At 71.8% G+C, this 49,939-nt stretch carries 9 protein-coding genes and 1 pseudogene; 2 read left to right on the top strand and 8 right to left on the bottom strand.

The genetic code is table 11. The features are described 5' to 3' along the window. The 6 genes from QMK34_RS29185 to QMK34_RS29160 form a co-directional block, all read right to left on the bottom strand. Positions 1 to 3,653, bottom strand: a 3,653-nt coding sequence (locus QMK34_RS29185; protein ID WP_442785244.1) for a type I polyketide synthase, incomplete at its 3' end; no start/stop codon positions are given. 64 nt (positions 3,654 to 3,717) lie between these two features. Then, positions 3,718 to 13,794, bottom strand: a complete 10,077-nt coding sequence (locus tag QMK34_RS29180) for a type I polyketide synthase (protein ID WP_442785243.1) — start codon at positions 13,792 to 13,794, stop codon at positions 3,718 to 3,720. After that, positions 13,791 to 14,294 (bottom strand): acyl carrier protein, encoded by a 504-nt coding sequence (locus tag QMK34_RS29175; RefSeq protein ID WP_326417716.1) that lies wholly within the window; start codon positions 14,292 to 14,294, stop codon positions 13,791 to 13,793. Before QMK34_RS29175 ends, QMK34_RS29180 begins: the two co-directional genes overlap by 4 nt. Before the next feature lie 45 nt (positions 14,295 to 14,339). Then, positions 14,340 to 42,149, bottom strand: a complete 27,810-nt coding sequence (locus QMK34_RS29170; RefSeq protein WP_326417713.1) for a type I polyketide synthase — start codon at positions 42,147 to 42,149, stop codon at positions 14,340 to 14,342. A 211-nt stretch (positions 42,150 to 42,360) separates the two neighbouring features. Continuing rightward, positions 42,361 to 43,395 (bottom strand): GDP-mannose 4,6-dehydratase, encoded by a 1,035-nt coding sequence (locus QMK34_RS29165; protein WP_326417712.1) that lies wholly within the window; start codon positions 43,393 to 43,395, stop codon positions 42,361 to 42,363. Positions 43,396 to 43,663: 268 nt separating this feature from the next. After that, on the bottom strand, positions 43,664 to 43,873 hold the full coding sequence (locus QMK34_RS29160; protein ID WP_326417711.1) for a DUF5988 family protein: 210 nt from the start codon (positions 43,871 to 43,873) through the stop codon (positions 43,664 to 43,666). A 491-nt stretch (positions 43,874 to 44,364) separates the two neighbouring features. Between QMK34_RS29160 and QMK34_RS29155 the strand changes: the two genes are divergently transcribed. Both QMK34_RS29155 and QMK34_RS29150 read left to right on the top strand, forming a co-directional pair. After that, positions 44,365 to 45,342, top strand: coding sequence for an ATP-binding cassette domain-containing protein (locus tag QMK34_RS29155; protein ID WP_326417710.1), 978 nt, complete (start codon positions 44,365 to 44,367; stop codon positions 45,340 to 45,342). A 14-nt stretch (positions 45,343 to 45,356) separates the two neighbouring features. Beyond that, the gene (locus tag QMK34_RS29150; RefSeq protein ID WP_326417709.1) at positions 45,357 to 46,184 is read left to right on the top strand and encodes an ABC transporter permease; all 828 of its coding nucleotides are present in this window, start codon (positions 45,357 to 45,359) and stop codon (positions 46,182 to 46,184) included. 135 nt (positions 46,185 to 46,319) lie between these two features. Here QMK34_RS29150 and QMK34_RS29145 read toward each other — a convergent pair whose 3' ends face one another. Then, positions 46,320 to 49,352: a non-ribosomal peptide synthetase gene (locus tag QMK34_RS29145; protein ID WP_326417708.1), complete on the bottom strand. Its 3,033-nt coding sequence runs from the start codon at positions 49,350 to 49,352 to the stop codon at positions 46,320 to 46,322. A 431-nt stretch (positions 49,353 to 49,783) separates the two neighbouring features. Next, positions 49,784 to 49,939: pseudogene (locus tag QMK34_RS29140) on the bottom strand (IS5-like element ISMt1 family transposase); the annotation flags it as partial.

The following is a 49,939-nucleotide window of genomic DNA, read 5'->3' as shown; positions in this document are numbered from 1 at the left end:
GTCCACCGGGTGCCGGGGACCGAAGCCGTCGGGACGGGGGTCCACTCCAGCCGGAACAGCGACTGCGCCTCGCCGCGCGCTCCGGCCGCGAGACCGGCGGACGCCGACCGCAGCACCAGGGAGTCCGCGGAGAACACCGGCGCGCCTTCGACGTCGACCGCGGCGAGCGACACCGCGTCGGTGCCGACGGCGGCCAGTCGCACGCGCAGCGTCGACGCACCACCCGCGTGCAGCGACACCCCGCTCCACGCGAACGGCAGCAGGCTCTTGCCCGCGGCCTCGGAGTCGACGAACGACACCGCGTGCAGGGAGGCGTCCAGCAGCGCCGGGTGCATCCCGAACAGGTCGGCGTCCTCGGCTGCCGGGGGCAGGGTGACCTCGGCGTAGACGGCGTCCTTGCCCTGCCAGGCGGCGTGGAGGCCCTGGAAGACCGGGCCGAAGGTGCGGCGGTCGTAGAAGCCGCCGAGGTCGATCGGGTCCGCGTCCCGCGGCGGCCAGACGCTCACGTCGAACTCGGCCACGTGCTCGCCGGAGGACAGCACGCCGGTCGCGTGCTCGGTCCACTCCTGCTCCGCCGGAGCGTCGGCCGGGCGCGAGAAGATCCGCAGATCGCGGCTGTCCGCGTCGTCGGGGGTGCCGACCCGGACCTGGATCGCCACCGCATCGTCGGCTGGCAGCACCAGGGGTATCGACAGCGTCAGCTCGTCGACCCGGTCACAGCCGACCTGGTCCCCGGCGCGGATGGCCAGCTCCAGGAAACCGGTGCCAGGGAACAGCACCACACCGCCGACGGAGTGGTCGGCAAGCCAGGGATGGGTCGCCACCGAGAACCGGCCGGTCAGCAGCAGGCCGTCCGACCCGGCGAGCGACACCGCGGCACCGAGCAGCGGGTGGTCCGCCGAGATCAGCCCGAGCCCGTGCGCGTCGGACCGCGGCGGGACCGGCCGCGGCCAGTGCCGCTCGTGCTGGAAGGCGTACGTCGGCAGGTCGACCTGCCGCGCGCCCGTCCCGGTGAAGACCGACGCCCAGTCGACGCCGACCCCGCGGACGAACACCTCCGCCAGCGAGGTCAGGAAACGCCGCAGGTCACCGGCGTCGCGGCGCAGGGTCCCGGAGACCACCGCCTGCCCGCCGGTTTCGTCGACCGTCTCGTGGATGCCGCCGGTGAGCACCGGGTGCGAACTCACCTCGACGAACGCGCGGTGGCCCTGGGCGAGCAGCGCGCGGACGGCAGGCTCGAAGCCGACGGTCTGCCGGAGGTTGCGGTACCAGTACCCGGCGTCCATCGTCGTGGTGTCGAGCCAGTCTCCGGTGACGGTGGAGAAGAAGGGGATCTCGGCTTCGCGCGGGGTCACCGTGGCCAGCACCGAGGACAACTCCGCTTCGAGGTCGGCGACCTGGGCGGAATGGGACGCGTAGTCCACCGCGATCCGGCGGACCCGGACCTCCTCGGCGGTGAGTTCGCCGAACAGCGTGTCGAGGGCGGCGGGTTCGCCGGAGACGACCACCGACTTCGGTCCGTTGACCGCCGCGATGGAGATCGCCCGGCCGTCCAGCCGGGCTTCGACGTCGGCGAGCGGCAGCGGGATCGACATCATCCCGCCGCGCCCGGCCAGGGTGTCGCGGATGGCCTTGCTCCGCAACGCGACGACGCGGGCACCGGCGGACAGCGAAAGCGCACCGGACACGACAGCGGCCGCGATCTCGCCCTGCGAGTGCCCCACCACGGCGTCGGGGACGACCCCGCGCGAGCGCCACAACGCCGCCAGCGACACCATGATCGCCCACGACGCGGGCTGGACCACGTCCACGCGCTCCAGCGACGGCGCGCCCTCGACCTCGTGCAGCACGTCGAGCAGCGACCAGTCGACGAACGGCGACAGCGCGGCCGCGCACTCCTCGAGTCGCGCGGCGAACTCCGGGGACTCCGCCGCGAGGCGGGCACCCATCCCGGCCCACTGCGAACCCTGGCCGGGGAAGACGAAGACCGTGCGGCCCTCGACGTCGGCGAGGCCGGTGACTAGGCCAGTGACGAGGCCAGACCCGGCGCCGGACCCGGCGTCGGCGAGGCTGGCGAGTCCGGCGAGCAGCTCGTCCCGGTTCTCCCCCAGCACGACCGCGCGCCGGTCGAACGCGGTGCGCGCGGAAACAAGGGAAAACCCGAGGTCCGCCGCGGCGGTCCCCGGGTTTTCCCGGGCAGCGGCCAGAAGCCGGGCAGCCTGGTCGCGCAGGGCGGGGCGGCCCTTACCCGAGACGACCCACGGCAGCACGCCCGCGGTTGCCGCCGGTTCGGTGGCTTCGGCTGCCGTCGGCTCGGGGGCCTGCTCCAGGATGATGTGCGCGTTGGTCCCGCTGATGCCGAACGACGAAACGCCCGCGCGGCGGGGGCGGGCGACCTCCGGCCACGGCGTCCGCCCGGTGAGCAGCGATACCGCACCGGCGGACCAGTCCACATGCGACGAAGGCTCGGCGACATGCAGGGTCTCTGGCAGCACGCCGTGCCTGATCGCCATGACCATCTTGATCACTCCGGCGACCCCGGCGGCGGCTTGGGTGTGGCCGATGTTCGACTTGATTCCACCGAGCCACAACGGGATTTCGCGGCACTGGCCGTAGGTGGCGATGATCGCCTGCGCTTCGATCGGGTCGCCCAGCACCGTGCCGGTCCCGTGTGCTTCGACGGCGTCGACGTCCGAAGTGGACAGTCCGGCCCCGGCCAGTGCCTGGCGGATCACCCGTTGCTGGGACGGGCCGTTCGGCGCGGTCAGGCCGTTCGACGCACCGTCCTGGTTCACCGCGGAGCCGCGCACGACCGCGAGCACCCGGTGTCCGTTGCGCTCGGCGTCGGAAAGCTTCTCCACCAGCAGCATGCCGATCCCTTCGGACCAGCCCGTGCCGTCGGCGTCATCGGAGAACGCCTTGCAGCGACCGTCCGGGGCGAGCCCGCCCTGCCGGGTGAACCCGGCGAAGCCCAGTGCGGTCGACATCAGCGTCACCCCGCCCGCCAGCGCCATCGTGCACTCGCCGCTGCGCAGTGCCTGCGCGGCGAGGTGCAGGGCGACCAGTGACGACGAGCACGCGGTGTCGATCGTGACGGCTGGGCCTTCGAAGCCGAAGGTGTAGGAGATGCGGCCCGAGACGACGCTGGCCGCAAGCCCGGTGCCCGCGTGGCCTTCCACGTCCTCCCCCGAAGCGAGGACGAGGTTCGCGTAGTCCTGGCCGTTGGTGCCGACGAACACCCCGGTCCGGCTGCCGCGGACGGTGGCCGGGTCGATCCCGGCGCGCTCGACGGCCTCCCAGGAGGTCTCGAGCAGCAACCGCTGTTGCGGGTCCATCGCCAGCGCTTCCCGCGGTGAGATCCCGAAAAAGCCCGCGTCGAACTCGGTGATGTCGTCGAGGAACCCGCCCTCGGTGGTCGCGCTGCGGCCCTGGCCGTCACCCGCGAGCGTGGCGAGGTCCCAGCCGCGGTCGGCCGGGAACTCCGCGATGCCGTCCGAAGAGGACACGACGAGGTCCCACAGCCCCTCCGGTGAGCTGACGCCGCCGGGGAACCGGCAGGCCATCCCGACGATCGCGACGGCCTCCTGCTTCCCGGATTCGGCCTCTTCGAGGCGCTGGCGGGTCTGGTGCAGGTCAGCCGTGACCCACTTCAGGTATTCGACGAGCTTCTGGTCGTCCGGCATCGTTCGTACCTTCCTGTCCGTGATCGGCCACGGGTCAGCCCTGCTTCAGCCGGCCGAGTTCCCTGTCGATGAAGTCGAAGACCTCGTCGGTGCTGGCCGACTGGATCCTTTCGGTGACGTCGAGCGTTTCGGTCTCCCCCGCGGTCCCGCTCCAGGCGGCCACCAGCGCCCGGAGGCGCAGTGCCACCCCGCCGCGGGTGACCTCGTCGGGGTCGCTCGCGGCCAGTGCCGCTTCGAACCGGTCGAGCTCGGTGAACAGCGAGGGCCCGAGATCCGCGCCGCCTGCGCCGTCGGCGAGCAGTTCGGTGCCGAGGTGCTCGGCGAGCGCGGTCGGCGTGGGGTAGTCAAAGACCAGCGTCGAGGGCAGGCGGAGCCCGGTGGCGATGGTCAGGCGGTTGCGGAGTTCGACGGCGGTGAGTGAGTCGAAGCCCAGTTCGCGGAATTCCCGGGTCGCGCCGATCGCCTCGGGCGAACCGTAGGCGAGGACCGCGGCGGCTTCGTCGCGCACCAGGTCCACGAGGTAGCGCTGCCGGTCGCCTTCGCGCAGTTCTCCCAGCCGGGCGGCGAATCCGGCCTGGGACACCGCGGCTTCGGCGGCCGCCGTGCGACGCGTCGTCTTCACCAGGCTCCGCAGCACCGACGGCACCTCGGCTTGCGCCCGCATCGAGCCCGCGCCGATCGCGAGGGGCACGAGAAGCGGTTGACCGGAAGCAGTGGCCTTGTCGAACAACGCCATCCCCTGCGCGGAGGAGAGCTGCGGGAGACCCGCACCCGCCATCCTGCGCAGGTCGGTGCCGCTCAAGGTGCTGGTCATCCCGCTGTCCTGCGCCCACGGTCCCCAAGCCAGCGAAGTGGCCGCGAGGCCGCGGCTCGCGCGGTACTGCGCCAGCGCGTCGAGGAAGACGTTGCCCGCGGCGTAGTTGCCCTGTCCGGGGCTGCCCATCACCCCGGCGACCGAGGAGAACAGGATGAACCCCGCGAGGTCGTTGTCCTTGGTGAGTTCGTGGAGGTGCCAGGCGCCGCCGGACTTTCCCCGGGTGACCGTGGCCAGGCGTTCCGGGGTCAGCGAGCCGATGACCCCGTCGTCGAGCACCCCGGCGGTGTGCACGACCGCGGTCAGCGGGTGTCCCGTGTGGACGGTTCCGAGCAGCTTCGCGACCGCGTCACGATCGGCGGTGTCGCAGGCGGCGATCGTGACTTCGGCCCCGTGGGCGCGCAGTTCGACGCCGAGTTCGGTGGCGCCGGGCGCGTCGGGGCCGCGTCGGCTGGCCAGGAGGAGGTGCTTGACCCCGCGTTCGGCGACCAGGTGCCGGGCGAGCTGTCCGCCCAGTCCACCGGTGCCGCCGGTGATCAGCACCGTGCCATCGGGATCCCAAGGCCTGCCGCCGGTTTCGGTGGCCGCCCGCTGCAGCCGTCCGACGAGGACCGCGCCGTCGCGGACGATCGCCTGGGTTTCCGTGGCGGCGAACAACCCGGGCAGGCGCGGCACCACAGCGGTCGACGCGTCTTCGCTGTCGAGGTCGGCGAGCAGGAACGAACCGGGGTTCTCCAGCTGGGCGGCGCGGACGAGGCCCCACACCGGAGCGGAAGCCAGCTCGGTAGCGGATTCGCCGACGGCGCCCGAGGTCACGAACAGGAGTCGCGAACCGGCGAAGCGGTCGTCGGAAGCCCAGTCCTGCAGGATTCCCAGCACCCGCGACGTCGTCGCATGGGCGGCCGCGGCTCTGTCATCCCCGTCCTCCCCGTCCTCCCCGTCGTCCCCGGAAACCGGGACGAGGACGAAGTCCGGCACGGTGTCCCCTGCCAGTTCGGCGAAGGTTCCGCCCGAGACGGCGACAGCGTGTCCGGCGGCTTTCACCGCCGCGCCGAGGCCGAGTTCGTCGGCGCCCAGCACCGCCCAGGTGGTTTCCGGTGTGACAGGGGCCAGCTCGGTCAGGGCCGGGATCCAGCCGAGCCGGAACAGGGAACCCTGCTCCGCCTCGGTGGTGTCGGGTGTTTCGGTGCTGAACGGTTTCAATCCGATCGAGTCCACCGACAGCACCGATGCGCCTTCGGCGTCCACCGCGGTCAGCGACAGCGTGTCGTCCCCGGTGGCGGTGAGGTGGACGCGCAGCACCGAAGCCGCACCCGCCTGCAGCGACAGCCCGTTCCATGTCGCGGCGTCGAGGCCGTCTTCAGCTCCGGCCAGGCCGGTGAAGGGCACCGCGTGCAGGACGGCGTCGAGCAGCGCGGGATGCAGGCCGAACGCGTCGACCTCCTCGGTGCCTTCGGGCAGGCTCACCTCGGCGAAGACCTCGTCACCGCACTGCCATGCCGCGCGCAAGCCCTGGAACACCGGGCCGTACCGGCGGCCGTCCGTGGCGAACTCGGCGTAGAGACCGTCGAGGTCGAGCGCGGTGGCGTCGGCGGGCGGCCAGGCCGCGGCAGCGAACTCGGCTCCGCCGAACCCGGCCGGACCCGGCCCGCTGCCGAGGATTCCACTCGCGTGCAGGGTCCAGCCGGGCTCGGCCGAGTCAGCCGGGCAGGAGTGGATGGTGATCTCGCGGCGGCCTGCTTCGTCCGGCACGCCGACCCACACCTGGAGGGCGGCGGCGTCCTGCGGGCCGAGCACGAGCGGCGCGGTGACGGCCAGTTCGTCGACCCGGTCGCAGCCCGCCTGGTCCGCCGCGCGGATCGCGAGCTCGGCGAATCCGGCGGAGGGAAGGCAAGCGACGCCGTTGAGGACGTGTTCGGCGAGCCAGGGCGAGGTCGACACCGAAAGCCGGCCGGTCAGCAGCACGCCGTCCGAGCCCGCGACCGCGGTGGCGGCCCCGAGCAGCGGATGTCCGGCCGCGAGCAGGCCCAGCCCGGCGGCGTCGGCCGCGGGCGCCGCCGGGGTCGGCCAGTAGCGTTCGCGCTGGAACGGGTAGGTCGGGAGGTCGACGTTCGCCTCGGTCCCGGTGAACACCGGCGTCCAGTCGACGTCGACGCCGGTGACGTGCAGCTCGGCCAGTGCGGTGAGCAGCGCGGCCTCCTCGCCGCGGCCCTTGCGCAGCGCCGGGATCACCGTCACCGCCGCGGGGTCGACGAGGTCGAGCGCCAGCCCGGCGAGAACGCCGCCGGGGCCGAGTTCGAGCACGGTGTCCGAGCCTTCGGCGACCAGCGTGCGCACGCCGTCGGCGAACCGGACCGTCGCCCGCACGTGGCGCACCCAGTACTCCGCTGTGCACAGTTCCCCGGCGGTCGCGGGCTCTCCGGTCACGGTCGAGACGACCGCGATCCGCGGCTCGGCGAAGGACAGTCCCTCGATCGCGCGGGCGAACTCGGTCAGCATCGGGTCCATCAGCGGCGAGTGGAACGCGTGGGACACGGTGAGCCGTTGGGTCTTGCGTCCGGAGCCCGCCAATCGAGCGGCGAGGTCGAGTACGGCGTCTTCGGCACCGGCCAGCACCACCGAATCCGGGCCGTTCACCGCGGCGATCGACACGGTGTCCTCGTGACCGGTCAGCAGCGGAAGCACTTCGGCCTCGGTCGCGCGGACCGCGACCATCGCCCCGGCGGCCGGCGGGAGGGCTTGCATGAGCCGCGCGCGGGCCGCCACCAGCGCGCAGGCGTCGGGCAGCGACAGGACCCCGGCGACATGGGCTGCCGCGATCTCGCCGATCGAATGGCCCGCCACCCGCGAAGGCCGGACACCGAACGATTCGACCAGCCGGAACAGGGCGACCTCGATCGCGAAGAGGGCGGGCTGGGTGTAGCCGGTTTGGTTCAGGGGTTCGGCGTCGGTGGCCCACATGACGTCGCGCAGCGGACGGTCGAGTTCGCGGTCCAGCTCGGCGGCCGCCGCGTCGAACGCATCGGCGAAGACTGGGAACCTTTCGTAGAGCTCCCGGCCCATACCCGGCTGCTGGCTGCCTTGGCCGGAAAAGACCACGGCGAGGGATCGTTCGCCCGCCTCGCCGCGGATGAGCCGCGGTCCGTCGTCCGCGCCGGTGAGCAGCACGGCGCGGTGGTCGAACAGCGCGCGTCCGGTGACCAGTGACCGGCCAAGAGCGGCCGCGGTGTTCTCGGGGTTGAGCTCGGCGAAGGACTTGAACCGGCGGATCTGTTCGTCCAGCGCGGCGTCCGACTTGGCCGAGAGCGACCAGGGAACGACTGCCGGACCGGTCTCGTCCGGCGTGTCGTCGACCGGGGGCGCCTGTTCGAGGATCACGTGGGCGTTGGTACCGCTGAGGCCGAAGGAGGACACTCCGGCGCGTCGCGGGCGGGAGACGTCGGGCCACGGCGTCCGCTCGGTCAGGAGCGACACCGCTCCGGCCGACCAGTCCACATGCGACGACGGTTCCTTGACGTGCAACGTCTCCGGGAGTACGCCGCGGCGGAGGGCCAGCACCATCTTGATGACTCCGGCGACCCCGGCGGCGGCCTGGGTGTGCCCGAGGTTCGACTTGATCCCGCCCAGCCACAACGGGATCTCCCGATCCTGGCCGTAGGTGGCGAGAATCGCCTGAGCTTCGATCGGGTCACCGAGAACCGTGCCGGTGCCGTGCGCTTCGACGGCATCGACGTCCGATGTGGACAGACCAGCACTGGCCAACGCCTGGCGGATCACGCGTTGCTGCGACGGGCCGTTCGGCGCGGTCAGGCCGTTCGACGCGCCGTCCTGGTTCACCGCGGAGCCGCGCATGACCGCGAGGACCCGGTGTCCGTTGCGCTCGGCGTCGGACAGCCGTTCGACGACCAGGACTCCGGCCCCTTCGGCCCAGCCGGTGCCGTCGGCGTCGTCGGAGAACGCCTTGCAGCGACCGTCCGGGGCGAGACCGCCCTGGCGGCTGAAGCCCGCGAAGCCCATCGCCGTGGACATCACGGTCACGCCGCCTGCCAGTGCCATCGAGCACTCGCCGGAACGCAGTGCCTGCGCGGCCCAGTGCAGTGCCACCAGCGACGACGAGCACGCGGTGTCGATCGTGACCGCCGGTCCCTCGAACCCGAAGGTGTAGGAGATGCGGCCCGAGACGACACTCGCGGCGAGGCCGGTGCTGGCATGGCCCTCGACGTCTTCGCGTGAGCTCATCACCAGACTTGAATAGTCCTGGCCGTTGGTGCCGATGAACACGCCGGTCGAGCTGCCGCGCAGCGTCGCGGGATCGATGCCCGCACGCTCCACGGCTTCCCACGACGTCTCCAGCAGGAGCCGCTGCTGCGGGTCCATCGCCATGGCTTCCCGCGGCGAGATGCCGAAGAAACCGGCGTCGAATTCCGGGGCGTTGTGGAGGAAGCCGCCCTGGCCGGTGACGCTGGTGCCGCGGCCTTCGCCCGCGAGGGCTTCGAGTTCCCAGCCCCGGTCGGCCGGAAAGCCGGACATCGCGTCGCGGCCTTCGGCGAGCAGCTGCCACAGGTCCTCCGGCGAACTCACGCCACCGGGGAAGCGGCAGCCCATGCCGACGATCGCGATCGGTTCGTCGACGGGGCAAGTGTCCCTAGTGGACTCGGGCACATCCGCTTCGAGGCCGAGCAGCTCACTGAGGAGATGCCCGGCCAGCACGGCCGGGGTCGGATAGTCGAAGACCAAAGTGGACGGCAGGTTCAGGCCGGTGGCGGTGGCGAGCTGGTTGCGGACCTCGATCGCGGTCAGCGAGTCGAAACCCAGGTCCCGGAAAGCCTTGTCGGCGCCGATGGCCGTCGTGGTGGAGTGGCCGAGCACCGCCGCGGCCTGGGTACGGACGATTTCCAGCACCACGCTGACCCGGTCCGCGTCGGGCACCTTCACGAGCCGCTCGCGGAGCTCCGAACCGGTGGCGCCGGTGTTCTCGGACCGCCCGGCCACGGACAGGATGCGCCGGGCCTCGGGCAGGTCGGCGAGCAGTGGGCTCGGGCGCAGGCTCAGCAAGGCGGTGAGCAGCGTCGGGTTCTGCAGATCGGCGATCACCACGGTGGCCGTCGATTCGGTGACAGCGTGCCCGAATGCGGCGAGGGCGACACCGGGCTCAAGCACCGAGGTACCGACGCGGCGGGAGCGTTCCGCCACGCGGTCCGCGTCGGCCATCCCGCCACCTGCCCATGCCGCCCAGGCGATCGAGGTGCCCGCGAGGCCGTCGGCACGGCGACGTTCGGCGATGGCGTCGAGCACGGCGTTGGCCGCCGCGTAGTTGCTCTGGCCGGGGTTGCCGACGGAACCGGCGACCGAGGAGAACAGCGCGAACACGTCGAGGCCGAGTTCGCGGGTCAGTTCGTCGAGCAGGAGTGCGGAGGTGACCTTCGAGCGGAACACGACGTCGAACCGGTCCGGGGTGAGTCCATTGAGGACGCCGTCGTCGAGGACACCGGCGGTGTGCACGACCGCGGTCAGCGGGAGTTCGGCGGGCAGTCCGGCCAGCAGGGCTTGGACGGACTCACGATCCGCCACGTCGCACGCGGCGACGGTGACCCTGGCACCCAAGGCCGTGAGCTCGTCGCGCAGCTCCGCCGCGCCGGGAGCGTCGAGCCCGCGGCGGCTCGCCAGCACCAGGTGTGGCGCGCCCTTCGTGGCCAGGTCACGGGCGACGTGGGCGCCGAGCGCCCCCGTGCCGCCGGTGATCAGCACGGTTCCGGTCGGTTCCCAGGTGCTCAGGTCGTCCCCGGCGGGTGCCGGCACCAAGCGGCGGCCGAACACCCCCGACGCGCGGACCGCGACCTGGTCCTCTTCGGTGGCGAGCACGCCGGTGAACCGGCGGGCCGCCCGTTCGTCGAGGATCTCGGGGAGGTCGATCAGCCCGCCCCAGCCGTGCGGGAACTCCAGCGCGGCCACGCGGCCCAGGCCCCACACGGCTGCCTGGTCGACACTGCGGAGCCGTTCGGCGCGGCCCGTGGACACCGCGCCGCTTGTCACCGCCCAGGTGGGTGCGGTGACTCCGGCGTCTCCCAGCGCTTGCAGCAGTTCCGTGGTGGCGATGGCGCAGGACTCGCCGAACGCGAGCAAGGACACGACTCCCGCGAGTCCGCCGGGGGCGGTTTCCCGCAGGACCCGGGTCAGCCCGGCCCGGTCGGTGGCGCCGACGTCGAGGCGGACCGCGCCGGGCCCCATGGCGTCGACCACCGAGGTGATCCAGGCATCCCCGGCGCGGGACCGCGGGACGACGACAAGCCACGTACCGGCGGGGGCACCGGACTTCGCACCGCTGAGCGGTACCCAGCTCTCCCGGTACCGCCAGGAGTCCATAGTGGACCGTTCGCGGCGCTTGCGGCGCCAGGCCGACAGCGCGGGCAGCACCGCGCCGAGCGACGGCCCGTCGACCCCGAGGTCCACGGCGAGCGCTTCGAGGTCTTCGCGCTCGACGGCGTCCCAAAAGCGTTCGTCCGTCACGGTTTCCGCTGGCTCGACGACGTCAGGCTCCGGCCAGAACCGGGTGTGCTGGAAGGTGTAGGTCGGCAAACCGACCCGTCGCGCACCGGTGCCGCCGTAGAACCCCGCCCAGTCGACACGGACCCCGGCCACGTGCAGCCGGGACAGCGCGGCGACGAGCGCGGGCTCCTCGCCGCGGTTCCCGCGCAGCGCGGGAACCGCCACCACGTGCGGCGCGGCGTCGCCGAGACTGTCCTGCGCCATGGCCGAAGCGACCCCGTCCGGGCCGAGTTCGATGAACGCCGTGACGCCCGCGGCGCGCGCGGCAAGCACGCCGTCGGCGAACCGGACCGGCTCGCGAACGTGGCGGACCCAGTACTCAGGTACGCGGACCTCGTCGGCGGTCGCGATCCGGCCGGTCAGGTTCGAGACCAGCGGGATCACCGGAGCATGGAAGGTAAGGCGCCCGGCCACGAGGCGGAACTCGTCCAGCATCGGGTCCATCAGCGGCGAGTGGAAGGCGTGGGACACGGCGAGCCGCTTGGTCTTGCGGCCGAGTGCCGCGAACCGCGCCGCGATCCCGGTCACGACCTCGTCATCACCGGCGACAACCACGGAGTTCGGCCCGTTGATCGCGGCGATCGACACGGCGTCGGTCAGCAGCGGCAGGACTTCGGCTTCGTCGGCCTGCAGCGAAACCATCGCACCACCGGCGGGTAGAGCCTGCATCAATCGGGCCCGCGCGGCGACGAGCACGCACGAGTCTTCCAGCGACAGCACGCCCGCGACATGAGCCGCGGCGATCTCGCCGATCGAGTGGCCGGTGACGAAATCCGGGGCGACGCCCCAGGACCCGACCAGCCGGAACAGCGCGACCTCGAGCGCGAACAGCGCGGGCTGGGTGTAGCCGGTGTCGTTGAGCAGCGCGGCGTCGGCGGTACCGGTCTCGGCGAAGAGCACCTCGCGGACGGGCCGGTCGAACATCCCGTCCCAGTGGGCCAAAACCGCGTCCAGCGCCTGGGCGAACGCGGGGAAACGGCCGTAGAGCTCCTTGCCCATTCTCGCGCGCTGCGCCCCTTGCCCGGAGAACACCGCGCAGAGCTTGCCGCGCCGGGTGACTTCGCCCGAGACGGTTCCCGGTGCCACCCCGTTCGCGGTCCACGCCGCCAGCAGGCCGCGCAGTTCGGCCGGGCTGTCTGCGGTCACGGCCAGGCGGTGCTCGAAGACGGCTCGGGCGGTCGCCAGCGAGAGCGCCACATCGGCGGCGCGGAGTTCGGGTTCGCGGTCCAGCGCGGACAGCAGTGCCGCCGCCTGGTCCCGCAGCGCGTCCTCTGTCTTGCCGGACAGGAGCCACGGCACCACGGCGGGCAGCGGCGCCGCGATCGCTTCTCCCCCTTCGGTTTCGAGGGCCGGTGCCTGTTCGAGGATCGTGTGGGCGTTGGTGCCGCTGACGCCGAACGAGGAAACCGCGGCCCGGCGGGGACGGCCCGTCTCCGGCCAGGCCTGCCGCTCGGTGAGCAGGTCCACCTTGCCCTGTGCCCAGTCCACCCGCGACGTCGGCTTGTCCGCGTGCAAGGTCTTGGGCAGCACCCCGTGCCGCATCGCGAGGACCATCTTGATGACGCCCGCGACCCCGGCGGCGGCTTGGGTGTGGCCGAAGTTCGACTTGATCGACCCGAGCAGCAGCGGCCGCTCCCGTTCGCCGTCGCTGCCGTAGGTCGCCAGGAGGCTCTGGGCCTCGATCGGGTCGCCGAGCGGGGTTCCCGTGCCGTGCGCCTCGACGGCGTCGACGTCGGCGGCGGTCAGCTTGGCGCTGGACAGCGCCTGCCGGATGACCCGTCGCTGCGCGCGGCCGCTCGGGGCGGTGAACCCGTTGGACGCGCCGTCGGAGTTGACCGCCGAGCCGCGGACCACTGCCAGTACCTCGTGGCCGTTGCGCCGGGCGTCGGAAAGCCTTTCCAGGACAAGGACTCCGACGCCTTCAGCCCAGCCGGTGCCGTCGGCGTCGTCGGAGAACGCCTTGCAGCGGCCGTCCCGGGCGAGCCCGCCCTGACGGCTGAACTCGACGAGCGAGCCGGGCGTGGACATCACGTTGACCCCGCCCGCCAGCGCGAGCGAGCACTCCCCCGTCCGCAGGGACTGCGCGGCCAGGTGCAGCGCGACCAGCGACGACGAGCACGCCGTGTCGACGGTGACCGCGGGCCCTTCCAGCCCCAGGGTGTACGACAGCCGCCCCGAAGTGGCGCTCGCGGCGATGCCGGTGCCGACGTCGCCGGTGGACTCGGCGGGCGCGGTGACCATCAGGTAGGCGTAGTCCTGCCCGTTGGTGCCGATGAACACCCCGGTCCGGGTGCCGCGCAGGCGGGTCGCGTCGATACCGGCCCGCTCGATCGCCTCCCAGGACGTCTCCAGCAGCAGCCGCTGCTGGGGGTCCATGGACAGCGCTTCCCGCGGCGAGATCCCGAAGAACCCGGGATCGAAATCCGCGACCCCGCTCAGGAACCCGCCCTGCTGGCTGATCCCGTGACCGCGGTCGTCGACTTCCGCGCCGCCGAGCGCGTCCAGCTCCCAGCCGCGGTCGGCCGGGAAGCCGGAGATCGCGTCGGACCCGGCGGCCACGAGCTCCCACAGGTCCTCCGGTGAGTTCACCTCACCGGGGAACCGGCAGCTCATCGCGACGATCGCGATGGGATCGTCGGCGCTCGCGACGAGCTGCCGGTTCTGCCGCCGCAGCCGATCCGTCTCCTTCAGGGAAGCTCTGAGCGCTGCGACTACCTTCTCGCTGGGCGATGTCATCATCAACTCCGTCAGTCGTACGACCGGTCGGACTGGCCAGCCTGGCCATTGAGTGCCGCCTGCACCAGTTCGTCGATCTCCATCGAGTCGATCGAGTCCCCGGTTTCCCGCTCGGTGTCCCCGCCCGCGGCGGCGCGTCCGGCCAGCCGCAGCAACGGTTCCAGCACACCGATTTCGCGCAGCTGCGCCAGCGACACCGAACCCAGCAGGGCCCGGACGTCGATCTCGTCACCGTCGGCGAGCAGGTTGCCGTCCCCCGTGCCGTCGTCGCCTGTTCCGTCGTCGCCCGCGCCGTCCGGGAGGAGCCCCGCCAGTACGTGCTCGGCGAGCGCCACCGGCGTCGGGTGGTCGAAGACCAGGGTGGCGGTCAGGCTCAGCCCGGTCGCGGCGTTGAGCTGGTTGCGCAGCTCCACCGCTCCCAGCGAATCGAACCCGAGGTCCCGGAACGCCTTCTCCGCACCGACCAGGTCGACATCGGTGTAGCCGAGCACTTCGGCCGCGCGGGTCCGGACCAGGTCGAGCAGCGTCTCGAACCGCTGGCCCGCGGTGAGGTCCGCCAGCTAGGCCCGCACGGCGATCCCGCCGTCGGGTGCGGCCGCCGCCGAAGCGACGAGCTCGTCGTAGCCCGGCATCTCCCGCAGCAAGGCGCTCGGCCGGGCCGTGGTGGTGAAGCGTCCCGCGTCGACGTCGGCGACCAGCACGGTCGGCTCGTCCTCGGCGACGACCTGCTTGAGGGCGGTGACCGCCAGTTCCGGGTCCATCGCCCCGATCCCGGTGCGGCGGGCCGCGTCCTCGGCCTTGCCACCGACGGCCATCCCGCCACCGCCCCAGGGCCCCCAGGCGATCGAGGTCCCGGCGAGGCCGAGGGAACGCCGCCGCTCGGCGAGCGCGTCGAGCACGGCGTTCGCCGCGGCGTAGTTGGCCTGGCCGGGGTTGCCGACCGCGGCCGACGCGGACGAGAACAGCGCGAACACCTTGAGGTCGAAGTCGCGGGTCAGCTCGTCGAGCAGGTGAGCCGAGGCGACCTTCGACCGGAAGACCGCGTCGAACCGGTCCGGGGTCAGCCCGTCGAGCACCCCGTCGTCGAGCACCCCGGCCGCGTGGACGACCCCGGTCAGCGGGTACTCCGCCGGGAGGTCCGCGAGCAGGGCTTCGACGTCGGTCCGGTTCGCGACGTCGCAGGTGGCGATCGTGACGCGGACCCCGGTGGCGGCGAGTTCGTCCCGCAGCTCCGCTGCACCGGGGGCGTCGAGGCCGCTGCGGCTGGCGAGCAGCAGGTGCTCCGCGCCGTCACGGGCGAGTTTGCGGGCCACGTGCGCACCCAGCGCACCGGTCCCACCGGTGATCAGGACCGTGCCGTCCGGCTCCCAGACCGGAGCGGAGCCGTGGGTCGGGGCCTGCAGCAGACGGCGGCCGAACAGTACCGACGGCCGGATGGCGACCTCGTCCTCACCGTCGAGTCCGGCGAGCACACCGGCGAACCGCTGGGCCGCGGTCGCGTCCGGGACCTCGGGCAGGTCGACGAGACCGCCCCAGCGCTCCGGGTACTCCAGCGCGGCGACGTGGCCGAGACCCCACACCCCGGCCTGGTCCGGGCGCACCGGGGATTCGTCGCGGCCCACGGAGATCGCACCCCGTGTGACGCACCACAGTGGAGCGTCGATGCCCGCGTCGCCCAGTGCCTGCAGTGCGGTGGCGGTCGAGGTGACCCCGGTAGGCACACCGTCACCGGGTTCCCGCAAGGCGAGCAGGGACACCACACCGGCGAAGGCCTGGCCGGAAACCTTGCCCAGTGCCGCGCTCAGTGCCGCACGGTCCAATTCGGCCGGGACGTCGACGCGGACGACATTCTCGCCCAGCGCCCCGATCGCGGCCGGAACCCAGTCGTCGTCGCCGTCGGCCGGAACGAGCGCGAGCCAGCTTCCGCTGAGGCCGCCGGACGGCACCGCGGTGAGCGGCTTCCAGCCGATGCGGTGGCGCCAGCCGTCGACAAGGGACTTGTCCTCGCGCTGCCGCCGCCAGTCCATCAGCGCCGGGAGCACCTTCGAGAGCGCGTCGCTTTCGACGTTCAACGCCGTTTCCAGCGAGGAAAAGTCCTCGTTCGCCACGGCCGCCCAGAACTCGCGGTCGACGTCGTCGTCACCACGGGCGGCGGCCCTGGCCGAAGCCACGGTCCAGAACCGCTCGTGCTGGAACGCGTAGGTCGGCAGGTCCACGCGACGGGTGCCGGTGCCGTCGAAGAAGCCGGTCCACCGGGGGCTCACGCCGTTGACGAACAGCCGGGCCAGCGCGGTGACCGCGGTCGCCTCCTCGTCCCTGTCCTTGCGCAGCAAGGGGACCACCAACGCGTCCGGGTCGCCGAGGCTGTCACGGGTCATCGCGGACAGCACCGCGTCCGGGCCGATCTCGAGGTACCTGGTCACCCCGTTCTCGGCGAGGGTGCGGACACCGTCGGCGAACCGGACCGCCTCGCGGACGTGGCCGACCCAGTAGCCCGGGTCGCACACCCGCGCCGCGACGGCCGCTTCCCCGGTGACGTTGGAGATGAGCGGCACGACGGGCGCGGCATACGAGACACTCCGGGCGACCCGGTCGAAGTCCTGCAGCATGGCGTCCATATGTGGTGAGTGAAACGCATGGCCGACCCGCAAACGCTTAGTCTTTCGCCCGTCGGCGGTGAAGCGGGCGGCGAGCGCGGTCACCGCGTCGGTGTCTCCGGCGATCACCACCGCGTTGGGGCCGTTGATCGCGGCGATCGAAACACCCGCGGTGAGCAGCGGCCTCACCTCGTCCTCGGTGGCCCGCACCGAGACCATCGCCCCGGTTCCGGACGGCAGAGCCTGCATCAGGCGACCCCGCGCGGCGACGAGCGTGCAGGCGTCGGCCAGCGAGAACACCCCGGCCGCGTGGGCCGCCGCGAGCTCGCCGATCGAGTGCCCGGCGACGAAGTCCGGTTCGAGGCCCCACGACCGCACCAGGCGGTAGAGCGCGACCTCGACGGCGAACAGCGCGGGCTGGGTGTAGCCGGTCTGGTCGAGCAGTTCGGCTTCCTCGGTCGCCGGCTCGGCGAACACGAGGTCGCGCAGCGGCCGGTCCAGCTCGGCCTCCAGGTGCGCCAGCACCGCGTCGAAGGCGTCGGCGAAGACCGGGAACCTGCGGTACAGCGCGGCGCCCATCCCTGGCAGCTGGGAACCCTGGCCGGAGAACAGGAAGGCGAGCTTCCCGCCACGCCCGGCGGTACCGCGCAGCGCGAGCGACGAGGTGTCGCCCTCGGCCAGCGTCGCGAGCCCGCTGAGCAGCTGGCCGAGATCGCCCGCGACGACCGCGGCCCGGTGTTCGAACACCGAACGCGTGGTGGCCAGTGAGAACGCCAAGTCCGCCGGGGTGAGCCCGGGTTCCGCCCGGAGCCGGGCGAGCAACGCGCCCGCCTGGTCCCGCAGGGCCGCCGCAGTCTTGCCGGACAGCGTCACCGGGACGACCCCGGTCTCGCGGACCTCGACGGTTCCGGCCGCTTCGGCCAGTGCCGGGGCCTGCTCGAGGATGACGTGCGAGTTGGTCCCGCTGGCACCGAACGACGACACCGCGGCGCGGCGCGGGCGGCCGGAATCGGGCCATTGCACGGCTTCGGTGAGTAGTTCGACCGCGCCGGCCGTCCAGTCCACATGGGACGAAGGCGCGTCGGCGTGCAGAGTCTTCGGCAGCACGCCGCGCTGCATGGCGAGAACCATCTTGATCACGCCCGCGACTCCGGAAGCGGCTTGGGTGTGGCCGATGTTGGACTTCACCGAGCCGAGCAGCAGTGGGGTCTCCCGGTGCTGCCCGTAGGTCGCGAGCAGCGCCTGCGCCTCGATCGGGTCACCCAGCGCGGTGCCGGTGCCGTGGGCCTCGACGGCGTCGATGTCGGCGGTGGTGAACCCGGCGTTCGCCAGCGCCCGCCGGATCACCCGCTGCTGCGAGGGTCCGCTCGGGGCGGTGAGGCCGTTGGACGCGCCGTCGGAGTTGATCGCCGAACCGCGGACCACGGCCAGCACGTGGTGGCCGTGGCGCCGGGCGCCGGAGAGCCGTTCGACGACGAGCATGCCGACGCCTTCGGACCAGCCGGTGCCGTCCGCGCTCTCGGAGAAGGCCTTGCAGCGGCCGTCCGCCGACAGCGCGCCCAGGTCGCCGAACTCGATGAAGTTCGTCGGCGTGGACATCACCGTGACCCCGCCCGCGATCGCGATCGAGCACTCCCCCGTCCGCAGGGCCTGCGACGCGAGGTGCAGCGCGACGAGTGAGGACGAGCAGGCGGTGTCGACCGAGACCGTCGGCCCTTCCAGGCCGAAGGTGTAGGCCAGCCTGCCGGACAGGAGGCTCGCGGACTGGGCGGTCTGCCACTGCCCGAACTCCTCGGCGTTCGGCCGGTAGTCGCCGCTGCCGCCGCCGACGAACACCCCGGCGTCGGTGCCGCGGAGCCCGGCCGGGTCGATCCCGGCACGCTCCAGCGCCTCCCACGCGGCCTCCAGCACCAGCCGCTGCTGCGGGTCCATCACCATGGCTTCGCGCGGCGAGATGCCGAAGAAGGCCGGGTCGAAATCCCCTGCGTCGTAAAGGAAACCGCCGCCGTTCGCGACGGTGCTGCCTGCGCCGTCACCGGCGAGGACGTCGAGGGCCCAGTCGCGGTCCGTCGGCAGTGAGCCGACGGCGTCGACCGCTCCGTGCACCACCTGCCAGAGGTCCTCCGGTGAGCGGACCCCGCCGGGATAGCGGCAGCTCATGCCGACGATGACGATCGGGTCGTCGTCGGCGGCGGCGGCAAGGACGCTCGCGACGGGCAGGTCGGTCTCGGGCTGCTCGTCGAGCAGTTCCGACCGCAGGTACTCGGCGAGCACGGCCGGGGTCGGGTGGTCGAAGGCCAGCGTCGCGGGGAGCGTGAGCCCGGTCGCGGTGGTGAGCTGGTCGCGCAGGTCGACCGCGGTCAGCGAGTCGAAACCGAGGTCCTTGAACGCCACGTCGACCTCGACGGCGTCGGCACTGGCATGGCCCAGCACGGCCGCGACCCTGTCGCGCACCAGGTTGAGCACCTCGGCCGCTCGCCCGGCCTCGGACAGGCCGCGCAGCTTCTGCCGGAGCAGGGTCTCGGACTCGGCGTCCGTGGCCGGTTCGATCGCAGCGGTGGCTTCGGGCAACTCGTCGAGCAGGACACTCGCGCGATGTGCGGTGAAGGCCGGAGCGAACTTGTCCCACTCGACGTCGGCCAGGACGACCGAGGATTCACCGGAGTCGGCGATCGCGTGGCCGAGTGCCGCGAGCGCGAGACCGGAGTCGAGGGCGGGAACCCCGTTGAGGCGCAGGTGCCCGGCAAGGCTCTCGGAGACGCCGTCGGCCCACGCGCCCCAGGCGATCGAGAGCGCCGCGGTGCCGCGGTCGCGGCGGCGGGCGGCGAGGGCGTCCAAGCGAGCGCCGACGGCGGCTTCGGTCCCGCGTCCCGCGGAACCCCACACCCCGGCGACCGTGCTGAACAGGACGAACACGTCGAGCGGGCGGTCGCCCAGCAGCGCGTCCAGATTGACCGCCCCCGCGACGGCCGCATCGACGTCGGTGGTCAGGTCCCCGGTGAGGGCTTCGGGCTCGTCGTCGGCGTAGATGACCGCGGTCAGACCGTCGATCGAGTCCAGCACCGCGGCGAGCGCGTCGCGGTCGGCCGCGTCGCACCGGGCGACGGTGGCCGTGACGCCGAGCGCGTCCAGCGCCCCGACCAGTTCGGTCCCGGAACCGTCGTGCTTCGACGTGAGCACGAGGTGGTCGGCACCTTCGGCGGCCAGCCAGTGCGCCACCCGGGTACCGACGGCTCCCGTGCCGCCGACGACCAGGACGGTGCCGTCCGGTATCCACGAGCCGGTGGCCTCGCCGGTCGCCCGGACCAGGCGGCGGCCGAAGATCCCGGAGGCGCGGACCGCGACCTGGTCCTCGGGCCCGGTCAGCGCGGCGGTGAACCGTTCGGCCGAGCGCGGGTCGAGCGTGTCGGGCAGGTCCACGAGACCGCCCCAGCGCCGCGGGTTTTCCAGCGCCAGCACGCGGCCGAGTCCCCAGACCGCGGCTTGGTCGGCGTGCGTGACGTGCTCGGAGCGGCCGGTCGCGACCGCGCCGCGGGTGACACACCGGAGCGGGGCGTCGATGCCCGCGTCGGACAGGGCCCGCAGCAGCACTGTCGGCCAAACCCGCGGGACCAGCGAAACGACTCCGGTGAACCCGCCCGAGTCCTCGTGCGCCTCGACGAGCCGCGCGGTGAATTCGGCGGTGTCGGGACCGAGTTCGATCCGGACGACGTCGTCGCCAAGTGCCCCCAGGGCGGCGGTGAGCCAGGAGTCGGTCTCGGTGTCGATCTCGGCGGGAACGACGACAAGCCGGGTTCCCGCCGCGGCCTTGACCGAACCGGTGAGCGGCTTCCAGGTCACCCGGTAGCGCCAACCGTCCACAAGGGACCGTTCCTGGCGCTTGCGCCGCCAGGTCGACAGCGCGGGCACCATCGCGGACAGCGAGTCGTCGTCGAGTTCGAGGATCGTCGACAGCGAGGAGAGGTCCTCGCGCTCCACTGCGGACCAGAACTCGGTGTCGGCCGGATCCGCGGCCGTCCGCGCGGCGATCACCGGCCGCGGGGCCTCCGGCCAGAACCGTTCGTGCTGGAAGGCGTAGGTCGGCAGGGTGACCCGCTGGGCACCGGTGCCGTCGAAGAACGCGCTCCAGAGCACCGGCACGCCGTGGACGTGGAGTGCGCCGAGCGCGGCGGAGATCGTCGTCTCCTCGTCTCGGTTCGCCCGCAGCAGCGGCACGACCGCGAACCTCGCACCGCCGTCGTTGTGGAGCTGCGCGGCCATCGCGGCCAGGATCCCGTCCGGGCCGACCTCGACGAGCCTGGTCACCCCGGCGTCGCGCAGGGCCAGGACACCGTCGGCGAACCGGACGGTCTCGCGGACGTGACGCACCCAGTACTCCGGCGAGCACAGTTGCTCGGCGGTGGCGGGGGCGCCGGTCAGGTTCGACACCACCGGGATCTTCGGCGCTGCGAAGGACAGTCCTTCGACCACGCGGCGGAACCCGGCCAGCATCGGGTCCATCAGCGGCGAGTGGAACGCGTGGCTGACGCGCAGGCGCTTGGTCTTGCGGCCGTCGGCGGCGAAGCGCTCCGCGATCGCGAGCACGTCCTCCTCGGCCCCGGCGATGACCACCGCGCCGGGGCCGTTGACCGCGGCGACGGAGACCTGCCCGGTCAGGTGGGCGTCGACTTCGGCTTCGGTCGCCTGGACCGAGACCATCGCTCCCCCGGCGGGCAATGCTTGCATCAACCGGCCCCTGGCGGCGACAAGCGAGCACGCGTCTTCCAGCGACAGCACTCCGGCGACATGCGCCGCGGTGATCTCGCCGATCGAGTGCCCGGCGACGTGGTCGGGCCTGACGCCCCAGGACTCCAGCAGCCGGAACAGCGCGACCTCGATCGCGAACAGCGCGGGCTGGGTGTACCCCGTCTCGTCGAGCAGTTCGGCGTCGGAGCCCCAGACGACGTCGCTCAGCGGCCTGTCCAGTTCGACGGCGAAGTGCGCGAAGACCTCGTCCAGCGCCGCGGCGAAGACCGGGAACCGCGGGTAGAGCCCGCGCCCCATCCCGAGCCGCTGGGAACCCTGGCCGGAGAACAGGAACGCCGTCTTGCCGCCGGAGGCCTTGCCCCGCAAGGATTCGACCGGGCCGTCCGGTCCGGCGAGCAGCACCGCGCGGTGCCCGAAGGCGGTGCGGCCGGTCGCCAGCGTGAAACCGACGTCCACAGTGGACAGACTGGCGGCCGCGGTATGGGCGGTGAGCCGATCGATCTGCGCCTGGAGTGCGTCGGCGCTCTTGGCGGAGACGACCCACGGCACGACCGACGGGGTGATCGGGGCTTCGAGGACCACCGGCTCGACGGCCGGGGCCTGTTCGATGATCACGTGGGCGTTGGTGCCGCTCACGCCGAACGCCGAGATCCCGGCGCGGCGGGAGTGCCCGGTCTCCGGCCAGTCCTCCTGCTCGCGCACCAGGGAAACCGCGCCTGCCGCCCAGTCGACGTGCGAGGTCGGGGCGTCGAGGTGCAGGGTCTTCGGCAGCACGCCGTGGCGCATCGCCAGCACCATCTTGACGATCCCGGCGACCCCGGCAGCGGCTTGGGTGTGGCCGATGTTGGACTTGACCGCCCCGAGGCGCAGCGGCTCCTCGCGATCGCGGCCGTAGGTCGCCAGCAGGGCGTGGGCTTCGATCGGGTCGCCCAGCGTGGTGCCGGTGCCGTGCGCTTCCACGGCGTCGACCTCGGCCGCGGTCAGCCCGGCATCGGCGAGCGCGCCGCGGATGACCCGCTGCTGTGAGGGCCCGTTGGGGGCGGTGAGGCCGTTGGACGCACCGTCGGAGTTGATCGCGGAGCCGCGGACGACCCCCCAGACCTCGTGCCCGTTGGCGACGGCGTCGGAGAGCCGTTCCAGCACCAGCACCCCGACGCCTTCGGACCACGACGTGCCGTCGGCCGCTTCGGCGAAAGGCTTGCAGCGGCCGTCGGGAGCCAGGCCGCTCTGGGCGCTGAACTCGACGAACGAGTCCGGGCTGGACATGACCGACACACCCCCGGCCAGTGCCAGCGAGGCGTCGCCGTCGCGCAGGGCGCGAGACGCCCAGTGCAGGGCGACGAGCGCCGACGAGCAGGCGGTGTCGATGGTGACCGCCGGGCCTTCCAGCCCGAGGGTGTAGGAGAGCCTCCCGGACATCACACTGGCGGTGTTTCCGGTGGCGACATGGCCTTGGACGTCCGACGCGGCTTCGCGCAGCATGCTCGGGTAGTCCTGGCCGTTGGTGCCGATGAAGACCCCGGTGTCGCTGCCGCGCAGCGCCGCCGGGTCGATTCCGGCGCGCTCCAGCGCTTCCCAGGTCGTCTCGAGCAGGAGCCGCTGCTGCGGGTCCATCGCCAGTGCTTCCCGCGGTGAAATGCCGAAGAACCCGGCGTCGAAGTCGGCGACCCCGGTGAGGAACCCGCCTTCGCGGGTGTCGGACGCCCCGGCGGCGAGCGCGTCGAGGTCCCAGCCGCGGTCGGCGGGGAACGACGAAATGCCGTCGCGGCCTTCGGCGAGCATGAGCCAGAGGTCCTCCGGTGAGGAGACCCCGCCCGGGAAGTGGCAGCCGATACCGACGATGACGATCGGGTCGTCGGCGACGGCCCTGGACATCGTGGCCGGGACGACCGGCTCGGTGATCGAGCCGAGCAGCTCCGAGAGCAGGAACTCCGCGAGTGCGGCGGCGGTCGGGTAGTCGTAGATCATCGACGCGGGCAGGCTCAGACCGGTGGCGGCGGCGAGGGCGTTGCGCAGCTCGATCGTGGTCAGCGAGTCGAACCCGAGGTCCTTGAACGCGCGGTCGGCCTCGATGGCGCTCGCGTCGGCGTGGCCGAGCACCCCGGCGATCTGGGCACGCAGCAGGTCGAGCACGGCCGGGCCGCGTTCGGCGGCGGGCAGGGTGCCCAGGTGCCGGTGCAGTACCGATTCGCCCGACCCGAGTGCGTCGAGCGCGGCGGCTTGGAGCCGCTTCACCTCGGGTAGGTCGGAGACGAACGGGTTCGCGCGCAGGGTGGCGAACGCCTCGACGAACCGCGGCCAGTCGATGTCCACCACGGCGACCGCGGGGTCGCCCAGCTCGATCGCGCGCCCCATCGAGGCGATCGCGAGGTCCGGGGCGAGCAGCCCGAACCCGCCGCGCCGCAGCCGGCTTTCGAGCGACGCGCCGTCGGTGACCATGCCGCCGTCGGCCCACGGGCCCCAGGCGATCGACGTCGCCGCGAGCCCGAGGGAGCCGCGGTGCTCGGCGAGCGCGTCCAGGGTGGCGTTGGCCGCGGCGTAGTTGCCCTGTCCCGCCGAGCCGAGCGTGCCGGAGGTGGAGGAGAACAGGACGAACGCGGACAGCTCGGTTTCGCGGGTCAGCTCGTCGAGAGCCTGTGCCGACACGACTTTCGACCGCCAGACGGCGGCGAACCTCTCCGGCGTCAGCGCGTCGACGACGCTGTCTTCGACCACGCCCGCGGTGTGGAAGACAGCGGTGATCGGGAAGCGGTCGAAGACCGAAGCCAGTGCGTCGCGGTCGGCCGCGTCGCAGGCGAGGATGGTGACCTCGGCACCGAGTCCGGCCAGTTCCTCGTGCAAGGCGGCCGCCCCGGGGGCGTCCGGTCCGCGGCGGCTGAGCAGCACGACGTGCTCGGCGCCGCCACCGGCGAGCCAGCGGGCGACGTGCGCGCCCAGCCCGCCGGTGCCGCCGGTGACCAGCGCGGTCCCCGAAGGCGTGTAGGTCCCGGCCTGGTCGGCGCCGGTGGGCCGGTGGGCCAGGCGGCGGCCGAAGGCACCGGAAGCCCGGACGGCCACCTGGTCCTCGGTACCGGTGAGCACGGCGGCGAGGCGGTGCGCGGTGGGCTGGTCGAGGTCGGCGGGAAGGTCGACGAGGCCGCCCCAGCGGTCGGGGTGTTCCAGCCCGACCACGCGGCCGAGACCCCACACCCCGGCCTGGACCGGATCGGCGATCTGCTCGGACCGGCCGATCGAGACCGCCCCGCGGGTCAGGCACCACAGTGGAGCGGTGATCCCGGCGTCACCGAGTGCCTGTACGAGGGTCGCGGTGAGCGTCAACGCCGAAGGTGCCTCGGTGTTGTCCGGCGCTTTGTTGTCCAGCGCTTTGTTGTCCAGCGCTTTGTTGTCCGGCGCTTTGTTGTCCAGCGCTTTGTTGTCCGGCGCTTTGTTGTCCAGCGCCGTGAAGGAAAGGACACCGGCGAACTCGGTGCCGAGTTCGCGAAGCCGCTCGGCCAGGGTGCTCCGGTCGCCGGTCGGCTCGATCCGGACCGTTTCGCTGCCGGACCCGGTGACGGCGGTGTCGACCCAGCCGGTGTCCGCGCCGGGTGCGGTGACGACCAGCCAGGTTCCGGTACGGGCGGGCCGGGCCGTGGCGCTGGCGGACAACGGCTTCCAGCTGACCCGGTAGCGCCAGTCGTCCACTGTGGACTGGTCGTGGCGGCGGCGCCAGGACGACAGCGCGGGCACCATCGCGGTGATCGTGTCGTCGTCGAGGTCGAGGGTGGCGGCGAGGGAAACGAGGTCTTCGCGGTCGACCGCGGCCCAGAATTCGGCGTCGACGGGGTCAGCGTGCTCGGTGGCCGCCGCCTCGCCGGGCTCGGGCCAGAAGCGCTCGTGCTGGAACGGGTAGGTCGGCAGGTCCACCCGCCGCACGGGCGAACCGGCGAAGAACGCGGTCCAGTCGACCGTGACGCCGTGGACGTGCAGGCGGGTCAGGGTCGCGGTGAGCGCGGCGACCTCGGGCCGGTCGCGGCGCAGCGCCGGGACCAGGACTGCGTCGGAGTCCTCGCCGAGCACCTGCCGGGCCATGCCGGACAGGACGCCGTCGGGGCCGAGTTCGATGAACGCGGTGACGCCCTCGGCGGCCAGCAGGCTCACGCCGTCGGCGAACCGCACGGTGCCGCGGACGTGCCCGGCCCAGTAGGCGGGGTCGCCCACCTGCTCGGCGGTGGCGAGCGTGCCGGTCACATTGGACACCAGCGGGATCACCGGTGCGTGGTAGGTGACGCCCTGGGCGACCCTGGTGAATTCGGCCAGCATCGCGTCCATGCGGGGCGAGTGGAAGGCGTGGCTCACGGTGAGCCGCTTGGTCTTGCGGCCGTCGGTTTCGAACCGCGCGGCGATGGCGAGGACGTCGTCCTCATCGCCGGAAACCACCAGCGAAGCCGGGCCGTTGATCGCCGCGATCGAGACACCGGCGGTCAGGTGCGGGGTGACTTCGTCCTCGCTCGCCTGCAGCGACACCATCGCGCCGCCCTCGGGCAGAGCCTGCATCAACCGGCCGCGGGCGGCCACCAGCACGCAGGCGTCTTCGAGCGAGAAGACCCCGGCGGCGTGGGCGGCGGCGAGCTCGCCGATGGAGTGCCCGGTCAGGTAGTCCGGCCGGACACCCCAGGACTCGGCGAGCCGGAACAGCGCGACTTCGAGGGCGAACAACGCAGGCTGGGTGTAGCCGGTGGTGTCGAGCAGGGCTGCTTCAGGCGTGTCTTCGTCGGCGAAGACGATTTCGCGCAGTGGACGCTCGAGCTCGACGTCGAAGCAGGCCGACGCGGCGTCGAAGGCTTCGGCGAAGACACCGAAACGTTCGTAGAGCTCACGGCCCATGCCCGAGCGCTGGCTGCCCTGCCCGGTGAACAGGAACGCGATCCGGCTGCGGGCGGGGGTGCCCTGGGCCAGGCCGCCGGTCGGGGTGCCCTCGCGCAGTGCGGTCAGCCCGCGGACGAGGTCGTCGTGGTCGAGGGCGACCAGACCGGCGCGGCGGTCGAAGCTCGACCGGGAAGTGGCCAGTGAGAACGCGAGGTCGGCCGGGTTCGTGTCGGGCCGCGCCTCCAGCAGTGCGAGCACGCGGGCGGCCTGGTCGCGCAGAGCCTGTTCGCTCCGCCCGGACAGCAACACCGGCACGGCACCGGTGGTGGGCTCGCGCACTTCGACGTCGACCACGGGGGCCTGTTCGAGCAGGGTGTGGACGTTGGTGCCGCTCAACCCGAAGGAGGAGACACCCGCTCGGCGCGGACGGCCGGACTCGGGCCACTCGACCTGGTCGGTGAGCAGCTGGATGGCACCGGAGGTCCAGTCGACGTGCGAGGACGGCTCGTCGATGTGCAGGGTCTTCGGCACCACGCCGTGGCGCATCGCCAGCACGGCCTTGATGACGCTGGCGACCCCGGACGCCATCTGCGTGTGCCCGATGTTGGACTTGACCGAGCCCAGCAGCAGCGGGCGTTCGCGGTCCTGCCCGTAGGTCGCGAGGATCGCCTGCGCCTCGATGGGGTCGCCGAGCGCGGTGCCGGTGCCGTGCCCTTCGAGCACGTCGACGTCGGCCGGGGCGAGTCCCGAGTTGGCCAGCGCCTGGCGGATGACCCGCTGCTGCGAAGGACCGTTCGGGGCGGTGAGGCCGTTGGACGCCCCGTCCTGGTTGACCGCCGAACCGCGGACCACGGCCAGCACCTGGTGTCCGTTGCGCCGCGCGTCGGACAGTCGCTCGACGAGCACCAGCCCGACGCCTTCGGCCAGGCTCATCCCGTCGGCGGCTTCGGCGTAGGCCTTGCAGCGGCCGTCGGCGGCCATCGCGCGCTGGCGGCTGAAGCCGACGAACGCGTTCGGGGTGGACATCACGCTGACCCCGCCCGCCAGCGCGACCGAACTCTCCCCGTTGCGCACCGACTGGCAGGCCAGGTGCAGCGCCACCAGCGATGACGAGCACGCGGTGTCGAGAGTGATCGCGGGGCCCTCCAGCCCGAACAGGTAGGAGATCCGGCCGGACAGGATGCTCGACAGGGTGCCGGTGATCATGTGGCCTTCGGAGCTCTCCGCCGCGCTGTCCCCGGCGGAGCTGTAGTCCTGGTAGCTCGCACCGATGAAGGTGCCCGCCTGGCTTCCGCGCAGGGTGGCCGGGTCGATCCCGGCCCGCTCGAAGGTCTCCCACGCCGTCTCCAGCAGGAGCCGCTGCTGCGGGTCCATCGCCAGTGCCTCGCGCGGCGAGATGCCGAAGAAACCGGGGTCGAACTCGGCGACGTCGTGCAGGAACCCGCCCTGTGTGGAGTAGGTCTTGCCGGGGCGGTCCGGGTCCGCGTCGAACAGGCTTTCGCCGTCCCAGCCGCGGTCGGCCGGGAAGCCGGAGATGACGTCCCCGCCGCGGGTGACCAGCTCCCAGAGGTCGTCCGGGGAGCTGACGCCGCCCGGGTAGCGGCAGCCCATCCCGATGATGACGATCGGGTCGTCGAGGTCGGCGCCCGAAGCCGCCGGGGCGATCGTGGTGACCTGGGCCCCGGCGATTTCCGAGCGGAGGAACGCGGCGAGCACGAGCGGGCTCGGGTAGTCGAACACCATCGTGCTCGGCAGGGTCAGCCCGGTGGCGGTGGCGAGCCGGTTGCGCAGGTCCACCGCGGTGAGCGAGTCGAAACCGACGTCGCGGAAGGCCCGCTGCTCCGAGAGCGCCTCACTGGAATCGTGTCCGAGCACCGTCGCCGCTTCGCCGCGGACCAGGTCGAGCAGCAGGCGGTCCTGTTCGGCGGCCGGGAGCGAACGCAGCCTGGCGGCGAACTCCCCTTCGCCGACCGTCCCCTTGGTCTCCTCGGCGCCCTCGGTGAGCCGCCGCACTTCGGGTACTTCGGCGAACAGCGCGGTCGGCCGGACCGAGGTGTAGACGGGGTGATATCGCTCCCAGTCGACGTCGGCGATCGCGATCGCCGTGTCCTGCTCGTCCAGTGCGCGACGCAGTGCGGCGATGGCGAGGGCCGGGTCCATGAAGACCAAGCCGCTGCGGCGGATCTGCTCGGGGTCGACCCGGCCGAGCTCGATGTCGTCGGCCCAGATGCCCCAGGAGACCGAAGTCGCGGGCAGGCCCCGGCGGTGCCGGTTCTCGGCCAGCGCGCCCAGGTAGGCGTTACCGGCCACGTAGGCGGCGTGCAGCCCGCTGCCCCACAGACCGGCGGTGGACGAGTAGAGCACGAACGCGTCGAGCTCGTCGTTGTCCAGCAGCTCGTCAAGGTGTTGCGCACCAAGGACCTTGGCGCGGATGACCCGGGCGAACGAGTCCAGGTCGGTGGCGTCGAGCGAGCTCAGTTCGATGACGGCGGCGGTGTGCACGACGGTGCGCACGGTCCGCCCGGCCGCCTTCAGCCCGGCCAGCAGCCGCGCGACCGAGTCGCGGTCGGCGATGTCGCAGGAGACCATTTCGGCGTCCGAGCCGAGTTCGATCAGCTCCGCGAGAAGGTCCGGGGCCCCGGGTGCGTCGATGCCGCGACGGCTGGTCAGCACGAGGTGCTCGGCGCCCTGAGCGGCGAGCCACCGTGCGAGGTGCTTGGCGAGCGTGCCGGTGCCGCCGGTGATCAGCGTGGTCCCGCGCGGAGTCCACGGGCGGTCCGTGTCCTCCTCGCCTGCCGGGGCCGGGACGACGCGCCGGGCGAGCACGCCGGAGGAACGGATCGCGAGCTGGTCCTCGGCGGTGGTGCCTGCCAGCAGTCCGGCGAGCCGTCCGGCACCCCGCTCGTCGAGGATCTCGGGCAGGTCGATGACACCGCCCCAGCGCCGCGGGTGCTCCAGCGCGGCGGTCCAGCCGAGGCCGAGGACCTGTGCCTGCACGGGGTTGGGCACCTGGTCAGACCGGCCGGTCGAGACAGCGCCGCGGGTCAGGCTCCACATCGGCGCGTCGAGGTTCGCGTCGCCGAGGGCCTGGATCAGGGAGACGGTCAAGGCCAGACCGGTGGCGAGTTCGGGGTGCGCGTCGCTGCGCCGCTCGGCGAACGCCAGGAGCGAGACGACACCGGACACACCGTCGAAACCGGCGAGGAGTGCGGCGAGGACTTCGCGGTCCATGGCGGACTCGTCCAGCACGAGCCGTTCGGCCTGGGCGCCGTGATTCTCCAGCAGAGTCACGATTTCGGTGTCGTCGGTGCCGTCGGCGGTCACCACGAGCCAGGTCCCGGACAAGGTCGCCGACGAGGTGGTCTTGACCGGCTTCCAGGTGGCCCGGTAACGCCAGGAGTCCACTGTGGACTTGTCTTGGCGCCGGCGCCGCCACGAAGACAGCGCGGGCAGCACGGTGGCCAGCGAGGCGCCGTCGACGTCGAGGCTCGCACTGAGCGAGTCGAAGTCCTGCTCCTCGACGGCGTTCCAGAACTCGGCGTCGGCCGCGTCCACCGCCGCCTTGGCAACCGGTTCGACGGGCACGGCGTAGAAGTTTTCGTGCTGGAAGGCGTAAGTGGGCAGCGAGACGCGCCGGGCGCCGGGGAACAGGCCCGCCCAGTCGACCCGGACCCCGCGCACGAAGACCTCGGCCAGCGAGGTCAGGAACCGGCCAGCGCCGCCCTGGTCGCGGCGCAAGGTGCCGGCCGCGACGGCTTTGACCCCGGCGGCTTCGGCGGTGTCCTGCACCGCGGTGGTCAGCACCGGGTGCGGGCTGCACTCGACGAACGCGCGGTGGCCCTGGGCCACCAGCTCCGCGATCGCGGGTTCGAACCCGACGGTCTGCCGCAGGTTCCGGTACCAGTACCCGGCGTCCATCGTCGTGGTGTCGAGCCAATCCCCGGTCACCGTGGAGAAGAACGGGATTTCCGACCCCCGCGGACGGACCGCGGACAGCACCGAAGCCAGCTCGGCTTCGAGCAGCTCGACCTGCGCGGAGTGCGACGCGTAGTCCACCGCGATCCGGCGCACCCGGACCTCCTCGGCGCTCAGCTCGCCGGACAGCGCGTCGAGCAGCTCGGGCTCACCGGAGACGACCACGGACTTCGGCCCGTTGACCGCCGCGACGGAGATGCCCGCGCCGCGGCCGGCCAGCCGCGTCTCGACTTCGGCCACGGGCAGAGCGATCGACATCATGCCGCCGAGCCCGGCCAGCGTGCGGCCGATCGCCTGGCTGCGCAGTGCCACGACCCGCGCCCCGTCTTCGAGTGAGAGCGCGCCGGAGACCACGGCCGCGGCGATCTCACCCTGCGAGTGGCCGACCACGGCGTCCGGCTTGACGCCCCGGAACCGCCACAGCGCGGCCAGGGAGACCATCACCGCCCAGGTGGCGGGCTGGACCACATCGACGCGCTCCAGCGAGGGCGCGCCTTCGACCTGCCGCAGGACGTCGAACAGGGACCAGTCCACGAACGGCGACAGTGCGGCCCCGCATTCGGCGAGGCGCTCGGCGAAGACCGGCGACTCGTCGGCGAGGTCCGCTCCCATGCCCGCCCACTGCGAGCCCTGCCCGGGGAAGACGAAGACCGTGCGGCCGTCGATGTCGGCCGTACCGGTGACCACCCCGGCCGAAGAACCGTTGCTGCTCAAGGTGTTCAGGCCCGCCAGGAGGTCGACGTGGTCGGCCCCGAGCACCACGGCGCGGTGTTCGAACAGCGTCCGCGAGGTGACCAGCGAGTGCGCGAGGTCGGCGGTCCGCAGCTCGGGCTCACCGGCCACCAAGGCCGTCAGCAGCCCGGCCTGGCCGCGCAGCGCGGCAGCGGACTTGCCCGACAGCACCAGCGGGACGATCCCCGCCGGGCTGTCGGGCACTGGGGCAGGAGTCTCTTCCGGGACGTATTCGAGGATGGTGTGCGCGTTGGTGCCACTGATCCCGAACGAGGACACCGCGGCGCGCCTCGGGCGGCCGGTCTCCGGCCACGGCGTCGCCTCGTTCAGCAGCGAGATCGTGCCGGGCGACCAGTCGATGTGCGAGGACGGCGTCTCGGAGTTCAGCGTGCTCGGCAGCAGGCCGTGGTGCATCGCCATGACCATCTTGAGCACACTCGCGACACCCGCGGCGGACTGCGTGTGCCCGAGGTTCGTCTTGACCGAGCCGAGCAGCAGCGGGCTGGCCGGGTCCCGGTCGCGGCCGTAGGTCGCCTGCAGCGCCTGCGCCTCGATCGGGTCACCCAGCGCGGTGCCGGTGCCGTGGCCGTCGACGGCGTCGATCTCGGCCGCGGTCAGGCCGGAGTTGGCGAGCGCCTGCCGGATGACCCGCTGCTGTGAGGGGCCGTTGGGCGCGGTCATGCCGTTGGACGCGCCGTCCTGGTTGATCGCCGAACCCCGCACCATCGCGAGCACCGGGTGCCCGTTGCGGCGTGCGTCGGACAGGCGCTCCACCAGCACGAGCCCGACGCCCTCGGCGAGGATCATGCCGTCCGCGCCATCACCGAACGCCTTGGTGCGGCCGTCGGCGGCGAGCGCGCGCTGGCGGCTGAAGGCGACGAACGGGCCGGGGTTGGCCATGATGTGCGCGCCGCCCGCCAGTGCGAGCGAGCTTTCGCCGTTGCGCAGCGACTGGCAGGCGAGGTGGAGCGCGACCAGCGAGGACGAGCACGCGGTGTCGACGGTGACGGCCGGGCCTTCCAGCCCGAACAGGTAGGCCACCCGGCCCGAGAGCACGCTGGGGCTGGTGCCGGTGACCATCATGCCTTCGGAGCCGCTGAGGTCGGCCCCGGCGCCGTAATCCTGGTAGCTGGCGCCGATGAAGGTGCCGGTGGGACTGCCGTGGACGGTCTCGGGGTCGATCCCCGCCCGCTCGAAGGTCTCCCACGCGGTCTCCAGCAGGAGCCGCTGCTGCGGGTCCATCGCCAGCGCCTCGCGCGGGGAGATCCCGAAGAAGCCGGGGTCGAACTCGGCCGCCTGGTGCAGGAACCCGCCCTGCGTGGTGTAAGTGCCACCGGGCCGGTCGGGGTCCGGGTCGTACAGGCCCTCGCCGTCCCAGCCGCGATCGGCCGGGAAGTCGGTGACGGCGTCGGCACCCCGGGAGACGAGGTCCCAGAGCTGCTCCGGCGACTGGACGCCGCCGGGGAAGCGGCAGCTCATGCCGATGATGACGATCGGGTCGTCGTCCACGGTGACACCGGTGGCGCCAGTGGCCGCCGGAACCAGGTCGCTGGTGCCGCCGAGGACCTCGGTGCGCAGGAACGCGGCCAGCGCGGCCGGGTTCGGGTAGTCGAAGGCCAGCGTGGTCGGCAGGTTCAGGCCGGTCGCCTTGGCGAGCCGCTTGCGCAGTTCGACCGCGGTCATCGAGTCGAAGCCGACGTCGCGGAACGACTGGCGCTCGGTGACCGCTTCGGCGGAGGCGTGGCCGAGGACCACGGCGGCTTCCGCGCGGACGAGGTCGAGCAGGAGCCGACGCTGGTCGTCTTCGGCCAGACTCAGCAGGCGCGTGGCGAACTCGGAGCCGCCGCCGCCGTCCTGCCCGGTGTCGAGGGTGGCGCGGGCTTCGGGCAGGTCTCCGAGCAGCGGGCTGGGCCGCAGCGAGGTGAAGATCGGGAAGTAGCGCTCCCAGTCGACGTCGGCGACAGCCACCGCGACGTCCTGCTGCACCACCGCGCGGCGAAGCTCGGCGATCGCGGGCCCGGCGTCGAGGAAGGCGAGGCCGCGGCGGGCGAGGTCGGCCGAGACGGCGTCGTCGGTGGCCATACCCGCCTCGGCCCACGGTCCCCACGCGATCGACGTCGCGGCGAGGCCCCGGGCGCGCCGCTGTCCGGCGAGCGCGTCGAGATAGGCGTTGCCCGCGCCATACGCGCTCTGGCCGCCACTGCCCCAGACGCCCGCGATGGAGGAGAAGAGCACGAAGAAGTCGAGCCCGGTGTCGCCGAGCAGCGCGTCGAGGTTGACCGCGCCGGACACCTTCGCCGACATGATCCCGGCGAACGTGTCCGTGTCGGTCTCGTGGAGCGGGGACGCCTGGCCGACACCGGCCGTGTGCACGACGCCGGTGAGCGGGTACTCGGCCGGGATGCGGGCCAGGACGGCCGCCAGCGCGTCGCGGTCGGCGACATCGCAGGAGACGAGGTCGACGCGCGCGCCCAGTTCCTCCAGCTCGGTGCGCAGTTCGGCCGCACCCGGCGCGGCCGGGCCGCGGCGGCTGGTCAGGACCAGGTTCTCCGCACCGCTGCGGGCGAGCCCGCGGGCCACTTCAGCGCCGAGCGCGCCCGTTCCGCCGGTGACCAGGACGCTCCCGGACGCGGTGAAGTCGCCGGGCAGATCGTCGACGGAGTAGTGCGCGAGGCGCCGGCCCGAGGCCCCGGCGGACCGCACCGCCACCTGATCTTCGCCGTCGAGTCCGGCGAGGACGGTGACCAGGGTCCTGGCGGCGGGCTCGTCGATGGTGGACGGCAGGTCGATCAAGCCGCCCCAGTGCCGCGGGTACTCCAGCGCCGCGACCCGGCCGAGTCCCCACACCGCGGCCTGGGCCGGGCTGGTGACCGGATCCCAGTGGCCGGTCGACACCGCACCGCAGGTCAGCGTCCACAATGGAGTGTCGAGCCCGGCTTCGCCGAGGGCCTGGATGAGCGCGACGGTCAGGGCGAGTCCGGTGGAGAGCACCGGGTTGGCGGCGTTGTCCCGCTCGTCCGAGGCGAGCAGCGAGACGATCCCGGCAATGCCATCACCTACGCCATCACCGATGCCTTCACCGGCTTCGGCGAGTCGTGCGGCGAGCACAGCGCGGTCTGCGCAGGAGTCGTCGAGCGTCAGCTGTCGCACGGTCGCACCGTGCGCGACGAGCGCGGCGACGACTTCGGCATCGTCGATCGCGTCCGTGGTCACCAGGAGCCAGGTGCCGTTCAGGGCCGGGGTCACCGGCAGGCGCAGCGGCTTCCACTCGACGCGGTAGCGCCACGAGTCGAGCAGCGAACGTTCGTGCCTGCCGTGGCGCCACGACGTCAACGCGGGAAGCAGGGAACCGAGCGAGGAGAAGTGCTCCTCGCGCAGGCCGAGCAGAGCGGCGAGCTGGTCGGCGTCGCCGCGCTCGAGCGCGGCCCACAGCCGCTCGTCGGCCGGGTCGGCCGCGGTGGGCAGCGGGACGATCTCGGGCCAGTAGAACTCGTGCTGGAAGGCATAAGTCGGCAGATCCACCCGGCGCGCGCCGGTACCGGCGAAGAACGCGGGCCAGCAGACGGTCAGGCCGCGCACGTGGAGCCGGGCCAGCGCGCCGGTGATCGCCAGTTCCTCGGGGCGGTCACCGCGCAGTGCCGGGACGGATTCCGCGTCCGGCTCACCGGTGTGATCGCCGTCCTCGGCGAGGATGTCCTCGGCCACCGCCGAGAGCACGCCGTCGGGTCCGAGCTCGAAGAAGGTGGTCAGGCCAGAGTCGCGCAGGGTCCGCACGCCGTCGGCGAACCGGACCGTGCCGCGGACGTGGTCGACCCAGTAGTCCGCGGCGCAGACCTGGTCGGCGGTGGCGAACCCGCCGGTGAGCGTGGAGACCAGCGGAAGCACGGGTTCGCTGTAGGTGAGGGTCCGCGCCACCGCGCGGAATTCGTCGAGCATCGCGTCCATGTGCGGCGAGTGGAAGGCATGGCTCACCCGCAGGCGCTTGGTCTTGCGGCCCAGTTCCGCGAAGTGCGCGGCGATCGCGGTGGCCGCGGCTTCGTCACCGGCGACGACCACCGAGGCCGCTCCGTTGACCGCGGCGAGGGACACCGTGCCGGTCAGCAGCGGGGTGACCTCGTCCTCGGTGGCCTGCAACGAGATCATGGCGGCACCGCCGGACGGCAGGGCCTGCATGAGCTTCGCGCGGGCGGTCACCAGCGTGCAGGCGTCGGCCAGCGAAAGCACCCCGGCGACGTGCGCCGCGGCGAGCTCGCCGATCGAATGCCCGGCGACCGCGGCGGGCTTGACGCCCCACGACTCCACCAGCCGGAACAGCGCGACTTCGAGTGCGAACAGCGCGGGCTGGGTCCACCCGGTCTGGTCGAGCAGCTCGGCCTCGGGGGTGCCCTCCTCGGCGAAGAGGACCTCACGCAGGGGACGGTCGAGTCCGGCGTCGAGCAGGGTCGTGATCTCGTCGAGCGCGGCAGCGAACACCGGGAACCGCTCCGCGAGCTCGCGCCCCATACCGGGACGCTGGCTGCCCTGTCCGGCGAACAGCATCGCCGCCTTGGTCCCGCCACCGGTTTCCCCTTCGGCCAGGCCGAGGGCGGGGGTGCCCGAGGCGAGCGCGCCGAGCGCGGCCAGGAGTTCGGCGCGGTCCGAGGCGACCACGGCCGCGCGCCGGTCGAACGCCGAACGGGTGGTGGCCAGCGACAGTGCGACATCGGTGACGTCCAGGCCGGGGTCGGACTCGATGTAGGCCTTCAGTGCGGCGGCCTGGGCGCGCAGCGCGTCCCGCGTCTTGCCGGACACCAGCCACGGCACGACCCGGTCCGCGCGGGGTTCGGCCACCACGGTCACCACGACCGGGGCCGGGGCGGGTGCCTGCTCGATGATGGTGTGGGCGTTGGTGCCGCTGATCCCGAACGACGAGATCCCCGCGCGGCGCGGGCGGTCGGTGGCGGGCCACTCGGTCGCTTCGGTGAGCAGCTCGACCGCTCCGGCCGTCCAGTCCACTTCGGACGAGGGCCGAGCGGCGTGCAGGGTCCGCGGGAGCACCCCGTGGCGCATCGCCATCACCATCTTGATGACCCCGGCGACCCCGGCCGCGGCCTGGGTGTGGCCGAGATTGGACTTCACCGAGCCGAGCAGCAGCGGGCGGTCCTCATCACGGTCGCGGCCGTAGGTCGCGAGCAGTGCCTGCGCCTCGATCGGGTCGCCCAGCCTGGTGCCGGTCCCGTGCGCTTCGACGACGTCGATGTCCGAAGTGGACAGACCGGCGCTCGCCAAGGCCTGGCGGATGACGCGCTGCTGCGAGGGACCGTTGGGGGCGGTGAGGCCGTTGGACGCGCCGTCCTGGTTCACCGCGGACCCGCGGACCACGGCGAGCACCTCGTGCCCGTTGCGGCGCGCGTCGGACAGCCGCTCCAGCACCAGGACGCCGACGCCCTCCGACCAGCCGACGCCGTCCGCGGTGTCGGAGAAGGACTTGCAGCGGCCATCGGGCGAAAGTCCGCGCTGCCGGGCGAATTCGATCAGCGAGGCCGGGGTGGACATGACCGTGACCCCGCCGGCGAGCGCGAGCGAGCACTCCCCCGCCCGCAACGCCTGCATCGCCCAGTGCATCGCGACGAGCGAGGACGAGCACGCGGTGTCGATGGTGACCGCGGGGCCCTCCAGCCCGAGCGTGTAGGAGACACGTCCCGAAGCCACGCTCGGTGCGGTCCCACTGCCCTGGAAGCCTTCGAAGTCACCACCGGCGAGGACCGCGCCGTAGTCGTTGTACATCACCCCGGCGAACACGCCGGTCTGGCTGCCGCGCAGCGAAACCGGGTCGATCCCGGCGCGCTCGACGGCTTCCCACGAGGCCTCCAGCAGCAACCGCTGCTGCGAGTCCGTCGACATCGCTTCACGCGGGCTCATCCCGAAGAAGGCCGGGTCGAACTCGCCCGCGTCGTGCAGGAAACCCCCGGCCCGCGTGTACGTCGTGCCCAGGTGGTCCGGGTCGGGGTCGTACAGCCCGTCCAGGTCCCAGCCGCGGTTGACCGGGAACCCCGAAATGGCGTCGGCGCCTTCGCTGACGAGTCGCCACAGGTCCTCCGGCGAACCGACACCGCCGGGATAGCGGCAGCTCATCCCGACGATGACGATCGGGTCGTCACCGGTCGAGGCGCGCGAGACCCCTCCGGCGGGGGTACTGGGCGCGGCTTCGGAGTCCATCAGCTCACCGAGCACGTGGGCGGCCAGCGTGTTCGAGGTCGGATAGTCGAAGATCACCGTGGCCGAGGTGCGCAGCCCGGTGACGCGGCTGAGCCGGTTGCGCAGTTCGACCGCGGTGAGCGAGTCGAACCCGAGATCGGTGAACGCCCTGGCGGGGTCGATGGACTCCGCCCCGGCGTGCCCGAGCGTCGCGGCGACCTCGGCCCGCACGAGGTCCAGCACGGTGTCCGCGCGGTCCGCCGCGTCGAGCCGGAGCAGCCGCTGCACCAGGCCGGACGCCGCGGCGGTCCCGGCGATCACCGAGCGCCGGGCGGAGGTCTTGATCAGCCCGCGCAGCAGATGCGGGACGTCACCGAGCGCACGCAGCGCGGCCAGGTCGAGCCGGACCGGCAGCACCAGCGGCTCCGGCGACGACAGGGCGGCGTCGAACAGTTCGACCCCCTGCTCGACGGTGATCGGCGGGGTGCCCGCGCGGGCCAGCCGCTGGAGGTCGGCTTCGGTGAGGGTGCCGGTCATGCCGCCGGACTGGCCCCAAGGGCCCCAGGCGAGCGCCAGCCCCGGCAGGCCCTCGGCCCGGCGCTGCCGGGCGAGTGCATCGACGAAGGCGTTGGCAGCGGCGTAGTTCGCCTGTCCGGCGGCACCGAAAGTACCGGCGACCGAGGAGAAGACGACGAACGCGCTCAGCGCACGATCGCGAGTGAGTTCGTGCAGGTTCCAGACCGCGTCGACCTTCGGTGTCAGGACGGCGTCCAGTCGTTCGGGTGTGAGTGCGGAGATGACGCCGTCGTCGAGCACCCCGGCCGTGTGGACGACCCCGCTCAGCGGGTACTCGGCCGGGACGGCCGCCAGCACCTCGCTGAGCGCACCGCGATCGGCGACGTCGCAGGCGGCGATGGTGACTTCCGCACCCCGTTCGGCGAGTTCGGCGACGAGCTCGGCGGCACCTTCGGCGGCCGCGCCCCGGCGGCTGAGCACCAGCAGGTGCCGGACGCCGTGCTCGGCGACCAGGTGCCGGGCGAAGACCCCGCCCAGACCGCTGACCCCACCGGTGATCAGCACGGTTCCGTCCGCGGTCCACCCCGGTCCGGCCGGGGTGGCCGGGGAAACGCGCGCAAGGCGCCCCTGCAGCAGGACGCCGTCGCGGATGATGAGCTGCGGTTCGGCCACGGCGAGCGCGGCAACGAGTTCGGCGATCGACGCCGACTCCGGGTCGAGGTCGAGCAGCCCGAAGCGGCCGGGGTGCTCGTTCTGGGCCGACCTGACCAGGCCCCAGACCGGTGCCGCCGCGAGGTCGCCGCTTTCGGCGCCGCGGGTGACGAAGACCAGCCGGGACTCGGCACACCTGTCGTCGGCCAGCCAGCCTTGGACCAGCGACAGTGCTTCCGCGGCCAGCGTGTGTGCGGCGGCGGGGACGTCGGTGGCCGCAACGTCGGTGGCTGCACCGTGCAGCGAGACCAGGACGATCTCCGGGACGGCGCCCTCCGGCCAGCGCGCACCGGGGTGCGCCTCGGCCACGAGGCCGGCTTCGTGGACAGCCGCGGCCAGACCGAAGACGTCCTCGCCGAGCACACCGATCGAGGCCGTCACGGCCACGCGGGTGGTGCGGACCTTCTTCCAGCCGAGGGTGAACAGCGAGCCACGCCCGGCTCCGGCGGACGCCCCGTCACCGGCTGCCGCGCGCAGCACGAGGGAATCGATCGACGCGACCGGCTCACCCGCGGTGTCGACGACCGAGATGGCGACGGCGTCCTCGGCGATCTTCGTGATCTTGATCCGCGCGGCGGACGCACCGGTCGCGTGGAGCGAGACGCCTTCCCAGGAGAACGGGAGGCCGCCTTCGCCCAGCTCCGCGAACACCGCGGCGTGCAAGGCGGAGTCGAGCAGCGCGGGGTGGATGCCGAACGCGTCGGCGTCGGCTCCCTCGGGTAGCCGCAGCTCGGCGAAGAGGTCGTCGCCGCGTTGCCAGGCGGCGGTGAGGCCACGGAACATCGGGCCGTACTCGAAGCCGCCGTCGGCGAGGCGGTCATAGTGCCCGTCGAGGTCGAGCGCCTCCGCGCCGGCAGGCGGCCACTCGGCGAAGTCCACATCGGACACCGCCGCGTCGTCACCGGCGGCGAGGACCCCGGCAGCGTGCTGGACCCAGGGCAGCTCGTCGCCGGCGTCCGCGACATCGGGCCGGGAGTACAGGGTCAGCGAGCGCCGGCCGGACTCGTCGGGCGCACCGACCCAGACCTGGACCTGGACGCCGCCCTGAGCGGGCAGGACGAGCGGGGAAGCGAGCGTGAGCTCCTCGACGCGGTCGCAGCCGACCTCGTCACCGGCGCGGAAGGCCAGTTCCAGGAACGCCGTGCCGGGCAGCAGGACGACGCCGCGGACCGCGTGGTCGGCGAGCCAGGGGTGGGACTGCAGCGACAGCCGTCCGGTCAGCAGGAAGCCGTCCGAGTCGGCCAGCGCGACGGCCGCGGTGAGCAGCGGGTGATGCGCCGCGCCGAGCCCGGCCGCGCGCAGGTCGGCGGCTTCGGTGAACATCGCCTTCGGCCAGAAGCGGCGCCGCTGGAAGGGGTAGGTCGGCAGGTCGACGCGACGGGCGCCGGTTCCGGCGAAGAAGGCGTCCCAGCGGAGGCGGACGCCGTGGACGTGCAGGCTCCCGGCCGCGGCGGCGATCGCCTCGGCCTCCGGCCGGTCCGCCCGCAGCGCCGGGAACGCGACGGCTTCCGGCTCTTGGGTGTCTTCGGTGTCTTCGGTGTCTTCGAGCGAGGTCTGGGCCATCGCGGACAGCACCCCGTCGGGGCCGAGCTCCAGGAACACCCCGGCACCGTGCTCACGCAACCAGCCGACGCTGTCGGCGAACCGGACGGCGTGGCGGACGTGGTCCGCCCAGTAGCCCGGCGAGGTCGCCTGCTCGGCGGTCATGGGCTCGCCGGTCAAGGTGGACACGATCGGGATCAGCGGCGCCTGCGGGGAAAGTCCCGCGACCACCGCACGGAACTCGTCGAGCATCGGCTCGACGTGCGGCGAGTGGAAGGCGTGCGACACGCGGAGCTTCCTGGTCTTGCGGTCCAGCGCCCCGAAGTGCGCCGCGATCTCGTCGGCAACGTCACTGTCCCCGGCGAGGACCACCGAAGCCGGGCCATTGACCGCGGCGAGCGAGACCTGGTGCTCCCGGCCCGCCAGCAGCGGCCGGACCTCAGCCTCGGTGGCCTGCACCGACACCATGGATCCGGTGACGGGCAACGCCTGCATCAGCCTGCCGCGGGCCGCCACCAGCGTCGCGGCGTCTTCGAGCGAGAACACGCCGGAGACATGGGCCGCGGCGAGCTCGCCGATCGAGTGCCCGGTCAGGAAGTCCGCCTTGACGCCCCAGGCTTCCATCAACCGGAACAGGGCGACCTCGACGGCGAACAGCGCGGGCTGCGCGTACTCGGTCCGCTCCAGCGTTTCGGCCTGCTCGCCCCACATGACCTCCTTCAGCGGACGCTCGAGGTGGACGTCGACCGCGGCGGCCACCGCGGCCAGCGCGGCGGCGAACTCGGGGAACCGGGCGTGCAGTTCCCGGCCCATGCCGAGCCGCTGCGAGCCTTGGCCGGTGAACAGGAACGCCAGTTTCGGCTTGCCCCGGACGGTTCCCCGCACCAACCCGGGTGCGGACGCGTCGGCGGCGAGCGCGGTCAGCCCCGCGACCACGGCGTCGCGGTCGGCGGCGGCCAGGACAGCGCGGTGTTCGAACCCGGCACGCGAAGTCGCCAGGGAAAACGCGAGGTCGGCCGGCCCGACCCCGGGATGTTCCTCCACAAAGGACAGCAGGGTGGTGGCCTGCGCCCGCAGCGCCTCGGCGGTCTTGCCCGAGACCGGCAGCGGGACCACGCCGGGATCGGCCCGCGGGGAGTCGTCCGGCACGGGCTCGACCGGAGGGGCCTGCTCGATGAGGGTGTGCGCGTTGGTCCCGCTGATCCCGAACGAGGAGACCCCGGCCCGGCGCGGACGCCCGGTCTCCGGCCAGGGGACCTGCTCGGTCAGCAGCTCGACGGCACCGGCGGTCCAGTCCACATGGGACGACGGACGGCCGACGTTCAGCGTGCGCGGGACCACGCCGTGCCGGATCGCCAGCACCATCTTGATCACGCCCGCGACGCCCGCCGCGGCTTGGGTGTGACTGAGGTTCGACTTGACCGAGCCCAGCAGCAGCGGGGCGTCCCCGTCGCGGTCGCGGCCGTAGGTCGCCAGCAGCGCCTGCGCCTCCACCGGGTCGCCAAGGGTCGTCCCGGTTCCGTGTGCCTCGACGACGTCGACTTCGCGCGCCGAGAGCCGGGCGTTGATCAGGGCTTGCTGGATGACGCGCTGCTGCGACGGGCCGTTGGGAGCGGTGAGGCCGTTGGACGCGCCGTCCTGGTTGACCGCGGACCCGCGCAGCACGGCGAGCACCTCGTGCCCGTTACGGCGCGCGTCGGACAGCTTTTCCAGCACGAGGACGCCGACGCCCTCCGACCAGCCGGTGCCGTCGGCGTCGTCGGAGAACGAACGGCAGTGACCGTCGACGGCGAGGCCGCCCTGGCGGTTCATCTCGATGAAGGTGGCCGGGCTCGACATCACGGTGACGCCACCGGCCAACGCCAGTGAGCACTCCCCCGCGCGCAGCGATTGACCGGCGAGGTGCAGGGCGACCAGCGACGACGAGCACGCGGTGTCGACGGTGACCGCGGGGCCGACGATGCCGAAGGTGTAGGACAGCCTGCCGGACATGACACTGGTGGTGCTTCCGGTCAGCTGGAAGCCTTCGACGCCTTCACCAGGTCCGACGCGGTAGTCCTGCGCCATCGCGCCGACGAACACCCCGGTCCGGGTACCGCGGACGACGGCGGGGTCGATCCCGGCGCGTTCGAAGGCCTCCCAGGCGGTTTCGAGCAGCACCCGCTGCTGGGGGTCCATCGCGAGCGCTTCACGCGGGGAGATTCCGAAGAAGTCGGCGTCGAATTCGGTGGCACCGCTCAGAAAACCCCCGGCGTCTTCGGCCGGTGTGCCGGCCGCGCCGGTGCTACGGAGTTCGTCGAAGTCCCAGCCCCGATCGACCGGGAAACCTGAGATGCCGTCTTCACCGGCGACGACCATGCGCCACAGGTCCTCGGGGCTCGAGACGTTCCCCGGGAAGCGGCAGCTCATGCCGACGATGGCGATCGGCTCGGTCGCCGCCTCCTCGAGTTCGTTCACCCGCTGGCGGGACCGCTGGAGGTCGGCACTGGCCCGCTTGAGGTAGTCCCTGAGCTTCTGTTCGTTGTCCATACCAGCTCAACCCATCTCGGCCGCAGGCGGGCGAATTCGTGCCCGCGTCGCACATCGCATGTCGTTCCCGGCACAGCAAGGAAGCCACGTATTCGGCGAGGGGCGGACCCTCACCCGCCGAATACGTGGCTTCCCAGCTTCCTCATACCGCCAGCTTCGTCGCTGTGCGACCGGAAAATCCTTAGATCACCGGCATTGTCACGGGTCCGACCTACCAGGCCCCGGCCGGCGAAAGATCGCCGAACTGCAGTTCGCGCGAGGCCTGGCGGAGGTCGGACTCCACCATCATGCGCATGAGCTCGGCGAAGTCGACCTCGGGCTCCCAGCCCAGTTCCTTGCGGGCGAGGCCGAAGTCCGCACAAAGCGTCTCGACCTCGGCGGGGCGGACCAGCGCGGGATCGACGACCACGTAGTCCTCCCAGTCGAGGTCGACGCAGTCGAACGCGATCCGCACGGCGTCGCGCACCGAGTTCATCACGCCGGTCCCGATGACGTAGTCGCCGGGCTCGTCCTGCTGGAGCATCAGGTGCATCGCGCGGACGTAGTCGCCGGCGAAGCCCCAGTCACGGATCGCGTCGAGGTTGCCGAGGTACAGCTTCTCCTGCAGCCCCAGCTTGATCTGGGCCACCGCCAGCGAAATCTTCCTGGTCACGAACTCGGCGCCGCGGCGCGGGGACTCGTGGTTGAACAGCATCCCGGAGACGCCGTAGACCCCGTAGGACTCGCGGTAGTTGCGGGTGATGTAGTGCCCGTAGGCCTTGGCGACCCCGTACGGGCTACGCGGGTGGAAAGTGGTCGTCTCGCACTGCGGCGTCTCGAACACCTTGCCGAACATCTCCGAGGAGGACGCCTGGTAGAAGCGGATCTGGCCGGTGGGGCTGGGCCGGGCGGAGATGGACAGCCCGCTGACCATGCGGATCGCTTCGAGCATGCGCAGCACACCCATGCCGTTGACCTCGGTGACCAGTTCGGCCTGCTCCCAGGACATCGGCACGAACGAGATGGCGCCCAGGTTGTACACCTCGTCGGGCTGGATCTTGTCGACGGCGGAAACCAGGCTGGCCTGATCCATCAGGTCGCCGTTGACGAAGTTGAGTTCCGAGGCGAGTTTGCTGACGCGGGACTTTCGCGGGTTTGCCTGGCCACGGATGAGGCCCCACACCTGGTAGCCCTGCGCAAGCAGATGCTCGGCCATGTATGAGCCGTCCTGACCGGTGATACCGGTGATCAATGCGCGCCTGGACATACCAGACTCCTTTTCTCCACCACTGATGAATGACCCCGAACGCGGTGTCGCGCCATTGAGGAAAGCGGGCACACCCGGAGGACACGGATCGACGACCGAAATCCAGGCGGAAACCCAGCCGGACGACGCCACACGACAGTCGCAGGATCGCCGGACGGGTGTCAACGGATTGCCGATATGCTAGGGGATCTCCGAGACTTGCCTGGCCAGGTCACGGCCCGGTGCGGCTGCGGGTATCGTCACGGTGTCGCGGCTCACCGCATCAGGCTCATTCGGCTATCCGCGTCTGACCGCACCACTGGAACACGGGGAGGCGGTAGCCGTCGATCTCGGCGGTTTCACCGCTGTGCGCGAAATGTTCATATCCGGAGGCGAAAGACAATTTCACCGTATCGGTCAGGTTGCGGACTTCCCTGACGCGGGCGGTCTCACACAACTTCTCCGGGCCACCGGCGAGGACAACTCTCAGACTGACCACAGCAGACTTCCTTTCCGGCAAAGTGTGTGCCACTACGAGCCCCGATACCGTGAATTCGGCCGTTCTCCTGGTATGCCGCCGGATTCACCGAAGGGACTATGATGCAGTTCACACTACGCAGGACCGAACTGCGCATTCCCCTAGTACCGACCGGCGGGCACCGGCCACTACACCGGACGCGGCCGCCCAGCTTGTGTTTCGCGTGCTGGGACCATCAGATTTCCTCGCTGGCAGGCCGTGTTCGCGGCGGCCGCTTCATCTACGGGTAACCCAAGAATTTCGGTGTTAAGCGGGCTCGCGTCGGAACTCCGTTTCTCCCATGCTCGGCACGCAGACGTATCACCGTGCGGCGAGAGCCAGGCCCGGTCACCAGCAATCGGAAAGGCAGCTGTGACGAACACTGAAACCGGCCACGGTCTTTGGGTACGTCGCCCGGCGAAAAACCCGCCCCGCGCGGTTCACCGACCGAACCAGCCGCGGGGAGACCACCGATGACCGCGCTCGTGCCGAGCCGGGCCTCCAGCCCGCAGCCGATGATCGAAGCCATCGACGTCTGCAAGTCGTTCGGCTCGGTGTGCGCGCTGGATTCGGTGACACTCAGCGCACCCCGGGGCTCGGTCCTCGCCCTGCTGGGGCACAACGGTGCCGGTAAGACCACCCTGGTCAACATCCTCACCGCGATGACACCACTGACCTCGGGAACCGCGCGGGTCGCCGGGTTCGACGTCGCCAGGGAACCACGCAGGATGCGGGAGGTCATCGGCCTCACCGGCCAGTACGCCTCGGTGGACGAGCGGCTGAGCGGGCGCGACAACCTCGTCCTGATCGCCAGGCTGCTCGGCGCCGACCGCAAGGCCGCCCGGCTCCGAGCGCAGACCCTCCTCGAGGTGTTCGACCTGACCGGCGCCGCCAAACGGCTGGCCAAGACGTACTCCGGTGGGATGCGGCGGCGGCTGGACCTCGCGGTGTGCCTCGTCGGCAGCCCCGACGTGATCTTCCTCGACGAGCCCACCACCGGGCTCGACCCGTCGAGCCGGATCAACCTCTGGGAAATCGTCGAGACCCTCGTCGAAGAAGGCACCACGGTCCTGCTCACGACCCAGTACCTCGACGAAGCCGACCGGCTCGCCGACACGATCGCGGTGCTCTCCGGCGGATCGGTGGTCGCCTCCGGTACCGCCGCCCAGCTCAAAGCCCAGGTCGGCGAGCGGTCGATCACCGTCACGCTCGAGCCCGGCAACGACCCCCGCGCCGCCTGTGCGGCACTGCAACGAGCCGGGATGGCACCCACCATCGGGGTGGACGGCCTCAGCATCACCACCCCGGTCCGGGCGTCGAAGGAGCTCGCGGCCGTGATCCGGGCGCTCGACGACGAAGGCCTGGAAGCAGCGGAACTCGCCTTCGGGGAACCGACCCTGGACGACGTCTACCTGGCACTGGCCAAGAAGTCCGCCCACCAACCGGCATGACCGTGGAGACCCCCATGACCTCGACCCTCGCCAGAGCCCAAGGAAGTACCGCGGCGGTCCGGTGGCCCGGCAGTTCCCTGCGGTCACAGATCATCATCCTCACCGAGCGTTCGCTGACCGCCGTCATCCGCGACCCCCAGATCGTCCTGTTCGGACTGTTGCAGCCGGTGGTCATGCTGTTCCTGTTCACCCAGGTGTTCGCCAACCTCGGGTCCACGCCCCATTTCCCGCACGGGATATCCTATGTGGACTATCTGGTCCCGGCGATCCTGGTGGACAACGCGGTGCAGTCGTCGTTGCAGAGCGGGGTCGGGCTCGTCGAGGACCTCAAGAACGGCGTCGTGCTGCGCCTGAGGTCACTGCCGATCGAACCGGCCTCGATGCTGGTCGCCCGCAGCGTGTCCGACCTCACCCGCGGCGCGGTGCAGGTGATCGTCATCCTCGTGCTGGCCTCGACCATGCTCGGCTACTCCCCCGACGGCGGATTCACCGGCATGGTGGGCTCGTTGCTCATCTCGCTGATGGTCGGCGGGGCTCTCGGCTGGGTCTTCCTGGCGTTCGGGACGTGGTTGCGCCGGGCCGAACCGATGCAGAACATCAGCTTCATCGCACTCTTCCCGCTCATGTTCGCCTCGAGCGCTTACGTCCCCATCGCCGACCTCCCGACGTGGCTCCAGATCGTCGCCAAAGTCAACCCGCTGACCTACGCGCTGGACGCCACCCGCTCCATCGCGCTGGGTTTCGGCGACACCTCGGCCGTACTGCCCGCGATCCTGATCTGCGGCCTGCTCACCCTCGGCGGGATCATCTTCGCCATCCTGGGCTTCCGCCGCCCCCTGTAACTCCTGAGCCCGAGTGCGCCCTACTCCCGCGACGCGGACGAGCAGCAGCGATCTGGACCCGGTTGGTCCAGATCGCTGCTGTCCGGCTATCCGGCGGTCGCGACGTTCAGGTTCGGCGCGACGGAACCGGGCGAATCAGCTCGCTTTGGCGTGTTTGGCCAGTTCGGCGACGCGCTGGACGGTCGCGTCGCGGATGATCTCCGGCATTCTCCCGGTGAAGGCCCGCTCCCCCACCGGCCCGACGACCTGCCTGGCCACCATCGCCACCATCGTGATCAGCGAGACCGAGTCCCCACCCATCCGGTGGAAGTCGCTCGCGCTCTCGATCGCGCCGGTCTCGACCCCGAGGACCTGCGACCAGATCTTGGCGACCACGGCCTCCACGTCGTCGAGCGGTCCCGTGGTCGCGATCGCCGGGGTTTCCGCGGTGGCGAAGGGATCCGGCAGCGAGCTGACCGACACCTTGCCGTTGACCGAACGGGGAATCTCGTCGACTTCAAGCAGCATCGCCGGAACCATGTAGTGCGGCAGCCGCTCTTCGAGGTACTTCACCAGTTCGGCGATCTCGACGTCCGCGACCGTCAGGACGTAGCCGCACAACGTCTTGTCCTTGCTCCCCGGCCGCGACCGGGCGACAACGACCGCGCTCGCGACGGCGTTGTGCGTTTCGAGGGTCTGCGCGATTTCCGCCGGTTCGATCCGGTGGCCGTGCATCTTGAGCTGGTCGTCGATCCGCCCGCAGAACTCGACCGCCCCGGACTCCAGCCGCCGCGCGATGTCGCCGGTGCGGTAGACGCGGCTGCCGTCGGCCATCCGCACGAACCGCTGCCGGGTGAGGTCGGGCCGCCCCCGGTAGCCCCTGGCGAGCTGGAGGCCGCCGATGTACAGCTCACCGGTCTCCCCCGGTGTGACGAACTGGCGATCCGGGGACAGCAGGTGGAACGTGACACCGTCCAGCGGTTCACCGATCGGCACGGCAGCGCCGGTGTCGCGCTCGATGTCGAAGAAATGGTGGCTCACACCGATTGTCGCTTCGGCGGGCCCGTAGAGGTTGATGATCCGGCACTCCGGACCGAACAGCTCCTGCGCCCGGACCGCGACCGAGCGGGTGAACTGCTCGCCGATGACGATCAGCGTCCGGACGGCGCGCGGTTCGAGGTCGAGCCGGGTGATCAGGTCCAAATGGGATGGGGTCAGCGACAGCACGGTGGCACCGTTGTCCAGGACCTCCTGGATCGCGACGTGGCTGAGCTCGTCCTTCATCAGCAACAGCGTGCCGCCGACCAGGAACGGCAGGATCAGCGAGATCTCCGCGACGTCGAAGGACAGTGAGCACAACAGGGGCAAGCGAGTCGAGGAGTCGATCCCGTGGTCCCGCACCGCCCAGCTCGCGTAGTTGCTCAGGCTGCGATGCTCGATCTCGACGCCCTTGGGCTTGCCGGTCGACCCCGAGGTATAGACGACATAGGCCAGGTCACTGGGCTCGGGCGACCCGTGGATCTCGTGCGGTTCCGTGGAAAACAGCAGCTCGTCCAGCACGATCCGGTCGCAGCCGTCCGGCAGGAAATCCCGGCCGTCATGGGGTTTTCCGACCAGGCAGACCGGTGCGTGAGCGTCGTCGAGGAGGGTGCGGATCCGGCCGTCGGGATGTTTCGTGTCCATCGGCAAGTACGCCGCGCCGGACAGCAGCACGCCCCAGGCACCCGCGACGGCGGCGATCGTGCGGTCGGCCAGCAACCCGACGACGGTGTTGGCTCCGGCACCGCGGGCGCGCAGCTCACCGGCGACCACGCGTGCGCGGCGCTCCAGCTCGGCGTAGGTGAAGTCGCCCTCGGGCCCGCTGACGGCGATCGCGTCGGGCGTCGCGTCGACCTGCGCGCGGAACTGGTCGACCACCCCCCTGTCCGCGGCCAGCTCGCCGGACCTCGACGGTGGTACCGGGAGGATCTCGCTGTACTCCCGATTTTCCGCCGGTGACAGCGTTTCGCACAGGTCATCGAGCAGGGCGTCCGCGCGCTCGCCGATCCCGGGACCGTCCCACCAAGCCAGCGTCAGTTCGGTGCGTCCCTCCATTTCGGACAGTGCGATGCTCTGCGCGCTCGCCGGCTCCCGGCTTTCCAGGAGGTACGCGCCCGAGGCTTCGAAGTCCTCCGTGGTGAAGGTCGCCGGGTCGAGCCGCCCGAGGTTGTTCACGTTGACCAGTCCGGCCAGCTTGTCCCGTCGGCGCGTCCGGCGATCGACGTTCCTGATCACCAGGTTCAGCGCCGCCAGCGGAGCCCGCAGGACCTCCGCGCCGGGGGCGTGCACGGTGCCGCTGCGTTCGGACAGCACGGTGAGCAGCTGCTCGTAGGTGTCTTCCCAGTTCTGCTTGGCCGCGATGTCGAGGGCGACGGTCAGCGAGAGGTTCGAGGTCGACCGGTCCGTCTGGACCTCGGGATGGAACGGGCGCAGGTCGACCGGGAAGCTGATCGTCGCGGTGGGCATCCCCGAGTTCCCGGCGATCCGGGTCGCCACCCTGGCGGCCAGCGCGGCGGAAGTGCCGTCGATCGTCCTGCGGCGCCAAAGCAGGTCGCGGGCGTGCGGCTTTTCGGGCATACCCAGCAACGAGGGTGTGGTGAACTCCTGCTTGGCCACATCGGCCCGCGTGTAGAGCGGATCGTCCAGGTCCAGAATGGTGACCTCGGAGCGCGCGCCGACCGGGTCTTCACCCCGCAGCACCCGAAAGACGTCGGCCACCCACAGCAGCAGGCCGCGGGCGTCCATCACGATGTGGGAGGCGCGGAACACCACTGTGGACGGTTCGCCGCCGAACAGCAGCACGTCGCAGTTCGCGCCGGACGGGTCCGGCAACGCGGTCCGCAGCTCGGGGACCTCGTGCAGCGCGGACGGGTCAAGGTCGCGGCCGCGCACCAGTTCGACGGCCGGGGTGATCCCGCTGTCCACCCATTTCGTGCGGTCACGCCGAAGCCGGGAACCGGGACAGGCGGCCGAGGCCACCGCCACGGCCGCCCGCAGCCGCGCGACGTCGATGCCGCCGATGCCTTCGACGCAGAACGTCATCACTGGCGCGATCGACTTCGGGAACGCCAGGTACCACCGTTCGAACGGCACCACCGGGCGGCTGAACGGGGTCTCCCGGGCTTCCGATCGTCTTTTGTCGTCGTTCATCCGACTGTCAACTCCTCGGTCCTTTGAGGTGAGTCCGCGGCCGGACGGCCCCGATCGACACAACGCACCACGCGCCCCGCAACTGTCCCCCGAGGACCACTGTGTTTCTCACTAAAGGTCGCCGACCCGGGCTCCGGCAACACTGGCCTTTTCCCCAGAGCTTCTCCGGGGCGCACTGCCTACACTCGGTGGAACGGCTCCGGAGCGGTGCTTCCCCAGTCACCCCGGCGAACCCGTGTCAAGCAACCCGGCGGGTCGAGAGTCCTCGAGATTCACGATCCGCCGGGTAGCCATTTCCCGGCGAACCAGGATACAAAGCGGGCCCCGAGTCATCTTCCGACAACTCGGGGCCCGCTTTGCGGCAACCCGCCGGGGGACGGGTCAGCTTCTCATCGCCTCCTTCTTCCCGTCGCCGGAGACCCGGGTGGCGACTAGGGCGTGTCTCTCAATTTGTTGGTTCCTGTCCGGGTGTGGATGACGGCGCAGGCGAGGAGGACACCGCCGAGGTAGGTGAGCGCGTATTTGTCGTAGCGGGTTGCGATGCCGCGCCATTGTTTGAGTCGGTTGAAGCCGCGTTCGACGGTGTT

The sequence above is a fragment of the Amycolatopsis sp. H20-H5 genome (assembly GCF_035828755.1).
Classification (GTDB): Bacteria; Actinomycetota; Actinomycetes; order Mycobacteriales; family Pseudonocardiaceae; genus Amycolatopsis.
Note: the sequence above shows the minus strand (reverse complement) of the source record. Positions and strands in the feature narration are given on the sequence as shown.

Bases quoted from the DNA above. Each gene is read 5' to 3' on its own strand.
- QMK34_RS29165 (WP_326417712.1), bottom strand. From the start codon at position 43,395: ATGTCCAGGCGCGCATTGATCACCGGTATCACCGGTCAGGACGGCTCA.
- QMK34_RS29155 (WP_326417710.1), top strand. From the start codon at position 44,365: ATGACCGCGCTCGTGCCGAGCCGGGCCTCCAGCCCGCAGCCGATGATC.
- QMK34_RS29150 (WP_326417709.1), top strand. From the start codon at position 45,357: ATGACCTCGACCCTCGCCAGAGCCCAAGGAAGTACCGCGGCGGTCCGG.
- QMK34_RS29145 (WP_326417708.1), bottom strand. From the start codon at position 49,352: ATGAACGACGACAAAAGACGATCGGAAGCCCGGGAGACCCCGTTCAGC.
- QMK34_RS29170 (WP_326417713.1), bottom strand. From the start codon at position 42,149: ATGGACAACGAACAGAAGCTCAGGGACTACCTCAAGCGGGCCAGTGCC.